The 57,671-nt window shown below is 32.7% G+C and carries 44 protein-coding genes and 1 riboswitch (2 of these 45 only partly in view); of the genes, 18 read left to right on the forward strand and 26 right to left on the reverse strand.

Going from position 1 to position 57,671, the window contains the following annotated elements; translation table 11 throughout:
* On the forward strand, positions 1 to 223 hold the end of the coding sequence (locus KO504_RS14565) for a hypothetical protein (RefSeq protein WP_215928022.1). Its footprint begins 1,085 nt before the window's first position; 223 of the gene's 1,308 nt are visible here — the last part of the coding sequence; the start codon falls outside the window, past its left edge; its stop codon occupies positions 221 to 223.
* A 111-nt stretch (positions 224 to 334) separates the two neighbouring features.
* Positions 335 to 3,136, forward strand: coding sequence for a TonB-dependent receptor (locus KO504_RS14570; RefSeq protein WP_215928024.1), 2,802 nt, complete (start codon positions 335 to 337; stop codon positions 3,134 to 3,136).
* Positions 3,137 to 3,243: 107 nt separating this feature from the next.
* Here the strand turns inward: KO504_RS14570 and KO504_RS14575 are convergent, their stop codons facing one another.
* Positions 3,244 to 3,600, reverse strand: a complete 357-nt coding sequence (locus KO504_RS14575) for a toxin-antitoxin system YwqK family antitoxin (RefSeq protein ID WP_215928026.1) — start codon at positions 3,598 to 3,600, stop codon at positions 3,244 to 3,246.
* Positions 3,601 to 4,036: 436 nt separating this feature from the next.
* On the opposite strand from KO504_RS14575, the gene KO504_RS14580 reads away from it, so the two are divergent.
* The 3 genes from KO504_RS14580 (at position 4,037) to KO504_RS14590 (ending at position 8,137) form a co-directional block, all read left to right on the forward strand.
* The gene (locus KO504_RS14580; protein WP_215928028.1) at positions 4,037 to 6,310 is read left to right on the forward strand and encodes an inorganic phosphate transporter; all 2,274 of its coding nucleotides are present in this window, start codon (positions 4,037 to 4,039) and stop codon (positions 6,308 to 6,310) included.
* Between the two features lie 149 nt (positions 6,311 to 6,459).
* The gene (locus tag KO504_RS14585; RefSeq protein WP_215928029.1) at positions 6,460 to 7,311 is read left to right on the forward strand and encodes an OmpA/MotB family protein; all 852 of its coding nucleotides are present in this window, start codon (positions 6,460 to 6,462) and stop codon (positions 7,309 to 7,311) included.
* A gap of 106 nt (positions 7,312 to 7,417) precedes the next feature.
* Entirely contained in the window at positions 7,418 to 8,137 is a 720-nt protein-coding gene (locus KO504_RS14590) for a DUF6503 family protein (RefSeq protein ID WP_215928031.1), read from the forward strand.
* Between the two features lie 96 nt (positions 8,138 to 8,233).
* Here the strand turns inward: KO504_RS14590 and KO504_RS14595 are convergent, their stop codons facing one another.
* On the reverse strand, positions 8,234 to 10,033 hold the full coding sequence (locus KO504_RS14595) for a ribonucleoside-diphosphate reductase subunit alpha (RefSeq protein WP_215928033.1): 1,800 nt from the start codon (positions 10,031 to 10,033) through the stop codon (positions 8,234 to 8,236).
* Positions 10,034 to 10,036: 3 nt separating this feature from the next.
* A complete protein-coding gene (locus KO504_RS14600) occupies positions 10,037 to 11,311 on the reverse strand; it encodes a ribonucleotide-diphosphate reductase subunit beta (protein ID WP_215928035.1) in 1,275 nt (424 codons plus the stop codon).
* 845 nt (positions 11,312 to 12,156) lie between these two features.
* Here KO504_RS14600 and KO504_RS14605 point away from each other — a divergent pair.
* Positions 12,157 to 12,891, forward strand: coding sequence for a LytR/AlgR family response regulator transcription factor (locus tag KO504_RS14605; RefSeq protein WP_215928037.1), 735 nt, complete (start codon positions 12,157 to 12,159; stop codon positions 12,889 to 12,891).
* Positions 12,892 to 13,083: 192 nt separating this feature from the next.
* Complete coding sequence (locus KO504_RS14610) at positions 13,084 to 14,853, forward strand: tetratricopeptide repeat-containing sensor histidine kinase (protein ID WP_252723706.1); 1,770 nt, start codon at positions 13,084 to 13,086, stop codon at positions 14,851 to 14,853.
* 119 nt (positions 14,854 to 14,972) lie between these two features.
* Here KO504_RS14610 and KO504_RS14615 read toward each other — a convergent pair whose 3' ends face one another.
* Together KO504_RS14615 and KO504_RS14620 are read right to left on the reverse strand one after the other, a co-directional pair.
* Positions 14,973 to 18,788 carry a T9SS type A sorting domain-containing protein gene (locus KO504_RS14615; RefSeq protein WP_215928040.1) on the reverse strand — a complete coding sequence of 1,272 codons (3,816 nt, stop codon included), beginning with the start codon at positions 18,786 to 18,788 and terminating at the stop codon, positions 14,973 to 14,975.
* A 22-nt stretch (positions 18,789 to 18,810) separates the two neighbouring features.
* Positions 18,811 to 19,644, reverse strand: a complete 834-nt coding sequence (locus tag KO504_RS14620; protein ID WP_215928042.1) for a DUF4412 domain-containing protein — start codon at positions 19,642 to 19,644, stop codon at positions 18,811 to 18,813.
* 374 nt (positions 19,645 to 20,018) lie between these two features.
* Between KO504_RS14620 and KO504_RS14625 the strand changes: the two genes are divergently transcribed.
* Both KO504_RS14625 and KO504_RS14630 read left to right on the forward strand, forming a co-directional pair.
* Positions 20,019 to 20,570 carry an RNA polymerase sigma factor gene (locus KO504_RS14625; RefSeq protein ID WP_215928044.1) on the forward strand — a complete coding sequence of 184 codons (552 nt, stop codon included), beginning with the start codon at positions 20,019 to 20,021 and terminating at the stop codon, positions 20,568 to 20,570.
* A 2-nt stretch (positions 20,571 to 20,572) separates the two neighbouring features.
* The gene (locus KO504_RS14630; protein ID WP_215928046.1) at positions 20,573 to 21,289 is read left to right on the forward strand and encodes a tetratricopeptide repeat protein; all 717 of its coding nucleotides are present in this window, start codon (positions 20,573 to 20,575) and stop codon (positions 21,287 to 21,289) included.
* A 3-nt stretch (positions 21,290 to 21,292) separates the two neighbouring features.
* Here KO504_RS14630 and KO504_RS14635 read toward each other — a convergent pair whose 3' ends face one another.
* Together KO504_RS14635 and KO504_RS14640 are read right to left on the reverse strand one after the other, a co-directional pair.
* On the reverse strand, positions 21,293 to 24,325 hold the full coding sequence (locus tag KO504_RS14635; RefSeq protein WP_215928047.1) for a CHAT domain-containing protein: 3,033 nt from the start codon (positions 24,323 to 24,325) through the stop codon (positions 21,293 to 21,295).
* A 299-nt stretch (positions 24,326 to 24,624) separates the two neighbouring features.
* Positions 24,625 to 25,194, reverse strand: coding sequence for a DUF3109 family protein (locus tag KO504_RS14640; protein WP_215928048.1), 570 nt, complete (start codon positions 25,192 to 25,194; stop codon positions 24,625 to 24,627).
* A gap of 170 nt (positions 25,195 to 25,364) precedes the next feature.
* On the opposite strand from KO504_RS14640, the gene KO504_RS14645 reads away from it, so the two are divergent.
* The 3 genes from KO504_RS14645 to KO504_RS14655 are packed head-to-tail and all read left to right on the forward strand — an operon-like array spanning position 25,365 to position 26,762.
* Positions 25,365 to 25,946 carry a MarC family protein gene (locus KO504_RS14645; RefSeq protein ID WP_215928049.1) on the forward strand — a complete coding sequence of 194 codons (582 nt, stop codon included), beginning with the start codon at positions 25,365 to 25,367 and terminating at the stop codon, positions 25,944 to 25,946.
* A gap of 10 nt (positions 25,947 to 25,956) precedes the next feature.
* Positions 25,957 to 26,157, forward strand: coding sequence for a hypothetical protein (locus tag KO504_RS14650; protein ID WP_215928050.1), 201 nt, complete (start codon positions 25,957 to 25,959; stop codon positions 26,155 to 26,157).
* A complete protein-coding gene (locus tag KO504_RS14655) occupies positions 26,157 to 26,762 on the forward strand; it encodes an FAD-dependent oxidoreductase (protein WP_215928051.1) in 606 nt (201 codons plus the stop codon). The genes KO504_RS14650 and KO504_RS14655 overlap by 1 nt, the downstream gene beginning before the upstream one ends.
* Positions 26,763 to 26,766: 4 nt before the next feature.
* Here the strand turns inward: KO504_RS14655 and KO504_RS14660 are convergent, their stop codons facing one another.
* From KO504_RS14660 to KO504_RS14670, 3 genes are all read right to left on the reverse strand, one after another.
* Positions 26,767 to 28,377 (reverse strand): S41 family peptidase, encoded by a 1,611-nt coding sequence (locus tag KO504_RS14660; protein ID WP_215928293.1) that lies wholly within the window; start codon positions 28,375 to 28,377, stop codon positions 26,767 to 26,769.
* Between the two features lies 1 nt (position 28,378).
* Positions 28,379 to 28,831: a deoxycytidylate deaminase gene (locus KO504_RS14665; protein ID WP_215928052.1), complete on the reverse strand. Its 453-nt coding sequence runs from the start codon at positions 28,829 to 28,831 to the stop codon at positions 28,379 to 28,381.
* A gap of 106 nt (positions 28,832 to 28,937) precedes the next feature.
* Positions 28,938 to 29,528: a HupE/UreJ family protein gene (locus KO504_RS14670; protein WP_215928053.1), complete on the reverse strand. Its 591-nt coding sequence runs from the start codon at positions 29,526 to 29,528 to the stop codon at positions 28,938 to 28,940.
* 135 nt (positions 29,529 to 29,663) lie between these two features.
* A riboswitch (SAM riboswitch) is annotated at positions 29,664 to 29,788 on the forward strand.
* A 116-nt stretch (positions 29,789 to 29,904) separates the two neighbouring features.
* Between KO504_RS14670 and KO504_RS14675 the strand changes: the two genes are divergently transcribed.
* The 5 genes from KO504_RS14675 to metF all read left to right on the forward strand — a co-directional run bounded on the left by KO504_RS14675 (position 29,905) and on the right by metF (position 37,014).
* Positions 29,905 to 30,975 carry an aspartate kinase gene (locus KO504_RS14675; protein ID WP_215928055.1) on the forward strand — a complete coding sequence of 357 codons (1,071 nt, stop codon included), beginning with the start codon at positions 29,905 to 29,907 and terminating at the stop codon, positions 30,973 to 30,975.
* A 4-nt stretch (positions 30,976 to 30,979) separates the two neighbouring features.
* A complete protein-coding gene (locus KO504_RS14680; RefSeq protein ID WP_215928057.1) occupies positions 30,980 to 32,149 on the forward strand; it encodes a trans-sulfuration enzyme family protein in 1,170 nt (389 codons plus the stop codon).
* Positions 32,150 to 32,209: 60 nt separating this feature from the next.
* On the forward strand, positions 32,210 to 33,211 hold the full coding sequence (locus KO504_RS14685; protein WP_215928059.1) for a homocysteine S-methyltransferase family protein: 1,002 nt from the start codon (positions 32,210 to 32,212) through the stop codon (positions 33,209 to 33,211).
* Positions 33,211 to 35,943: a methionine synthase gene (gene metH / locus KO504_RS14690; protein ID WP_215928060.1), complete on the forward strand. Its 2,733-nt coding sequence runs from the start codon at positions 33,211 to 33,213 to the stop codon at positions 35,941 to 35,943. The genes KO504_RS14685 and metH overlap by 1 nt, the downstream gene beginning before the upstream one ends.
* 114 nt (positions 35,944 to 36,057) lie before the next feature.
* Positions 36,058 to 37,014 (forward strand): methylenetetrahydrofolate reductase [NAD(P)H], encoded by a 957-nt coding sequence (metF, locus tag KO504_RS14695; protein ID WP_215928062.1) that lies wholly within the window; start codon positions 36,058 to 36,060, stop codon positions 37,012 to 37,014.
* Positions 37,015 to 37,041: 27 nt separating this feature from the next.
* Here the strand turns inward: metF and KO504_RS14700 are convergent, their stop codons facing one another.
* From KO504_RS14700 to KO504_RS14720, 5 genes are all read right to left on the reverse strand, one after another.
* A complete protein-coding gene (locus tag KO504_RS14700; protein ID WP_215928063.1) occupies positions 37,042 to 38,415 on the reverse strand; it encodes a tetratricopeptide repeat protein in 1,374 nt (457 codons plus the stop codon).
* 149 nt (positions 38,416 to 38,564) lie between these two features.
* Positions 38,565 to 39,374, reverse strand: a complete 810-nt coding sequence (locus KO504_RS14705) for a DMT family transporter (RefSeq protein ID WP_215928295.1) — start codon at positions 39,372 to 39,374, stop codon at positions 38,565 to 38,567.
* Between the two features lie 112 nt (positions 39,375 to 39,486).
* On the reverse strand, positions 39,487 to 40,005 hold the full coding sequence (locus tag KO504_RS14710) for a LacI family DNA-binding transcriptional regulator (RefSeq protein WP_215928065.1): 519 nt from the start codon (positions 40,003 to 40,005) through the stop codon (positions 39,487 to 39,489).
* A 6-nt stretch (positions 40,006 to 40,011) separates the two neighbouring features.
* Entirely contained in the window at positions 40,012 to 40,677 is a 666-nt protein-coding gene (locus KO504_RS14715; RefSeq protein ID WP_215928067.1) for a bifunctional 4-hydroxy-2-oxoglutarate aldolase/2-dehydro-3-deoxy-phosphogluconate aldolase, read from the reverse strand.
* A gap of 4 nt (positions 40,678 to 40,681) precedes the next feature.
* Positions 40,682 to 41,728 (reverse strand): sugar kinase, encoded by a 1,047-nt coding sequence (locus KO504_RS14720; RefSeq protein ID WP_215928069.1) that lies wholly within the window; start codon positions 41,726 to 41,728, stop codon positions 40,682 to 40,684.
* Positions 41,729 to 41,863: 135 nt separating this feature from the next.
* On the opposite strand from KO504_RS14720, the gene KO504_RS14725 reads away from it, so the two are divergent.
* Positions 41,864 to 42,907, forward strand: coding sequence for a LacI family DNA-binding transcriptional regulator (locus KO504_RS14725; RefSeq protein WP_215928071.1), 1,044 nt, complete (start codon positions 41,864 to 41,866; stop codon positions 42,905 to 42,907).
* On the opposite strand, the gene KO504_RS14730 is transcribed toward KO504_RS14725, so the two are convergent.
* The 11 genes from KO504_RS14730 to KO504_RS14780 all read right to left on the reverse strand — a co-directional run.
* The gene (locus KO504_RS14730) at positions 42,887 to 43,891 is read right to left on the reverse strand and encodes a sugar kinase (RefSeq protein WP_215928073.1); all 1,005 of its coding nucleotides are present in this window, start codon (positions 43,889 to 43,891) and stop codon (positions 42,887 to 42,889) included. The two genes, KO504_RS14725 and KO504_RS14730, sit on opposite strands and share 21 nt — an antisense overlap.
* An 88-nt stretch (positions 43,892 to 43,979) precedes the next feature.
* Positions 43,980 to 44,741: an SDR family NAD(P)-dependent oxidoreductase gene (locus KO504_RS14735; RefSeq protein WP_215928075.1), complete on the reverse strand. Its 762-nt coding sequence runs from the start codon at positions 44,739 to 44,741 to the stop codon at positions 43,980 to 43,982.
* Between the two features lie 26 nt (positions 44,742 to 44,767).
* Positions 44,768 to 46,162: an MFS transporter gene (locus tag KO504_RS14740; RefSeq protein WP_215928076.1), complete on the reverse strand. Its 1,395-nt coding sequence runs from the start codon at positions 46,160 to 46,162 to the stop codon at positions 44,768 to 44,770.
* Positions 46,163 to 46,171: 9 nt separating this feature from the next.
* Complete coding sequence (locus KO504_RS14745; RefSeq protein ID WP_215928078.1) at positions 46,172 to 46,885, reverse strand: FadR/GntR family transcriptional regulator; 714 nt, start codon at positions 46,883 to 46,885, stop codon at positions 46,172 to 46,174.
* A gap of 163 nt (positions 46,886 to 47,048) precedes the next feature.
* Entirely contained in the window at positions 47,049 to 47,972 is a 924-nt protein-coding gene (locus KO504_RS14750) for a polysaccharide lyase family 7 protein (RefSeq protein WP_215928080.1), read from the reverse strand.
* 13 nt (positions 47,973 to 47,985) lie between these two features.
* Positions 47,986 to 48,918 (reverse strand): PKD domain-containing protein, encoded by a 933-nt coding sequence (locus KO504_RS14755; protein WP_215928082.1) that lies wholly within the window; start codon positions 48,916 to 48,918, stop codon positions 47,986 to 47,988.
* Positions 48,919 to 48,942: 24 nt separating this feature from the next.
* A complete protein-coding gene (locus KO504_RS14760) occupies positions 48,943 to 50,391 on the reverse strand; it encodes a RagB/SusD family nutrient uptake outer membrane protein (RefSeq protein WP_215928083.1) in 1,449 nt (482 codons plus the stop codon).
* A gap of 23 nt (positions 50,392 to 50,414) precedes the next feature.
* Entirely contained in the window at positions 50,415 to 53,513 is a 3,099-nt protein-coding gene (locus tag KO504_RS14765; RefSeq protein ID WP_215928085.1) for a SusC/RagA family TonB-linked outer membrane protein, read from the reverse strand.
* A 294-nt stretch (positions 53,514 to 53,807) separates the two neighbouring features.
* A complete protein-coding gene (locus KO504_RS14770) occupies positions 53,808 to 54,179 on the reverse strand; it encodes a cupin domain-containing protein (RefSeq protein ID WP_215928087.1) in 372 nt (123 codons plus the stop codon).
* Positions 54,180 to 54,201: 22 nt separating this feature from the next.
* Positions 54,202 to 56,487, reverse strand: a complete 2,286-nt coding sequence (locus KO504_RS14775; RefSeq protein WP_215928089.1) for a heparinase II/III domain-containing protein — start codon at positions 56,485 to 56,487, stop codon at positions 54,202 to 54,204.
* A 201-nt stretch (positions 56,488 to 56,688) separates the two neighbouring features.
* A protein-coding gene (locus tag KO504_RS14780; RefSeq protein ID WP_215928090.1) for a polysaccharide lyase family 7 protein crosses the window boundary here: on the reverse strand, positions 56,689 to 57,671 show its 3' portion. Its footprint extends 64 nt past the window's final position; only the last 983 of its 1,047 coding nucleotides appear in the window; its start codon lies beyond the right edge, outside the window — the gene reads right to left on this strand; it ends in the stop codon at positions 56,689 to 56,691.

The raw sequence follows: 57,671 nt of genomic DNA on the forward strand, positions 1-57,671 counted from the left end.
TGTAAGTGGAAACAGAGAATATTCTGATTTAAGAGATGGTGCTTTAGCTACAATCAACAATGTATATGCATACGGATTCAGAGCTGGTTCTGATGTAGAATTAGATGACGCTACTTCTGCTACAAATTATGCTGCTGATAACATCAGTTTTTCTAACTGGCAAGTTGTTTACCCTTCTGGAGATGACAACTCAGTAATGTGGAATGATACAACAGTTGAGTAATCTATTAAGAAATATAATTTTATTTGAATACACACTAGGTGTACTATTAAAATAATTTCAAACTCATCTCTGGCAAAGAGATGAGTTTTTTCTATACTTTAAAATATTAAGATGAAACATTTATTTACGTTATTAGTTTTTAGTCTATTTTCTTTAGTTGGATTCTCTCAAACTGGTGTGGTAACCGGAAAGATCTATGACGCAGAATTTAATGACCTTCTACCCTTTGCCAATATTGTGGTAAAAAACACTACTATTGGTACCACTTCTGATTTTGACGGAAATTATGAATTAGAGCTAGACCCTGGAACTTATGTTTTGGTATATTCATTTGTGGGTTATCAGCCTAAGGAAATAACCGATGTCGTTATTGAAGAGAATACAGAAGTTACCATAAACGTCACCTTAAATCCGTCTTCAGAAAGTTTAGATGAGGTTATAGTCTCTACATCTATAAGAAGAAACTCTGAGGCAGCTGTTTTAAACTTACAGCGTAAATCTGTTAATCTTTTCGATGGTCTCTCTATTGAAACCATGAAAAAATCTGGTGCGTCTAACGTCGCTAGTGCTGTTAAATCAGTACCTGGAGTGTCATTACAAGATGGAAAATTTGTATACGTAAGAGGTTTAGGAGATCGTTATACAAAATCAATTCTAAACGGTATGGATATTCCTGGTTTAGATCCAGATAGAAATACAGTACAATTAGATATTTTTCCATCTAATCTTATTGAAAATATAATAGTATATAAAACTTTAACTGCCGATTTACCTGCTGATTTTACAGGTGGTGTTGTAGATATTGTTACCAAAGATTTTTCTAGTCGTGAAGAATACAATTTAAGTGTTGGTGTTGGCTATAATCCAAGCATGCATTTTAATTCAGATTTTATTACACAAAGCAAAAGTGGTACTGATTTCTTAGGTTTTGACAATGGTTTACGAGACGACCCTATTGCTTTAGGAGCATCTATTCCTGCCTTAGCAGATAATAGCCCAAGATTAACAGAATTGACAAGACGTTTTGAGCCTGAAATGGCTGCACAGAATGACACAAGTTTTATGAACTACAATTTTGGATTCAGCACTTCTAATCAAATTGAAATTGGAGACCATAAATTAGGATACATTGCAGCTATTAGTTACAACGCAGAAACTACCTTATATGATGATTACACCCAAAACTTTTTATTTAAGCCACAAAGTTTAAGTGAAACAGAATTGGTACCTAATAGATTACAGAAAGGGTATTTATCTGAAGAAAATGTACTTATCAGTGGTTTAGCGGGTGTAACTTACAAACGTGATTTTTCTAAGTACAAGGTTGTGTTTACAAAAGTTCAAAACGGAACTGCTAAGACGGGTAAATTTGAACAAGAAAGTTTTATTACCAATGCAGCCCTTTTCTACAGTGACAACTTAGAATACACTGAAAAAACTGTAAACAACTTATTGTTATCAGGTACACATGTCTTTAGTGCTGAAAGCTCAAATGAGCTCGATTGGAGTGTTTCTGGAACCAATGTTAAAGTTAATGATAAAGATGTTCGTTCTACATTATTTGAATATGATGATGGCCAATATATTATTAGACCAAGTATTGGAGAACCAAGAAGAATATGGAGAAACTTAGAAGAAAACAATTTATCATCTAAACTGAACTTTACTAAGAAACATCAATTATTTAATAAAGATGCTAAATTCAAAGCCGGTTTAGCTCAAGTTTACAAGGAACGTGATTTTGACATTAATCAATACAGCTTAAGAATTGATGGTACACCAGCCGCAGCTTTTAGTGGTAACCCAGATAATTTATTAATTTCTGAGAATATCTGGACCACAGATAATTCAGGTGGTACATACGTTGTAAGTAATTTTGAACCTGCTAACACATTCAACGCTTATGCGACTACTTACGCTGCTTATGTTTCAGAAGAATTTAAAATTACAGATAAGTTAAAAAGTGTTTTAGGTTTAAGATTCGAAAAATACGATAGTTATTATACAGGTAGTAACACTATTGGAGATATTAACTTTAACGATGAACGTATCATAGATGAAGCAGATTTATTCCCTTCTTTAAACTTAATCTTTAGCCTTAATGACAATACAAATTTAAGATTATCTTATGCAAAATCTACGGCTAGACCTTCATTTAAAGAAGCTTCTGTCGCTCAAATTTTTGATCCTATTTCAAATATTACATTTAATGGTAATATTGACCTAAAAACAACCTACGTAGACAATTTTGATATACGATATGAAATTTTTAGTGAAGATGCTGGTCTACTTGCTTTAAGTGGATTCTATAAGTCATTTGATAACCCTATTGAGTTAACCATTTTTGGACTCGAAGCCATTAACGATGTCATTCCTAGAAACATTGGAGATGCTAAAGTGTACGGAGTAGAATTAGAATTTAGAAGAAATCTAGGTTTTATCTATGAAAACCTTAATAGCCTATCATTCAACACTAACATCTCTGTTATTGAGTCTGAGCAAACTATGAACGAAGCTGAATATGAAGGCCGACTTTCTGCGGCACGTGACGGCGAAGAAATTGATGATAAGAGACAGCTCCAAGGTCAATCTCCTTATTTAATTAATGCAGGATTAAGCTACTCAAAAAACGGTATTCAGTCTGGTATTTATTATAATGTTCAAGGAGAAACACTACAAATTGTTGGTATTGGTCAGGTATCAGACGTATATACAGATCCTTTCCATAGTTTAAACTTTAACTTTTCAAAATCATTTGGAGAAAAGGAAAACAGAACGATCACTTTGAAGGTTGATAACATTTTGAATGATGAAATAAGATCTAACTATCAATCTTATAATGCCGAAGATCAAATTTTCAGCAATTATAGCCCAGGAGTAGAATTCTCTTTAAGCTATGCTATAAAATTCTAATTTAGATCAAAACGATTCTAAACATAATACAAACGTTCATTAAAATAAAAAACCGTCTCATAAGCTTATGAGACGGTTTTTTTGTTTTGAACTTTATTTTATAATAATTAATCTAAAGACACCAGTGTTCTATCATTAGACCATTCCACAACACTTACAATAGCATTGTTTCTATAATCTACTTCTTTTAGCGAATCACCTTCCCAAAAGAACCATTTTCCAACTTTTTTACCAGCATCGTATGTGGCAACAGCTAATTTATTGCCTTCTACATCAAAACTAGTCCATTTGCCTTGCAGTTTACCATTGGCATCAAAGGCACCTGTTTGTTGTATTGCACCATTATCGTGAAAATAAGTAGCGATTAACAAATCACCTTTCTTTTCTAATTGTGGCTTATTTTTATTTTGAGCATACGTAAATCCTACACTCAACATTACTAATATTATGACTATCTTTTTCATATCTATTTGGGTATTTAATTAATATTTACGTTACGAATATAACATTAATTTTACATTTAAGCAATATTTACATAACATTAAGTTAACATTAGGGTTTTATTCAATTAAAAACCAGGTACTTAGAACAGAGCACAGAGTTTACATTATAAAAATATAAGGTTCAACTTGTTTTAACCTCAGAAGTTTAACATCCTACACGTCATAATACCCACAAAGCCAAAACATCAGTTTTAATACGCTAACCGTTTTGACGTCCGCATTTTTTATGAATATCAAATAGGTGTTTTACCGTCTATTGCCATGGTTTTCTGAAGGCCCTATAACGCCAATAACACTAACTATATATTGCATTTACAAGGACTAATAATAACATTTAGATAACATTCTCTTGGAAATAAAAAAGGTACTTTGCATTCAATTTTATTAATACATTTTAATGGAAAATTTTTATGTCTATATGCTGGCTGCATTGGCTTTTTTAGCTGTAGCAGACTTAGTAGTTGGTGTAAGTAATGACGCTGTTAACTTTTTAAATTCCGCCATAGGATCTAAAGCTGTATCATTTAAAACCATAATGATAGTTGCCAGTATTGGTGTAGCCGTTGGAGCCTTAACTTCTAGCGGGATGATGGAAGTTGCTCGAAAAGGTATTTTTAATCCTGGCGAATTTATGTTTAATGAAATTATGGTCATTTTCATGGCCGTAATGCTTACCGATATTTTACTACTCGATTTCTTTAATACCTTAGGAATGCCTACTTCAACAACGGTTTCAATTGTTTTTGAACTCTTAGGTGCTTCTGTTGCTGTTGCTCTCATTAAAATTTATAGTGATAGCGAACAATCTATTACAGACTTATCTGTATATATTAATAATTCTAAAGCAATTGAAATTATACTAGGCATACTACTGTCTGTCGTCGTCGCCTTTACCATTGGTGCCATTATTCAATATTTGTCAAGATTACTTTTATCATTTAAATTTCAAGAAAAACCATCTTGGTATGGTGCTGTTTTTAGTGGTATAGCGACATCTTCAATTTTATACTTTATTCTTATTAAAGGAGTTAAAAATGCTAGTTTTATGAATGATGATGTTAAATCATTAATATCCACTAGTCCAATAGCTATAATTGGTATTAGCTTTTTAGTTCTTACGCTACTGTCATATCTTCTCATTAAATATACAAAAACAAATATCTACACGGTAATCATAGTGATTGGTACATTTGCATTAGCTGTCGCTTTTGCTGGTAACGATTTAGTGAACTTTATTGGAGTTCCGATAGCTGCTTTTAATTCTTACGAAGCATGGTCTATTAGTGGCGCACTACCAACAGAGTACGCTATGACCGCACTGAGCCAACCTGTTAAAACACAACCGTATTTACTTCTAATAGCAGGACTAATAATGGTCTTAACACTTTGGTTTTCTAGTAAAGCAAAAGCTGTTGTAAAAACTTCTGTTGATTTATCTAGACAAGATGATATTAAAGAACGATTTGAACCTAATTTCTTATCTAGAAGTATTGTAAGATACTCTATTGGGATCTCTGACAGTCTTAACCTTGTGCTTCCTGATTCTTATAAAAAATGGGCAGACAAGCAATTTATAAAACCAAAAGTTGTTCTAAAAGAACAAGACTTACCTGCGTTTGATTTAGTAAGAGCTGCAGTAAATTTAATGGTAGCTAGTGTTCTAATTTCTATTGCAACTTCAATGAAATTACCTTTATCTACAACCTACGTAACATTCATGGTTGCTATGGGTACATCTTTAGCCGATAGAGCTTGGGGAAGTGAAAGTGCTGTTTATAGAGTTGCTGGTGTATTAAACGTCATTGGTGGATGGTTCTTTACTGCCTTTAGCGCCTTTGTAGCGGCTGCAATTATGGCTTATATCTTATACTATGGCGAAGGTTATGCTTTAGTTGGCTTACTTGTATTGGCCGTACTTTTACTAATACGCAGCTATATGTCGCATGTTAAGAAGTCTAAGGTAATGAAGGAAGTAGATCAGTTAGAAAAAGCTGAAAGTAGCTCTACACAAGGAGTTATTCAAGAAAGTGCTTCTAATATTGCTAGTGTTGTTAGACGTGGTAATAAAATTTATACATCTGCAATTAATGGTTTAGCTGTTCAAGATTTAAAATTATTAAAGAAAAATAGAAAACAAATAGACAAATTATCTAATGAAATAGATGAGCTAAGAGATCATATTTTCTATTTTATTAGAAACCTTGAAGAACCGAGTTTATCGGCGAGTAATTTCTATATTAATATATTAGGCTATTTACAAGACATGACGCAATCCTTAGATTATATTTCTAAAGTAAGTCATAAGCACGTAAACAATAATCATAAAAAATTAAAGTTTAGCCAAATCAAAGAATTAAAAGATTTAGATGCACGTATGGAAGATTTATTTTCCAAAACCCAAATTGCTTTTGAATCCCATTCTTTTGAACAAATAGGTGCTGTATTAACAGAAAAGTCGGAAGTATACAACTTAGTTAAAGAAAAAATTCAAAAACAAGTTGAGCGTACGCGTAACGAAGAATCTAGCCCAAAAAATACAACCCTTTATTTTAGCTTGTTATTAGAAACTAAAGATCTATTAACAGCGACGATGAATCTTCTAGAAGAATATTTTGGTGCTCACGATAGTTCTGTAGAACCTGCAAAACTGAATACCGACCAGGAAGAATAAAAAAATAGTACCAATAACAAATGCCTAATACTAGTATAGTATTGGGCATTTTTTTTGATAAATATGTAATCTTTTACAACTTTTAACATCCAAAAGGCACCTTTAATCGTATATATCACTTTAAAACGTTAACAACTAAAAATTATAAAATGAAGAAAGTTTCAATTCTACTAGTAACAACAATTTTATTGACCGCTTGTGTTTCAAAAAAGAAATACTTAGCCTTAGAACAAGAAAATGGGGAGATTAAAAGCGAACTCACAAAAACTAAAGTTGCAAAAGAAGATTTAGAAAATAAGTTTGCCGTTATTGAAGCACGTGTTAACCAATACAATTCTAAAATACAATCTTTAAATGAAGATGTTGAAGGACTAACTATTGAGAACAAAGCCAAGTTTCAAGTCGCTGAAGACGGTACAGTAGCTTCTGGTGCAAGCAAAGAAAAAATGCGTGAAACGCTTAAAAACGTAGATCCAGAAAAATTAGCAGGTGCAAAAACGTTAAAAGATTCTATGAACTTAGCGATACAGCACAACCTTAGCAAAGCTATGGACACTAGTGATCTAGATGAAGACGATGATATTGTTGTAGACATCAACGAAACTGTAGTGATGATTTCTATTGATGATGATATGTTATTTAACACAGCGAGTTACAGAGTTGGAAACAAAGCTGATAAAATCTTAAAGAAATTAGCTGATGTTATTAACTCAGAGCCAAGCTTAGATGTTATGGTAGAAGGTCATACAGATTCTAGAAGTATTAACACAGATAAAATTGCAGACAACTGGGACTTAAGTGTATTACGTGCAACATCTGTTGTTAGAAAATTACAAAATCAATTTAAGGTTGCACCAGAACAATTAATTGCATCTGGACGTAGTAGCTACCAACCTTTAGTTGAAAACAACTCTAGCGCTAATCGTGCTAAAAACAGAAGAACACGTATTATTTTAATGCCAAATATTGACAAGTTTTTTGCTATGATGGAGGCAAAATAAATCACAAATCTATCTAAATTTACAAAAAGCATCCTCCCGTAAAATTCGGCATTGGGTGCTTTTTTTTGTTTGATATATTGTAATTTGTAGAAAAAAAATAATTACTATGAAATCTTTTCTTGCATTTACATTCTTCTTATGCGCTTTATCTGGTTTTAGCCAAAATCTATCGTCTCAAGAACTATTAAACAAAGCCATTAATTACCACGACCCAAATGGGAACTGGGAACGCTTTAACGCTACGTTTACTGTGGTAATGACCATGCCAGAAGCCGCAAAACGTACTAGTAGTATTTCAATTAATTTGCCTGCTGAATATTTTAGCGTTACCGCCACAAAAGATAGGGTTACCACCACATATACATTAGATAAAGGCAAGTGCCAAATGCAATACAATGGCAAAGTTTTAGATAGCATAGCCGCAAAAGAAAAGAACATGACTTGCGATAGAGCTACCCTTTATAAAAACTACTATTCGTATTTATATGGTTTACCTATGAAATTGAAAGATCCAGGCACTAATCTTAGTGATACGGTTGAAACAAAGACCTTTAAAGGCAAAACGTATTTGGTTTTAAAAGTCACTTATGATGAAGCTGTAGGCAGTGATATTTGGTACTTCTATTTTAACCCAAAGACCTATGCCATGGAAATCTACCAGTTCTTTAAAACCGATGAGCATGGCAAAGCGAAACCTGATAGTGGTGAATTTATACTGCTTTCTGAAGAAACCCTCTTAAACGGTATTAAAATCCCTAAAGTGAGAGCCTGGTATTACAATAAAGCCGATAAATATTTGGGGACGGATACTTTGGTTGAAGATTAGAGTTTATCATTTGTATTACATAAAAAAAGCATCTCATTTCTGAGATGCTTTTTTTTCTTAACACTTAAATTATTCAAATTTTGAACTTTTTGGGTTTTACCCTTCACAGCTAGTACATTCTTTCTTTTGCTTGAATTTTTGTGCTGCATTCATACTGTGTTGGTAGTACAATGATTTTACACCTAATTGCCAAGCCGTCACATAGATTTTATTAATATCTTTTACTGGCATATCTGGGTGTACCATAATATTTATAGACTGCCCTTGATCGATATGGTTTTGTCTATTTGCCGCCTGGTAAATGATGGTCATTTGATCGATTTCAGAATAGGTTTTAAACACATCTTTTTCATGATCTGTAAGTCCTTCTAAATGTTGTACAGAACCATCATAATCTCTAATGCTTCTCCACACCTCACTAGTATTCATACCTTTTTCTTCTAAAAGCGCTACTAAATAAGGGTTTTTAATTGTGGTTTTTATTTTTGCAATATCCTTTACGTAGCTATTAGACCAAATTGGCTCAATACCTTGAGATACTTGTCCTAAAATAAACGCAGAAGATGTTGTTGGCGCTACAGCGTTTAATGTTGTATTACGTCTTCCGTAACCTTTTAATACTTCTGGCTCACCAAATAATGTTGCTAATTCTTCAGATGCCTTAACAGACTTATCTTTTATTGTTTTAAATATTTCACTATTTAAATCAAACGCTTCTTTACTATCAAAAGCTACCATTTTAGATTGTAATAACGAATGCCATCCTAAAGCTCCTAATCCTAAAGCTCTATTTTCTTTAGCAAAGTTATAGGCCTTCTCCATAAACATGAAGGTTTGTCTGTCATCTCTATCTGCAGAATCTCTATACACTTCTAATTTCGTAATGAATTCTTCTAAAACAGCATCTAAGAAATATACCATTGTTTCAACAGCATCCGTATCTTTCCACTTATCGTAATGCAATAAGTTTATAGACGATAATACACATACAAACGACCATTTTTCGTTTGTTGGTAACATAATCTCTGAGCACAAATTACTTGCGTAGATTTCATGATTCTTATCTTGATATACATCTGGAGCTGTATTGTTAGCATTATCTCTGAAGAAGATATAAGGATATCCTATTTCTCCTCTACGTTGTAATACTTTTGCCCAAATGGCTCTTTTATCTGTATCTCCATCAATCATTTCTTGCATCCAATCATTTCCAACAGTTACACCATGCGTTAACTCTTGTATTGGATTACCTTCTGTTCCTATTTCTAAAAACTCATGAATATCTTTATGCTCTATTGGTAAATATGGAGAAAAACGACCTCTTCTAACAGAACCTTGACTTACGACATCAACCATTTTTTCAAACAGTTGCATAATGTGTACAGCACCAGAAGATTCTCCGTTATTTTTTACAGGAGCTCCTCTATGACGAAGTTTTCCAAAATAACCTGAAGTACCTCCACCTAATTTAGACATCATACCAACTTCTGATTGCGTATAAAGGATATCTCCCATATCATCAGAAATATGTGAACCAAAACAACTAATTGGTAAGCCACGTCTTTTTCCAAAGTTAGACCAAACTGGAGATGCTAATGAATAGTAGCCTTCTGCCATATAGCCATAAAACTTATCGGCAAAACCATCAATACCTAATATTTTTTCAGCATTATTGGCAATTTCTCTGATTCTTTCTTCAGGAGTTGTATCTTCTGTAAGGTAACCAGATGCTAAAAACTGACGACTATGATCTGTTAGCCATTTTATTTCTGGTTCTGCTTTTGCCTCTTTTATAGCTTCTTTTCTGGCTTTAATTAGTTCTTCATGATTTGAAGTTGTTGTAGTTTGAGGGTTCTCTACTTTGTTGTCTAGGTCTAAATTAGTGTTGTCGTTCATGGTTTAAAATAAGTCGTCGCTGGTTATACTTTTTGTTCTTTTGCTATAGTTGATAGATCGTTTCACGAAAAAATCTCCGTGTTTTGTTCCTATAATTTCGTCGTCAAACCATTCGGTTTGCTCTAATAATTTTTCGTCGACATCGAATACTTTTTCAATGCCAATACTTTCTAATGAATTGTTAAATCTCTGTTTTATAAATTCGTTAATCACATCTTTTGGCAAGAAATCTAATTCACCTGCTTCAAAAATCCAATCCACTAATTTGCTTTCTGATATAAAAGCCTCTTCGCATAATTCTTTAACTAAAATGCTATGCTCTTCATCAAACCATGTTGGGTTTTCATGCTTTATAATTTTGATAATATCAATACCAAAATCACCGTGTATTTGTTCTTCCTTAGAAGTTGCTTCAACCACATTAGATACACCTTTTAGCATATTCTTATGTTTGTTAAAAGCCATAATTATTAAAAACTGTGAGAATAAAGAGACATGCTCTATAAATAATGAAAATAATAAAATAGATTCTGCATACTCTTTATTGTCTTCACTTTTAGCATTCTTTAAGGCCGTTTCTAAATAATGAACACGTCTCATTATTACAGGCTTTTTCTTTAGGTTTTTAAACTCGTTGTTAAGACCTAATATCTCTAATAAATGTGAGTAAGCATCGTGATGACGTACTTCACTTTCTGCAAATGTTGCTCCTACAGATCCGATTTCTGGTTTTGGCATTTTATGATAAATGTCTCCCCAAAATGATTTTACAGCGACTTCAATCTGCGAAATAGCAAGCATTGTATTTTTAATGGCATTTTGCTCTACAACTGTCAATCTTGTTTTAAAATCTTGAATATCACTTGTAAAGTTAAATTCTGAATGAATCCAGTACGAATGTCTTATAGCATCTACATATTCGTTAAGTTCTGGATATTCGTAAGGCTTTAAGTTAATACGCTTTTCAAAAATATTTGTCTTTCTGCTTCGCGCTTGTTCATCTCTATATAATATGTAAGCTTTTGCAACACCATGAAAAGAACTCTCCATTAATTTCTCTTCTACAAGATCTTGCACTTCTTCTACTGTAGGCAAATACTTGTGATCTCTTGCTTTTCTTTCTAATAAGGTTTGTAATACTTTTACAGAAATCGTATTAGCGTCTTCTTTAGTACCATTTCCAACAGAAAGCATTGCTTTTTCAATAGCGTTAGAAATCTTATTTAAAACAAACGGACTCGTTTCGTAATCTCTTTTTATAATCTGTGTAATCTCCATGCTCATTTAATTTTAAAGACTAGATAGTCCTTAGAATGATGCGTAATCATTCAGGTTTTTAGTTGTTAAATCCGTAAAAGGTGTTATTGTTTTTCCTAAACTAGGAATATAAGGGCGTATTTTTAAATTGATTTTCTCAACACTTTTCTAAATCAAAAAAAACCAGAAAAATCTATTTTATTTGCCTTGAACAAAGATTGACAATTGTTGTTAAAAAAGAAAGGATATTTCATAAACGTTGTCAACAAGTTTTTAACAAACCCATGTAGCACCCGTAAAACTTGAAGATTTAAAAAAAACACCACAACACTTTGATTGTCAATAAGTTAAATGCTTTTTCTGCAATTATATTTTGTAGGTTTTATCATGTTAAAAACAGGCTTAGTAAGCGTTTTTACTGATGGTATTGCAATGCTATTTTAACTGTTAAAACCAAAATAAAAAAGAGCGTTTAGATAACGCCCTTTTTTCCCTAATAACTAACTAAAATTAATAATAAACAATAAAAAAATTACGTTATTATAAATTAACACTGAAATGAAAAAGTCAGAATTTTAAAAACTCTGATTATTTCCTAATTAATAGCTTTTAACCAAAAAAGCAACCCCTCAATTTGCTGTATTTTTGGTTAATTTCAATACCCAAAGATGCCTATAAATTGAGAGCTATCACAATTGTAATGTATGACTGGTTAAAAAAAGTGTATAAATGGGCACTGTATTTTAAGTGTATTTTTTTTTAGCATTCTACACATAAAACCATGCATTACATACATATTTAGATACAAAACATTCATTATGTATATACCTTTATATATATATCTTTATATCAAATAATTCAGAAGCATGTTAAAAGCAGTAATCGTAGATGATGAGCCAAAAGCAATTCAAAGCCTCATATGGGAACTTAGCAACTTTAACCAAGAAATAGAAGTTATGGCTTCTTTTTCTAAACCCGATGATGCTTTAAAGTTTTTAAACACAAACACACCAGATTGTTTATTTCTAGATGTACAAATGCCTACTATTGGTGGTTTTCAGTTTTTAGAACAATTAAAAAATATAAATTTTGCTGTTGTAATCACTACCGCTTACGACGAGTATGCTATAAAAGCTTTAAAACACGAAGCAATAGATTATCTTTTAAAACCTATAGATTCTGATGATCTAAGCGCGTGCATCTCTAAAATAAAAAGACATAGCGAACGCACCGTTAATTCTCAAAAATTAGAACGCATGCTTTCTAATTTTAATTCACAATTCGATAAAAAAAAGATCACCATTAACACTGATGGGAAATTACTTTTTTTAGATGTAGATGATATTATCTATATAGAATCTGACGGTAATTATAGCACGCTATTTTTACAGAATAGAAAAAAAATAGTGCTCACCAAGAAATTAAAAGAAGTTGATGCCATCTTACCAGAACATTATTTTTTCAGAATTCACAATTCTTATATTATTAATCTCAATAAAATAAAAGCATTTATTAAAAATGAAGGTTATGTGATTATGGATAGTGAACACAAGATCCCTGTAGCGAGACAGCGTAAATCAGATTTTCTTGAAAAACTATAAACCAACACTATGAACTATTTGTTTAAGTATCAACTATTAAACCTATGTCTGTTTTTTTTCTTTTTTGTTTCATATGGCTCTACGCAACAGACAAGTTTTGAAAACTCATTAATCTACATAAAAAACAATTCACCCTCTGAACACACCAAAATTGATTCTCTATTTAAACCGTTTGAACACGATAGTGTAAAAATGAAACGTTTGCTTAGCGTTTCTAAAAACATTTCCGCCCATGAAACCTGTAGCTATGCACTTAATGCTCTAGGGGTTATCCAAAGAAATATTTCTAAATATGATGAGGCTATTGCCTTACACGAAGAAGCAAAAACTTATGCAGATAAAGCAAAAAGCACCGAATTTAAAATTATTAGCCTAAATATGATTGGCGTTGTATACAGGCGAATGGACATGGTTAAACTAGCACTTGACCATCATACAGAAGCTTTAAAAACAGCCTATTCAGTCATAAACCCGTCACTAACAGTAACCAAAAGCATTGCAGTTTCACAAAATAGTATTGGTAATATTTATTTGGCTTTAAAACAATATGATTTAGCCATCAATCAATTTAATAAATCTCTTAAAATTGAAAAAAGCGTAGACAATAAACTAGGCTTAGCTATTAATTATCATAATATAGGCTATGCAGAAGAAGCTAAAGGCAATTTAAGTTCTGCCTTATCCAATTTTCAGAAATCATTAGGCTATAATAACATGATTGATTCTGAAACCGGACGCCTTATTTGCTATAATAGTATTGGAGAAGTTTATCTTAGACAAGAAAATTACGAAGAAGCAGAACCTATTATTAAAGAGGCTTTAAATAAAGCTCTAAATATTGACGACCAATACTATATTTCGGCTTCATACCTTAATCTTGGTCAATTAGAAATAGAAACCAACCAACTCACTTCTGCAGAAAAGCATTTAAAGAAAGCGCTCAATATTGCAACTTCTTATAATTTAAAATCTACTGTAGCAGAATCTAGCAAACTACTATCTGAACTTAACCGTACCAAAAAAGATTTTGAAACAGCATTAAAATATTACCAACAAGCTGTTGAAATAGAGAACACCATATTAACTGAGCAAAATTTACAATATGTAAATGACATTGCAGTTGAATATGAAAATGAAAATAAAAATAATCAAATTAAAGCCTTAGCTTTAGAGAATGAATCTGTTCGTTTACGACTAGAGCGAAACAAACAGATCTTACTATACACATCCTTACTTATAGGAATAATAGGTGTCTCCCTTTTTATTATCCACAGAACAAAAGCTTTAAAACGAGACAAACATATTTTAACCTTAGAACAAGATATGTTGCGAAGTCAGATGAACCCTCATTTTATATTTAACTCGTTAAACTCCATTAAACTTTACATTATTAATAATGATAAAACTAATGCAGTTTATTACCTCAACAAGTTTTCAAAACTAATTCGAAAAATCTTAATGGCGTCAAAAGAGAAAGAAACATCCCTAAAAGACGAGCTCGAAACCATGAAGTTGTATATGAATATTGAAAACATTCGTTTTGATAATGAAATAAATTTTAACATCACTGTAGATCCAGCAATAAATACTGAAGCAACCAAAATACCCTCTTTAGTGCTTCAACCTTTTTTAGAAAATTCGTTATGGCATGGTTTATCTTCAAAAGATAGCAACAAAAAAATAGATCTTATTGTAAGTAAAAAATTACCCAATTTTATAACCGTTGAAATTATAGATAATGGTATTGGCAGAATTGCATCGCACAAAATTAATGAGAAGAAAAAACTAGAACGAAATTCTGTAGGTATAGATATCACAAAAGCAAGATTGGCTAATTTTTCAGAATCATTTCAAAATTCATACACTTTAGAAATTGAAGATTTGTACGAAAACGAAACCCCTTCAGGTACTAAAATAATCTTACACATACCTATAAAATTAAAGTCTCAATTTATACCCTAGATCATTTTATATAAGCTCCTGACCTGCTTATGCAAATAAAGTCATTATAAACTACAACGTATTTTTAATTACAATTAGCAATCAAAAATACGCTGTAACATATCAGTATTTTTAATGTATTAATTAATAATTAGTTTCTTGCTTAACGTGCCACGTTCAGAACTTACTTTTAAGATATAAGTGCCACCTGACAAATGAGAAACATCAATTTGCTTGCTTTTAGTTTCCAATACTTTATGACCTAAAATAGAATAAACCTCAACGTTTTCAATTTGTAATTTTGTCTCTATATTAACTATTGAGTTTGAAGGATTAGGATACATTTTAAACTGAGACTCTAAATTCTCATCTACAATACCTAAGGTTTCTATGGTTAAGAAACGTACTTCAATGACATTGGTAATAATTGCAGGATTTTGATCAAAATAGATATTAGCACTATTATTTACGATGGTATCTTCTGCAATGCCTTCTTCGGCCTTAATCTTAAACTTTATATAACCGTCATTGTTGGCATCATCAAAAGGTAAAAAGATATCATTAAAGCTAAATTTTAAGACACTTTCGTCTGTCCCATTTTTAAGAATATCTACAGTATAATTATGGCTTGCTTCTATTACTTTTACAGAATTAGGATCTAAATTAGCATCTAACACATCCGTAACAACCACATCTTTTGCTGAGAAATTCCCTGAGTTTTCAAAACGAATGGTATAAGTTAACCACTTGCGCTCAATATGTCTATCATTAACCACCCCAGGAACTCCTTCATCTACTAATTTATCATTAGGATCGTATGAACTATAAATTTTAGTTGCGTAAGGACCTGGTCCATAAACTTGTTTAGGATCTAAGTATGGTGGATCTATATAAACATCGTTTGGATTTAAATATGGCGTGTCGTCTGCATCAAAACCACTATTATTTTCATCACGATCTTCAAGAGGAAATAAAATTATAGGATCTGTAAGCGGGTTACTATTAGTATCTTCAAAATTATCCGAACCCATCTTTGAAACACCATGATTTATAACTACACCTGATTCAGAAGGATCAAAAAGGCCAGTTTCAATTTCAATTATATAAGTGTTTAGCGGACTTACAGTAGGTATTGTTACTGTTATATCAGTTTGCGCTCCAGTTTCTGTGATATTTGGTGTAATGGCTAATTCATTTTGTGTGTAAGTACCTAATGGTAGATCTACGTTCCACTTATTATTTCTTTGATCAATAGTCACTTTTTCTATAAGCTGAAAGCCTCCATTAGGATCTAACTCATACACTTTTACATCATCTATTGAAGGTAAAACATTTGTACTATTTTCATCCTGATTTTTAAAGGTATAGGTAACTTCTAAATTGTTAAACGTTTTTGTTGTTGACAAATTACCGATTGCAGTAGTGTAGGTATTTTCAAAATTAGCTCTTATAAATCCCCAAGCTCCTAATTTAGAACTACTTTTTACAAGTAAAGAATTTACAAACTTAGGTTTCAATTGAAAATCGTTACCATCGTAATTTTGATTGTTAGCACCAACAACGACTTCTAATTGCCTATTTGAAGCCGTAACAAATTGTCCTATAGTTGGTAAAGTGATTTCATATGTTGCATTTTCATCATATATATAAAAGGCATAGACACCATTGGTATTAGTAAATGTAGAATACACATTCCCATTCAGTTTTAAAGCCACTAATTGACCTGCATATTCTTCACCTGCATCAAAAGCATCATTCTCATTAAGGTCGTTATAAATTAAACCAGAAACATTATAAGTTTCACCTTCAGTTCTGTATTCCTTAGCCATATCTGCATCTGTTAACTTAAATGTGTTTAGAGAGGCATGTGTCCACATGGCACCTTGACTATCAATAGATAAATCATCCGGTCTATAGTGTCCTAAAGCTGGCAAAATAGAATTGTTACCCTCCAAAAAAGTGGTACTAAATGATACGTTGGATGTTCCGGCGTTTTCAATTTTTACAATGGCAGCATTATCATTTAATAATACATGTGCAGTATTATTGGTATCTACTATTAGAGACACAATATTAAAAAGTTCAGAATAATTAGCTGCCGGATATGTTGTGAACGCACTACCATCATAGTAAATAAGCCCATTAGATCTCACAAACCACATCGCACCATTTGGTGCTGCAACAGTTGGTTTTATTAGTCCTAAATTTTCAGTAAATGTATAATCTGTTGTTGTTGCCGTACTGGTTTCAAATTTTTTAATGATAGAACCATTACTCACATTTTTAGAAAACCAGGCATCACCATTAGAATCTACCTGAAAATCATAAATATTCTCATAGCTATCATCTAAATCGAACGTCGCAATTACTTGGTTGTATTTTAGAACTTTAATCTGTAAGGTACTTTCGTTATACCACCAAACCTCATCTTTATGACGCACTAACCCATTTGTGTTTTGATTTGTATCGTTTAATAAACCGTAAAAAAGAGGTGTATCTATTTTAGTAATTTTAGTGCCATTTACGCTTAACGGTATAATAGGCTTATCATCTGTATCGATTGCTGCATAACTACCAAGATTAGGCACGTTAGAAAACACAAATTGTTCGTCATTAGCTTTACGATGTACAATGACATCATCATACCAATTAAACCACCACATACCACCATCATCATCTGGTAAATTATAATTAAACCGTTGGCTAGACAAGTAAGAAATATTACCTGTCTCAGTATCTGTTATCGAAGACCAATTTCCATTATCATTTACCAAGATCTGATCAACACTACTAGAACCCGAAGAAGCTGAAAACGTTGTGAAATAAAACTTACCGTTTTTATAAAAGATATTATCTGGCACATATGGAGACTCCACACCTAATTGTGGTAAATCTGTTAATGGTATTTGCTCCCATTGTGGCATACCTTGATCAAACTCTAATTTAATCAAACCTGAAAAATCAAGCGCTGTACACCAAATTGTACCAGCATTATCTAGAGCTATATTACTAAACTTATACGTATAAGCAGGATTAGTAGCTCTTGGTAATTCATATTGCTCAAAAGTTTCATTTGCAATATTAAATTTAAGAATACTACCATCGTTAGTTTCATTTAAAGCTAACCATAAGTCACCATTATCATCAAATTTAAGATCATTTACATAGTCACTTGGAATACTTGGTGTTGAAGTGGTATTGTAACTCGTAGTTGTATAATCTAAAACACTTACTTTAAATAAACCAGATTGAATACCAAAATACAGATGATTATCTCGATAGGTGAATGTTGGAGAATTAAGTGCACCACTCGATAACTGCGCAGCACTGATAGAAGAAGATAATGCGCTTACATAAACTAGACCAAGTGTCTCATTATAGCTATATAAATAAGTATTGGCACCTTGACGCGCAATAATCCAAGCAACATCACGATCCTCATCATAAGTGAAGGTAACAGGACTATGAAAATTAGGAAATCCTATGGTTGCTATCGTTTTTTGAGTACGATTGTAGGTATATAAAAAGCTATCACCACCAGAAAAAATAACATTGTTATTGGGCATAATTAAAGCACTTCTAAAAATATTATCATTCTGCCAATCTCCAGCAGTGGTAAAATCTGGAATAGCAATATTTGGTACATTTTCATAAGTGCCATCTGTTAGCTTAATAGATAAGCCCTCATTAGTTACAAATGCTTCATCTGCATTGGCTCTATTTTCTACCATAAACCTTATGTTTCTGTTATTAAGCCCATAACTTTCTTCTACAACTCCTAAATTTCCGTAGCCATCGCAAAAGGTTAATTTACCAGCCGCTTCTGGTATGGTGTTACCGCATTCATTAGCATAAAACACTAATTTAGTTCCTGGAATATAAGCTTCAGATTTAGTAATTTGAGCACTAATTGCTATTGAAAATAACAAGGTTAAAGTGAGTAATTTTGTTTTCATGATTGGTTGTTTACGTCTATAATTAATTTTTGCTACCTAATTCACTTAAAGAACCATACTGACTTACGTCTAAGGTATAATCTACTTTTTTAAGCTCGGTACATGTGGTTTTAAAATTGTTATTGCTGTTTTTATCACTAGTAAATTCGGCTTCTAACATAAGACCATTTTTTAAATCTTTTAGAAGCGCTTTATTAAAGCCTTTAGGCATGTTTTGATTTTTACCAAAGGCAGAATACAAACTAATTGGCGCATTATTTGCCATGTAAAAATGCATGGTTCCGTCGTTTATTTGGGTTTTACACCCTTGACAATTGTACCCTAAAATCTCTTTGGTGTCTGTTTTTTCTAATGTGAAACTATTGGTGTTTTCTTCTAAAGGATCTGCTTCAGGAAGTTCCATAGCTCTATATATTTTCTGACCATTTACATCCATAAAGGTGATAAATGCACCTCGTTCACTATCCATTATTGTTTTGCTGTTTTTTGAAGTATCAAACTCATCTAAAATCACAATTATACCAATGTACGCTGCTTCTTTTTTTAGCATATAATACATGTCAATCTCTTTATCTTGAGTTTGCGTTTTCATGCTATATTTCCATTCAAAATGATAGCTATCGGGAAGCTTAACATCTACTTTTTCCGTTTTTAGATCTATATTATCTATGCCATTTTCAGCCTCATCAAATACTTTGTCTATATTTTTATTGACGCGTCGTTCTGCTCGGTTTTCTGCTTCTCTTTCAATTTTCTTCTCTGCTTTTTTAGCTAATTTCTTCCAAAACTGCGCTTGAACAGCATTACTCATTAACAGAAAAACAAGTGTAAAAAATAGTGGTTTTAGTGCTTTCATATGTATTGCATTAACGTGTTAACAACTCGGCATTTTCTATTTAGTGTTTGTATAAAAAAAAGGTAAACACAATTCTTTATTTTTTTTATTGTTAATTTGAAATCTTACTTTTTGATACGTTTAAATACTAAAGCAGAAAAAAAAGCCTTTGACAAGTTTAAAAATTGTGTTTTCATAAAAAAAGTTTTTAATTGGTTGGCATTCCTAACCTGAAGCATCAATAATGTAAACTTCTTTATTTAGAACACTAACACATAATATTTATAATTCATTTCTCTTTTAGTATTCTTATTATCAAAAAGGTAAATATGTCTTGGTTCTTTTTAATACGTTTAATTTATGTTGTTTACTTTTGAACACTTAATGACACTAATATGGCAGATAAGGTTCTTGTTGAAGCTTTAAAAAAACGAAATTCAGAGGCACTGAAGTCCGTTTATTTAGACTACAAGACAGTTTTTATTGGATTTGCAAAAAAATATCCTTTAGATGAAGCAACGGTTATTGATATTTATCAAGATGCTATTATCGCGTTACATGATAATGCCGTTAATGGAAAATTAGACCTTTTAAAAAGTGAATTAAAAACCTATTTGTTTAGTATTGGAAAATACATGATTTACAAAAGGTTGAAGCAACAAAAGAGTATGTATTCCATTGATAAGGATACCACTTTAGACCGCTTAAAAATAAATACTGATTACGCAGTAGATTTAATAGAAGACCTATCAGAAGATCAGCAAAAATTACAAATCGCCTTTAAAAGTTTAGGTAAAAAATGCAAAACCATATTAACACTGTTCTATTACAGAGGCTTTACTATTGATGAAATTACAAATGAATTAAACTATTCGAATAAAAATGTAGCAAAAAGCCAAAAATCGCGTTGCATAAAATCCCTTAAAGACCTGATTTTCAAATACTAATTATGACTAAAGACCAACTCATAGCACACTATTTTTCTAAAACGCTTTCCCCTGAAACGCAAAAGGAATTTGACCATTTATTGGCCACAGACACCAAATTTAAAAAAACGTTTAAATTCCAAAAAAACCTTAAAACCGTCATCAAAAAAGAAACGCAAACACAATTAAAGGAAGAACTACAGTCCATTGAAAACTCTACAAAGACATCATCAAAAACATACATAAAATGGCTTGTTGCCGCTTCTATTATTTTATTATTAGCGCTACCCAGTTTTTGGTATTTTGGACCATCAAACTTAGATAACGACGCGCTGTTCGCAACTAATTTTAAACCCTTTGAAAACGTAGTGCATCCAATTGTACGCGGAGAAGATTCTAACGATTTAAAAACAAAGGCTTTTATTTCTTATGAAGCTAAAGAGTATGAAGAGGCACTTAATTATTTTAATGCTATTTTAAAGGAAAGTGACAATGCTACAATGTCTTTTTACAAAGCCAATGTTTTATTACAATTGAATAAGAATGACGAAGCTATAAAAATATTGGAACAAAATAATGAGTTACCAAAAAAGCTAAAAACCCAACAACAGTGGTACTTAGCACTAGCTTATATTAAAATTAACAACACTAAGAAAGCTAAAGCGAGTTTAAATACAGTGATAAACAATGGTACTTATAAGACAAAGGCAGCCGAGCAGTTATTAGAGCAATTGGACTAGAAGCTATGCCGCTTTCTTCGCCTTTCTTTTGAAGAACCCAAAAACTAATAACACTAAACCAAAGCCTCCTAAAAAATACCAAATATCATCAGAGTCTTTAGTTGCAATAGATGAAATATCACCAGAAATAACAAAACCAGCCCAATAATAAGGATGCTTTAATAATTCATTTTCCGTACTATTTAGATAGTCTTGTTTCGCTAATTGTAACGCTTCAGATTTATCAGAACCCTCTTTAAGATGCTTATAAAATGCAATCATAATTTCCTGAGTAGCAGCATCTGGTGCACTCCACAAACTTGATAATACGGAAGGCACTCCTGCTGCTGTAAAAGCAGTATTCATAGACACAATACCTTTTCCTGTTTTTAACTCTCCAACACCTGTATTACAAGCACTTAAAACTACCATATCTGCATTGAGGTTTAAACCATATAATTCTGAAATATAAAGTTGATGATCCTTATTATTGTCCGAAAACACCAAACTACTTAGTTCAGAGTCGTCATCGTTTAAAAATGAATGCATTGATAAATGTAGAATGGAATAGTCAGGCGATAACGACTTAAATGTTTCTTTTGAAGCTCTGTCATTTGTATAAACATCACTATTTTCAAACAAATTAGAAATTGAGGAAACCTCCCTTAAAGCTCCTTCTAAATGATAAGGCTCACCTCTTACTGCTAATTGTTTATTTGACGGAGCAAATAATGTATAAGTAGGTGCAAATAAAGCAATTTTTCGGTTTTCTTGATTATTGTGTATTGGTGAATTTATAAAACTCAAAGCAGCTGCATAACTCACCTTTGTTTGATTAAGAACATAAGTATCATTAAAAACTAAAAGTTCAAAAGGTAAATAATGTAGAATGTCGTCTGGTATAATGTGAACGTTAGCTATAGTCGAAACGTCTATACCTCCAAGTAAATCATTATAAAGACTTTTAGAATGTTGTTTTATGGTTTTAACAGGAATATTGATATCCTTTAATTCAGAAACAAGACCCTCAACCTTAGCACTTAAACTCTTGTAATCTTCTAATTTTGTTACTGCTATTTTATGATCATAATAGCACACTCTAAACAGTTGGTCTTCAACAACTTTAAATTTAATAATGTAACTATCTTTAAAGGTTTCAAGATTTTGAAGCGGATTGGCTATATTAACAAGCTTTGAAACATTAAAACCATCTTTTTGCAACTGTTCGTTAATCGTTTTAAGTTTTATATTTTCCTCAAAAATAAGCTGACTTAAGCTATCTGATTTTGACCCTATATTTTTTTTCTTTAAATATGTTATGTTAGAACGTATTTGTTGTTCTTTTTTAACTATTAAATCGGCCTCTGTTTTACCTGATGTTGTTCTATTTGCTAGAAATGTGTTTAGTAAAAATTTAGCTTCAATAGCTTCAGTGAAATTTAAAAAACGTATTTTATCTTCTTCACTAATTAGACCTTCAGAAGCTTTGTTATAGAAATACAATCCTATTTGATCATAGCTCTTTTTAAGTTTATCGTTTAAAAATTCTTGGTTAAAATTAGATTCAAATTGTTTTAGAGCTAATAAAAAGAGATTATGCTTAACCGTGTCATCTTTTGATAAGGAATCATTGAGAGCATCCACAATTTCTAAGATAAGTTCAGTATCATTTAAATCTAAACTCGGTGTAAACTCATTATAAGTGATAGTTTTAATATCAAAAGCACTATTGGCATCAGAAAAACCATGAATTAATTTATTAATATAACTGTAAGCTACATCTTTACTATTATTTCTAAAATTCAATGAAACATTAAGGATTAGCATATCCTTTTTAATAAATTGAGGTAAACCTTTTACAGTTTCTAGTTTTTTCAGTAATTCTTCTGCTTCAAGAAACCGCTGTTGATCTATATAAATATTTATTTTTGCTACAGTAAACTCTTCTTCAAATTTTTCGAAACTTAAGTTTTTATGAATTTTTAAACCTTCATTCAGGAAAGCTAATGCCTTATCATTATCTTTTGAGTAATAAAATTTTGAAAGTATAATGTGTGCTGTTGCATAGAAGTCTGTTTCAATATCATCTAAAGCATTTTGAGAATTAATTTTCTTCATTTCTTCAAAATGATATAAAATAAGAGCTTCCTCACCAGTTTTTCTATAAATTTCCATTAGTGCTGAGTGAAATTGCAATTCTTTTTTTACACCAATTTTACCCATTCTATAACGTTGGGTTTCTTCTGCATTATTTTGATAAATTTTTAAACCTTTATTTAAATAACCTGCTGCAGTTTTGTAATTTCCTTGTCGCTTTTCATATTCTGAAAGATCATTATAAACACCTAATAAATAATCTAAATTAGGTCGTTCAACACTATTAAATAAGGCTTCTGCTTTTTTTACATATTTTAAACGCTCAGAAGGTATATTTAAAAAATTATCATGATAAACCATGGCTAAATCTTTATAAACACTAGCCATTACATTGGTGTCTTTTACTGTCATAAAACCATAAAATCGCTCAGCTTCTTTAAATACCTCTACAGATTTATTAAGCCTACCAACTTCACGAGATACTACACCAGAACCGTGTAAACTTTTAAGCAAAACTAATGAGTCTATTGTTTTACATTTATAATGATACGCTATAGATTTACCAACATAGACATCTGTATCTTCCATGTTGCGAATAAAATTATGCGCAATAATATACATACGCCTATAGGCTTGGTAAAGTCGTTCTGGTTTTGCGTTGCGTTCTTCAAGTTCTAAAATTTGAGATTGAAGTTCCTTATAAATCGGTTTATTAATTTCAGGATTGTCTACATTGAGTTCATTTTTACTCATTGCTAACAACAAATTTAAAAACGGAATGGTATCTTTTTGATTTACCGCAGCTAATTCAATTGCTTTCTCTCGTGGTTCTATAGCATTTTCAAATTGAAATAGTACTTGCAGGGAATCTGCGATTTTTGTGTACTCTTGCCAGGTTGTTTGGGCAGGTAAAGCGCTAAAACAAAAAAGTAAACTTAAAGTAAGATAAATGTGTTTCATAAATAGAGTCAGTTTTCAAATACTTAATTCAAAAACCTATCAAAAATAGACCTATAGGTTCAGATTATAGCTATAAAAAAGCCTAATATACTATTTATAAGAAACTTACCTATATTTCTCTATCACTTTTATAATTCGATATAACAATTTCACCGATTTCTAGAATCAGTGCTTCTGTTTTACATTTATAAAAAAGCTTGAGTGCACATGGGGTTTTAATGAGATTCTAATAACAAAACTTAAGTCTTATCCTTCTAGAACTTCATTATACTTATATATTTGTTTAAGCGACTTAATTGTTAGCTTTTCATTTTTTCTGCAACCTTCTCCAACTCAGCATACCAATCTTCTCCAAATTTTCTAATAAGGGCTTCCTTTACAAACTTGTATATTGGCACTTGTAATTCTTTGCCTAAAGCACAGGCATCGTCACAAATTTCCCATTTTTCATAATTAACACCAGAAAACTCAGTGTATTCCTTCACTCGTATTGGATATAAGTGACAAGACACTGGTTTTTTCCATTGAATTTCTCCCTGATTATAGGCTTCTTCAATGGCGCAAAGTGCTGTTTTTTTCTCATCAAAAATAACATAAGCACAATCTGCTCCATTAATTAAAGGAGTTTCAAAATCTCCAAAACTAGAGGTAATTGAAGTGCCTTGCGCTTCAATAGCATCAATTCCTTCTTGGCGAAGAAATGGCTTTACTTTTGGATAGATATCTTCTAAGATTTTTACCTCATCTTTATCTAAAGGCGCACCAGCATCTCCATCTATACAACAGGCTCCTTTGCAGGCTGAAAGATTACAAACAAAATCTTTTTCTATAATGTCTTCTGAGACTATGGTTTTTCCGAGTTGAAACATCCGGCAAAAATACTTAAACTTAACCGATATTTAATATTGCAAATATGTAATATTATCGCACCTTTGCAAAAAATTTCAAATCCACAGCGGATGTTTAGCCAATAAGATCATAAAAACCAAATACTTATAGCTATATTAAGAAACAATATAAAGATTAAAATCACAACGAAATGCAACTTAATTTTAAAGAAATATTTACAGCTTTTATGATCCTTTTTGCCGTAATCGATATTATTGGAAATATTCCAATTGTCATAGATTTACGTAAAAAAGTTGGACATATTCAAAGTGGAAAAGCCTCTATAATAGCTGGTGTAATCATGATTATTTTTCTCTTTGTTGGAAAAAGCCTGCTAAGTCTTATTGGTATAGATGTTAACTCGTTTGCTGTTGCAGGTGCTTTTGTCATCTTTTTTATTGCTTTAGAAATGGTTTTAGGTATTACACTTTATAAAGACGATGAACATAGTGCTGTTACAGCTTCTGTTTTCCCATTGGCTTTTCCGCTTATGGCAGGACCAGGAACATTAACCACTTTATTATCGCTACGTGCAGAATTTGCCATTGAAAATATAATTGTTGCTGTAATTAGTAATGTTGTTGTTATTTATATAGTATTAAAAACATCTTCAAAAATAGAACGTATCATAGGTACCAACGGAATTAATATTATAAGAAAAATATTTGGCGTAATTTTGTTAGCCATAGCAGTAAAGTTATTTGCCCACAACATTAAAGCTTTACTGGTTTAATTTTTTAAACATGAAAGTATTTACACTAATTTTATCCGCTATTGCATTAGCACTCATTATTTTTAATGCGACAAAGTTAAATTTTGAAGCGCTTTTTGAAGGAGAAAGTCAGACCGCACTAATTACAATTACGGCTGCGTTTTGTGCAATTATTTTATTACAGATTCTTAGAATTTCTAAGAAGATTGAAAAATTAAGCAAACAACGATAATGACTTTTGATGCTCTAATTATTGGCGGTGGAGCTGCAGGATTATCTTGCGCTTTAGTTTTAGGTTCTGCACAACACAAACCTTTTGCAGAAGGCAAGCACATTGGCATTATAATGCACCAAAAAACATCGCATTTACAAACCGCTTTGTTTAATAATGTTTTAGGATTACAAGCAGGTACGCTAGGTGCAGACATTCTAGAGGATGGTAAAAACCAATTAACAGATCTTTACCCGCACATCTCTCAGATTGAAAATGAAAAAGTAAATGCTATCGAAAAAGATCACGGTGATTTTATAGTTACTACAAATCAAAACAGTTACCGATCTAAAATTGTAGTTGTTGCTGTAGGCTACACTAACTTAATGACCATAAAAGGTCTTAAAAACTACACAGAACCACACCCAAGAGCTGCTATTGAAAAAGATAGAATTTGGTTAAAAAACACAGATCATCTCATTGAAAAAAACCTTTACGTAGCTGGCACTTTAGCCGGTTGGAGAAGTCAATTTGCCATGGCATGCGGAAGTGGCGCACACGTAGCGACAGATATTTTAACGCTTTGGAATAATGGGAAACACACCAAAATTCACGATAAAATATAAGCGTTTAATTTTGTTTAAAGTTTGGATATTCTTTGCTTAATAAAATCACTTCTTGCACCATAATATCCTCTTTATTTATAATTTCTTCAAACGCATTATCATCAAATAACTGACGTGCAAGTGTGGCTTTAATAAGGCGTCTTATTTCGTCATTATAGGCTACAAACGTAATATTAGTACGTTCTTTTTTATTAACATATTCTTGAAAACGCACAACGATATCATCACTAACTTCAAAATTATTAATGAAATCGTATTTTGAAATATCTTGATATATACTGCGATCTTTATCTAATTCTTCAAAGACAAAATAACCAAAATGACCGCGTCGTCTTAGATAATTTATAGTTTCATTATCAAACAAACGATCAACAGGAACAAATACATCTGGGATGATGCCTCCACCTCCATAAACCACTTTTCCTTTTGGTGTGGTAAACTTTAATGAATCATCAACTTCTATGCTTTTTTCATCAATCAGTTCTCCTGTCCTTAAACGCTTGTAATAATCTTTGTAATAGTTTTCACTATCTCCATTAGTATAAGGTCTTTGAATAGAACGCCCTGTAGGAGTATAATATCTAGAAACAGTTAGTCTTACAGCACTTCCATCTCCTAAAGCCATTTCTCGCTGTACCAATCCTTTTCCATAAGAACGTCTTCCTACTATTATACCTTTATCATTATCTTGAAGTGCTCCAGCAATAACTTCGCTTGCCGATGCAGAGTTTTCATTTATTAGAATATATATTTCGCCCTCTTCAAAATCTCCATGTTGTGTTGCATATATGCGTTCTTCTTTTCCTTTTTTGTCTTTAGTAAACAGAATCAGCTTATCGTCTTCTAAAAATTCATCAGCAATCTGCTCTGCAACACCCAAAAACCCTCCTGGATTATCCCTTAGATCTAAGGCTAGTTTTGTAGCGCCAAGTTCTTTTAATTCGCCTAGTGCCAACTTAAATTCCTTAAAAGTAGATTCTGCAAAACGATTCATTTTTATATAACCTAAATCGTCCGTTAGCATATAAGCTGCATCTACACTTTTAATTGGAATACTTTTGCGTTTTACTTCAAACTCTAAAAGCTCCTCTTCACCTTTTCTAAAAACCGTCAATTTGACCTTGGTGTTTTTATCACCTCTAAGCTTATTTCCTATAAAATCATTATCAAAATTAACTCCATACAGTGTATCTCCATCTGCTAAAAGAATTCGATCTCCACTCATAATTCCAGCACTTTCACTTGGCCCACCCTCTGTTGGTTTTACTACAGCTATAGAATCTCTATAAGGATAAAAATTAATACCAATACCTACAAAATCACCTTTCATATTTTCAGTGATGCGCTGTAAATCCTCTTTAGGAATATACATCGAATGTGGATCTAAATTGTTTAAAATCCCATTAACAGTAACATCTACAATGCTATCTGTGTTAACCTCTTCTACGTATTCGTAATCTATATAATCTATTAAACGGTTGAGCTTATTCTTTTTACTATTAGTTGAAAAAAGATTATCTGAAGTATCTGCAAAATTTAATTCGCCACCTATAATAACTCCTGCTGCAATTGCAACGCCTATAATTAGTGGTATGTATTTATTTTTAGTTGCCATACTATTTCCCATCAGAATGGGAATCTGCATTTAAGTCTTCTATTAACTCTAGTTCTATACCTGCTTTTCTTAAAAAATCAATTCCCGAACAATCCTTATAACCTTCATGATACACCACTCTTACAATACCAGCTTGATGAATTAGTTTACTACATTCCTTACAAGGCGACAACGTAATATAAAGCGTCGCTCCTCTACAAGATTGTGTAGATGATGCTACTTTTAATATAGCATTGGCTTCTGCATGTAACACATACCATTTGGTATATCCTTCATCATCTTCGCAATAATTCTCAAAACCTGTTGGAGTGCCATTATAACCGTCAGAAATTATCATTCTATCTTTTACAATAAGCGCACCAACTTGTTTGCGTTTACAATGCGATAATTTCCCCCATTCTTTAGCTATACGTAAATAGGCTTTGTCGTAACGTAATTGTTTTATATCTGACATTAATTCTTGTTCTTGTACAAAGTATACTAGTTAGTAACGAAGATATAAGCTTAGTATTTTATAACCAATTTACTATCAGTTAAAATTTTACCAAACTTTTAAAATTTTACTTTAAAAAATCACTTTGCGTAATCATTGGAATTACCAATCCAATAACTATAGCTGAAAGTACCATCATCCAGTCACGACGTGAAAATCTAAATACCGTTTGACATAAAAACCCTATGAATAAAACGACAAATACGATAATGACTTGCGCAAGTTCAATACCTAAAGCAAATTCTATTAGAAGTTCCAATTTATTTTCTGATTGCCCTGAAAACATTTTAAATTCTCTTGCAAAACCCAAGCCGTGTATCAGTCCAAAAAATAAAGTTGTAAAAAATAGTAGGCCAAATTTATTCGTTTTAGATTTTTTACCTGCAGTAAACACGTTGTAAATGGCCATGATTAAAATAGTAATTGGTATTAAAAATTCTACTAACTCACCATTAATACTCACCACTCCATAAGCTGCCAAAACCAATGATAATGTATGGCCTAAGGTAAATGTTGTAACTAAAACCAAGACACGTTTCCAATCATTAAAAACATAAGGTACAGCTAATACCATTAAAAAAAGGATATGGTCATACCCATTAATATCTAAAACGTGGTTCATGCCGTATTGTACATTAAACCAGAAATTTTCTAACATAATTATTGTGTTTGGGAAAACCAAAGTTACAATTAAAATGCAATATGTTTCCATTAAAATAAAGTGAATAAAATTTGTGTAATCCTATTTTCTTTCGGAATATTGTAACGCACAAAGTTCAAATGACTTACTGAAATGTTATCAAGAAAGGTGGAGGGATTAGACCCATTGAAGCCTTAGCAACCCTTAAATTTATTAAGAAGGTGCTAAATTCTACTTAATTAGCGATTCATTTATCGACTAATTTAGATAGATAACCCAACAAAATTACCGTTTCACGGTAAATAAATTCTTTATAACATTTTTCTATTAACTCCGCTTTAAGCGGTACCATTGAGCATTTGGTTTAATTTATTTTAACTCAAAAATTAGAAAAATGACAACTATTAACATTGCGGTTTTCGGCATCGGAAATGTGGGAGCTACATTGATCAATCAAATTCATGAGCTCAATCAAAAATTACGCAAAGAACAGCAACTCAATTTACGCATAAGGTCAATTGCTAATTCTACCTCCGCTCATTTCACGGATGCCATTAGTAAGAATTGGCAAACGGACTTTACCACCTCAGCTGTACCTTATAATATTACCGACATTATTGCATATTTTAAAGCAGAAAATTTAGAACATGTTGTAGCCATAGACGCTACCGCTAGCGCATCATTTGTTGCACAATATAAACAGTTAATTGAAAATGGTTGTCATATCATTTCCGCTAATAAAATAGCAAACACCTTAAATCATCAATTTTATCAAGACCTTAGACTCACCCTCAAGAAAAATAAAAAGAAATTTTTATACGAAACAAACGTAGGTGCTGGACTACCAGTTATAGATACCATTAAAAATTTATATCGCTCTGGCGATAATATTATTAAAATTAGAGGTGTTTTTTCTGGCTCTTTAAGTTACATTTTCAATACCTTTTCTAAAGAGACCTTAGCTTTTAATGAGGTTTTAAGTAGCGCTACCAAAAAAGGGTTCACAGAACCCGATCCAAGAGAAGATTTATCAGGTAAAGACGTTGCGAGAAAATTACTCATTTTAGCTCGTGAACTTGGCATTCAAACCGAATTAAATGACGTCGCTATAGAATCTTTAGTACCAGAACATCTCAATGGTAATACAACTTTAGATGAGTTTGAAGCGCGAAGTTCTGAACTGAATCCCATTTTCGAACAACATAAAAAATCTCAAAATCCAGAATCTGTATTACGTTATATAGGTGAATTAGACACCAAACATAATACCCTAGAAGTCAAATTAATTTCAACACCTAAATCTTCAGCTTTGGGGCAACTAAAAGGATCTGACACTTTATTTGAAATTTTTACAGAAGAATACAACGAACAGCCCTTAGTCATTCAAGGTGCTGGTGCTGGAAAAGCAGTTACCGCAAGAGGTGTCTTATCAGATATTTTAAAACTAGCAGTAAATCTAAATTAGTTTTATGAAGAAATTATATACAGAAACAAAAGCCATACGCACACAAATAGAGCGATCACAATATTTAGAACATTCTAGTCCAATGTATTTAACATCGAGCTACGTGTTTGAAGATGCTGAAGATATGCGCGCCTCATTTGCAGACGAAAAACAACGAAATATTTACAGTCGCTATTCCAATCCTAATACTTCTGAATTTGTAGAAAAAGTATGCCAAATGGAAGGTGCAGAACGCGGTTATGCCTTTGCTTCTGGTATGTCTGCTGTATTTTCAACATTTGCAGCCTTATTAAATTCGGAAGACCACATTGTATCTTGTCGTAGTATTTTTGGTTCTACACAAACCCTATTTAATAACATATTGCCAAAATGGAACATTGCAACGAGCTACTTTAAAATGGATGAATTAGATACCATCGAAAATCTAATTCAACCCAATACCAAAGTGATTTATGCTGAGAGTCCAACAAATCCGGCCGTAGATATTTTAGACTTACAACGCTTAGCCGATATTGCAAAAAAACAGCATCTCCTATTTATAATAGACAATTGTTTCGCTACGCCATATTTGCAACAACCCATAAAATTTGGTGCAGATTTAGTGATTCATTCCGCTACAAAATTAATGGATGGACAAGGCCGTGTTTTAGGTGGTGTAACCGTTGGCCGTGCAGAATTAATTCAAACTATCTATTTATTCTCAAGGAATACAGGCCCTTCACTATCCCCTTTCAATGCTTGGGTTTTATCTAAAAGTTTAGAAACCTTACCAGTTAGAATAGATAGACATTGTGATAATGCTCTAAAAGTTGCCACTTTTCTTGAGCACCACGAGCATGTAAATTTTGTAAAATACCCCTTTTTAAAATCACATCCACAATACGAATTAGCAAAAAAACAAATGAAATTAGGAGGAAGCATCGTTGCTTTTGAAATAAAAGGAGGTATTGAAGCGGGAAGACAATTTCTCAATTCAATTAAATTATTATCACTCACAGCAAATTTGGGAGATACCAGAACTATAGTAACGCATCCAGCATCAACAACCCATGCTAAAATACCAGAAGATATTCGTTTAGAAACAGGAATCACCGCTGGTTTAATTAGAATTTCTGTGGGTTTAGAACATCCTGAAGATATTATTAACGATTTAAAACAAGCCCTAGAAAACTAACGTCAGTTCGAGTGATTTTATAACATCGGAATAAAATTGTATCGAGAACACATACATATTATGAGCAAAATAAAAGAAGAATTACAAAAACGCATCTTAGTTCTTGATGGCGCCATGGGAACCATGCTTCAACAATATAATTTCTCAGAAGAAGATTTTAGAGGCGAACGTTTTAAAAATTATCCATCTCCATTAAAAGGCAATAACGATTTATTATCCATAACGCAACCAAAAGCCATAGCAGAAATTCACGCTAAATATTTTGAAGCTGGAGCAGATATTGTTGAAACCAACACATTCTCTGGTACTACAATCGCCATGGCAGATTATGACATGGAAGATTTAGTCTATGAGTTGAATTATGAATCGGCTAAAATAGCCAAAGAAGTGGCTGATAAATTCACTAAAGCAAATCCTGAAAAACCACGTTTTGTAGCCGGAAGTATTGGCCCAACAAATAAAACAGCAAGTTTATCACCAGACGTTAACCGACCAGAATACAGAGCCATTACTTTTAACGAATTACGTATTGCCTATAAACAACAAGTAGAAGCGTTAATTGATGGCGGTACCGATTTACTTTTAGTGGAAACTATTTTTGATACTTTAAATGCAAAAGCCGCTTTATTTGCCATTGAAGTAGTCAAAGAAGAACGACATATTAATATTCCAATTATGGTTTCTGGAACCATAACGGATGCTTCAGGAAGAACCCTATCCGGGCAAACCGTAGAAGCATTTTTAACCTCAATATCACATATTCCCTTATTAAGTGTTGGCTTTAATTGTGCCCTTGGTGCACAACAGTTAAAACCGTATTTACAGCGTTTATCTAATGAAACGGATTTCTATACCTCAGCACACCCAAATGCAGGATTACCAAATGCTTTTGGAGAATATGACGAAACACCAAAACAAATGCAAGGCTATATTGAAGACTACCTTAAAAATAACCTTATCAATATTATTGGCGGCTGTTGTGGCACAAGTCCCGCGCATATTAAAGCCATTGCAGATGTCGCAAAAAATTACAAACCAAGATTAATACAAGAATTAGCATAATGGCAGAATCTGATTGTAAGAAATACTTAACCTTATCTGGATTAGAACCTTTAGTGGTAACACCAGACAGTAACTTTATTAATATTGGAGAACGAACCAATGTAACTGGTTCTCGAAAATTTCTTCGTCTCATAAAAGAAGAAAAATACGATGAAGCTCTAGAGGTGGCGAGAGATCAAGTCGATGGAGGCGCACAAATTCTAGATGTTAATATGGATGAAGGGATGCTCGATGGGGTTTATGCCATGACGACCTTTTTAAACCTCATCGCTTCAGAGCCCGATATTTCTAGAATCCCCTTAATGATAGATAGTTCTAAATGGGAAATCATTGAAGCGGGCTTACAAGTGGCTCAAGGAAAATGTGTGGTTAATTCTATTAGTTTAAAAGAAGGTGAAACGCAATTTAAACACCACGCCAAACTCATCAAACGTTACGGAGCCGCAGTTGTGGTAATGGCTTTTGATGAAGACGGCCAAGCGGACACTTACAACAGACGAATCGAAATCTGTAAACGTTCCTATCATATTTTGGTGAACGAACTTAAATTTCCTGCGCAAGACATCATCTTTGACCCTAATATTTTTCCAGTAGCCACAGGCATGGAGGAACATCGCAGAAATGCGCTCGACTTTTTTGAAGCGACCAAATGGATTCGTGAAAATTTACCATATGCTAACGTTTCTGGAGGTGTAAGCAATGTGTCGTTTTCGTTTAGAGGAAACAATATCGTTCGTGAAGCCATGCACTCTGCCTTTTTATATCATGCCATTAAAAACGGTATGAACATGGGCATTGTAAATCCAACCATGTTAGAAGTTTACGATGAAATAGACAAAGATTTATTAGAGCGTGTTGAAGATGTTTTATTTGACAGACGCGATGATGCTACAGAACGTTTATTAGATTTTGCAGAATCGGTAAAAGGACAGAAAAAAGAACACGAGGATAAGGTTTTAGAATGGAGAAGTCATCCGTTGCAAGATCGAATTACACATGCTTTAGTAAAAGGTATTGATGCCTTTATCTTGGAAGATGTTGAAGAAGCACGAATGGCATCCGCCAAACCCATTGAAGTTATAGAAGGTCATTTAATGATTGGGATGAATGTGGTTGGCGATTTATTTGGAAGCGGTAAAATGTTTCTACCTCAGGTGGTAAAATCGGCTCGTGTAATGAAAAAAGCCGTCGCATATTTACAACCGTTTATTGAAGCTGAAAAAGACGGCAAACAAGAGTTCTCCGGTAAAATTTTAATGGCGACAGTAAAAGGTGATGTTCATGATATTGGAAAAAATATTGTAAGCGTTGTGTTAGGTTGTAATAATTACGAAATCATTGACCTTGGTGTTATGGTACCACCAGAAAAAATTATTGAAACCGCCATTAAAGAAAAAGTAGATATTATTGGTTTAAGTGGCTTAATTACGCCTTCGCTAGATGAAATGGTCTATGTTTCTAAAGAACTCGAAAAACAGAATGTAAAAATCCCACTTATTATTGGTGGTGCAACAACCTCTAGAGCGCATTCTGCTGTGAAAATTGCACCGCACTATAACAATACAGTGGTGCATATTAATGATGCCTCGAGAGCGGTAACGGTAGTTGGAAATTTACTTCAAAACGATAGTCGAATTTATAAAAATCAGATTCGAGAAGAGTATGATGCATTCCGTGAACAATTCTTAAAGCGTACCAAGAAAAAAGACTATTTAACGCTTTCGGATGCTCGAAAAAACAAGTTAAAAATCGATTGGAACACCTCTAACATCGTAAAACCTCAGCAATTAGGCATTCAAATTATAGATGATTTTGACATCACTAAATTGGAAGAATTTATAGATTGGTCACCCTTTTTTAGAAGTTGGGATTTACATGGCAAATATCCAGATATACTAACAGATACCGTTGTTGGAGAGCAAGCCACAGAGTTGTTTGCAGATGCTAAAATATTATTGAAACGTATTTTTGAAGAAAAGCTCTTAACAGCTAAAGCCATTTTTGGATTATTTGAAGCTAATACGGTTAATGATGATGATATTGAAGTGACAATCTCTGATGATTATACTGAACTTGATTTAGTGTCTCAGAAAGAAGGTCTCGACGGCACTCGACCAGACAAATTAAAATTCTTAACCCTTCGTCAGCAATCCAAAAAAGCCCAAGGTAAACCCAATATTGCACTAGCCGATTTTATTGCACCTAAAGCTTCAGGAAAACAAGATTATATGGGATGTTTTTGTGTATCCACGGGATTTGGAACAGCTGCATTAGCTGCTCAATTTGAAGCGGAACACGACGATTATAATTCCATTATGATTAAAGCCTTAGCTGATCGTTTGGCAGAAGCTTTTGCGGAATACCTACACAAAGAAGTCAGAACCAAACATTGGAGCTATGCAAAAAACGAAAACTTAACTAATGCCGATTTAATAAAGGAACAGTATAAAGGTATTCGTCCCGCACCTGGTTATCCTGCTTGCCCAGACCATTTAGAAAAGACCAGCATTTGGAAACTTTTAAATGTAGAAGAAACCATTGGAGTAAAACTCACGGAAAGTTTAGCCATGTGGCCAGCGGCAAGTGTTAGTGGTTATTATTTTGGAAATCCCGAAGCCAGATATTTTGGATTAGGAAAGATAAAAGAAGACCAAGTGGAAGATTATAGTAAAAGACGACACATAAGCATAGATGAGGCTACAAAATGGTTGAGCCCAAATATTGCAGATTAATAGAGTTACAATTATAGACCTAGCAGGTTTTAAAAACCTTGCAAGTCAAAAAATAATGTCTATAAAAAATTAAGATTAAACATTAAAGAGATACCTGCTTTCGCAGGCAATAGTATGAAAGTAACAGACCACATAAAAAACGCGAACGGAAAAACACAATTCTCTTTTGAGATATTACCTCCATTAAAAGGGCAGCATATTCAGTCTATTTTTGACAATATAGATCCATTAATGGAATTTAAACCACCATTTATTGATGTTACTTATCACAGGGAAGAATATGTTTTTAAAGAAGTTGAAAATGGATTACTAAAAAAACAAGTTGTTAAAAAACGACCTGGAACAGTTGGGATTTGTGCTGCGATTCAGAATAAATACGGAGTAGATGCTATTCCTCATATTTTGTGTGGAGGCTTTACCAAAGAAGACACAGAAAACTTCTTAATTGATTTGGATTTTTTGGGCATTGAAAATGTTATGGCATTACGTGGTGATGCCGTTAAAAGTGAAACCTACTTTAAACCTGAAAAAGAGGGTCATAATTATGCCTGTGAACTCGTAGCTCAAATTGATGATATGAATAACGCTAAGTATTTAGATGATGCCTTACAAAACAGCTCTGCTACAAATTTTTGTATTGGCGCAGCTGCATATCCAGAAAAACACATGGAAGCACCTAGCTTAGATAGTGATATTCATTTCTTAAAAAAGAAAATTAAAAATGGGGCGACCTATATTGTAACTCAAATGTTTTTTGATAATCAGAAATATTTTGATTTTGTTGCTAAATGCCGAAAAGAAGGCATAACAGTTCCTATTATCCCTGGACTAAAACCTATTGCGACTAAAAAACAACTGAATCTAATTCCACACCGTTTTCATGTAGATTTACCAGAAGAATTAATTATTGCAATCGTAAAATGCAAAGACAATAAAGCGGTACGACAAGTAGGAATTGAATGGTGTATTCAACAATCCAAAGCGCTTCAAGATGCAGGCATACCTGTGCTGCATTATTATTCTATGGGAAAAAGTGACAATATTCAGGCTATTGCTTCTGCGTTATTTTAGATAAAAAATATATGTGTTTCTCAAAAATTAAGGAACTACAATTGATGAATTAATCCAACATCCTATTTCTATGGTTTTACCAGACATATCTCTGAGAAATATGTCTTCTTTTGTTGGCGCTTTTGCTTCATAATTTGCCACATATTGATTCACTAATTTTTGTAATGTAGGATCTACCCTAGAACCTTTCTTTGCTTCTTTAGCGGCTAACCAATATACAGCTCTTTGATAAAAATTATCCTTACCACAATGCTTTGCACTTTCACCATACATTTCGGCAATTAACACATGCGGATTTCCGTTCGCAGGATTTAACTTTAAAGCTTTATTAAAATAGCCTCTTGCTTTACTATATTGTTTCTGTTTCTTAAGAATAACACCAATTCTTAGTGCTAATTTTGATTTTTTAAATGTATCTGTTTCTAACTCATAAGCCTCTTCTAAAAATTTAAAAGCTTCTGCTGTTTTATTCTTTTTAATTAAAATGGTTGCAACGTAAACTTTTGTATCGGCTGATGGTGAAACCTCATCATATTGTTTTACAAGTTTTTCATAGAGTGCCGCTTCTGTGCATTCCTTATGATACATTCTACTTACAGCGCGTTTTAACCAAACAGCATCATTTTTATTAATTTCAAACGCTTTAGTATAAAGTGGAATTAAATTATCGCAATTGGCTTTTTTACTCAGTATTGCATCAATATTCCCCTGAATAAGTGCATAATTTTTAAGGTAGCTTTCATAGACTTTTTTTCTGTTTTTTTCTTTTGAGGACAGTGCTTCTCCGCTTTCCATTTTTAAGACTAATTCATTTAATTTTTCTGAATAATTCTGAATTTCAACTTGAATTTTCTCGCTAACATCGTCATAAGTATTAAACAGTTCTGCATCTGTTTTCTTAGCTGCATCATACAAATCTACCATTACCGAGAAATAAGTATAAAGACTCTTAGGGTGTGTGAAGGTTTTTGAATCTGCTATAAATGTATTGTTAAAGCAATCATATAATTCATCATTGCTTTTCTTGAAGTTATCTTTATAATCATATTGCAGCTGACAAATTTTAGCATCATACTCTCCTTTAGATGTTCTATTGGTAAAATAGTGTTGTCGCTCTGTCCATAAATTGATTAAGTCTTGAAGAAACTCTAATTTTAAATCGTCTACAGAATTTTCAATTTTATATTTTAAAATCTTTTCACCATCTATATAAATAGCTATATTTAAATTCGGACATTCAGTCCTTACGTATAGCCAAGGCTCATAGGCAGCATCGTACTTTTTTGCCTTTACATTTTCATGAAAAATTGAAAGTTTAGTATTACATACTTCCTTTTGGGCATTAATAGTCCCTAAACTACATATAAAAATAATACAAAAGAGGATGGATTTCTTTGTCATAATGAGGTTGTTTATAGTTAGTTACAAGCTATAAAGCCACAAAAAACATACCAAAGACCTGAAAAACAACATTATACGCTCACATACATATAACTTCCACAACACGACACATGCAAACATTTAACAAACAAGCCGTTAAACCAAAAACACTATTTCTTTTTAGTAAAAATATTCAAAGTTAGTCCCGAAATAATAAGTAAAATACCTATCAAACTCCAAATGGTATAAATTTCCTTAAACCAGACCAAGCCAATAATAATTGTAAAAATGACTTCAAGATATTTAAGAGGTGCTATTTGGTTGGTTTCTCCAGCTTGCATTGCTTTTGTCATATATAACTGAGCAAAATACCCAAAAACACCTAGACTTAACAATATAAGCCATTCTTTACCTACTGGATTTACCCAAGCATTAATTGATAAAACCCCACCAATTACAGCCGAAATAATCATAAAATGATTGACCACCACCACTGGGTGATCTTCATTTCCTATTTTTCTAATAGTGATATAAACTAATCCTACAAAAACCGCAGAAACTAAGGCGAAGACCATCCCTTTAATTTCTAATTCGGTATCAAATCCTTTTAAAACTAACACTCCTAAAAAAGCCATTAAAAAAAAGAACCATTGTATAGATTTTATTTTTTCCTTTAGAAATAATAATGCAAAAAGAGCGGCAAAAATTGGACCTATATATCGTATTGAAACAGCTGTACCCATTGCAATATACTTTATAGATAAAAAGAATAAAGTCATAGATATGAGCCCGAATATACTTCGCATTATCAATAGCCCTTTTTTATTTCCCAATAAAGAAATCTTATGTTTTAATAAAAATGGTATTGTAAAAAACAGAGAACCAATGGACCTAAAAAAGACAATTTGATAAACTCCAAAATTATTTAATGACTTTACAAATACATTTAAAAATGTAAACGCTAGTGCACTAATTATCATGTATTGAATGGCTTGTTTCAAAATATTGATTATTGTAATTAATGCAAGGTTATAACTATTTTAATGTTTTTCTTTAAATAAAAAACATTATCTAAAATAGCAAAGTAAAACCTTAGTTGCCTTTTAATAAATTTATTAGACTATTATACGAAAGTTGTTTTACCTCTTCAAGCGATTGATTACTGTCAATATTTAGTAATTCTATAGAAAGTGAATTCCCTTCAAATTGTGATTTTTGTTTACTTTCTGATGAAATAATAATGGCTCCTTCAATAGAACCATCGTTAAGATTTTTAATGTAGTTTAACTCCTTCTCATAAGAATTAAACGACTGATAAAACAGAATTCTATACCCAAATCTTTCTGCAGATTTCTGTAAATAGCATAGAGAATGGCTATAACATGCTTTGGTTACTTCAGGTAATATAACTGCAATAGACTCTGTTTTTTTTATTCTAAGAGAAACAGCATAATTATTAGGTACATAATTATGCTGTTTAGCTATTGTATTAATTGTTTTTCGTGTAGCTTCACTAATCTCAAGCTTATTATTTAAAGCTTTAGATACCGTAGATATAGAATATCCAGATAAAGACGAAAGTTCCTTTATAGTTACAGCAGACGATTTCAATACTTTTTATTTTAAATCTTTAATTATTGCTAATGCATTTCTCGTATCCGATTCTATTTTAGCCAAATCATAATTACCATCAGCATTTTTAGCAATAAGTTTAGAGCCCATACCAACACATGTGACACCTGCTTTAAACCAACCTTCTAAATTTTCTTTAGTTGGAGATACTCCACCTGTTGGCATTATGCTTGTCCAAGGTTGCGGACCACGAATAGCCTTAACAAAATCGGGACCATAAATACCACCTGGAAACAATTTTACAACTTCGCAGCCTAGTTCTTCTGCCCTACAGATTTCGGTTAAAGAACCACATCCTGGAGACCAAGCCACTTTACGTCTATTACAAACTATTGCAATGTCTTCTCTTAAAACAGGCGTTACTATAAAGTTTGCTCCTAAAGCCATAAAACGAGATGCTGATGCTGCATCAGTCACAGATCCCACACCCATAATCATTCCAGGTAATTCTTTAAGTACCCATTTATTAAGTTCACCAAAAACTTCGTGAGCAAAATCTCCTCTTGCTGTAAATTCTAATAATCGTGCACCACCATCGTAAGTAGCTTTGATTACTTTTTTACTAATTTCTATATCTGCGTTATAAAACAATGGAACCATTCCGGTTTGTTTCATAACATTTGCGACTTCTATTCTTGAAAAATTTGCCATAATTTTATCTTGCTACACGTCCTGAGGCGTCACCACCCATTAATTTTTCTACTTCTGCTACAGTTACTAAATTGGCATCACCTTTAATAGTGTGTTTTAAACATGAAGCTGCAACTGCAAAATCCAATGCATTTTGGTCATCTTCAGGATATTTTAATAATCCGTAGATTAATCCACCCATAAATGAATCACCTCCACCTACACGATCAACGATATCCGTAATTTGATACTGACGTGTTTCATACATTGTTTTACCATCGTATAACACACCTGCCCAAGTATTATGAGATGCTGAAATTGAACCTCTTAAAGTTGTAATTACTTTTTTAGCTCTTGGGAATTTTTCCATCATTTGTTTACAAACCGATAAGAACGCTTCCGCTTTTACATCGTGTCCATGTTTATGTACATCTAAACCTTCAGGATGAATATTAAAATGCTTTTCAGCATCTTCTTCGTTTCCTAACACAACATCACAATACGACGTTAATTCCGTCATTATTTTTTCTCTGTGTGCTGCATCACAATACGTCCAAAGTTTAGCTCTATAATTTAAATCTGTAGAAATAGTCACTCCCATTTCACTAGCAATTTTAACAGCTTCTAAACAAGCATCTGCTGCGCCTTGAGAAATTGCAGGAGTTATACCTGTCCAATGAAACCAAGCTACATCTTTAAACACTGCTTTCCAATCTACCATTCCTGGTTCTATTTCAGAAATAGCAGAATGTGCTCTATCGTAAACAACTTTAGACCCTCTACTTACGGCTCCAGTTTCTAAGAAATAAATCCCTAAACGGTCTCCTCCATAAATAATTTTATCTACACCAACACCTCTTTTACGCATTTCCATCATAGCACATTCACCAATATCATTTTTTGGTAAACGTGTTACAAAATCTACTGGTACACCATAATTAGCTAAAGACACTGCTACGTTAGATTCACCTCCACCATACACCACATCAAAACTTGATGCTTGTGAAAATCTTAAAAATTGTTGAGGAGCTAATCGTAACATGATTTCTCCGAAAGTAACTACTTTTTTCATCCTATATTTTAATTAAATATTGTTTTGCTTAAACGTTTAAGCAAACTTTTTAAAAATAAATCAAAACAATGTTGTTTTGATTTTTAAAGTTAAAACGATACTTTTGCTTAAACGTTTAAGCAAATATATATAAACTTGGGTGAAAAAAAAAGAATAACTATAAAAGACATTGCAAATGTGTTAAAAATTTCACCTGCAGCGGTTTCTAAAGCTCTACATGATGATTCTAGAATTAGTGCTAAAACTAAAGCTGCTGTAAAACGTGTTGCAAAAGAGCTTAACTACCAACCTAATCACTTGGCTAGTGCTTTAAGAAAAGGAAAAAGTAATCTAGTTGGAGTTATTGTACCAAAAACAAATAGCAATTTCTTTTCTTCGGTTGTAGAAAACATGGAAAGTGTTTTAAATAAAGCCGGTTATAATATTATTATTACGCAGTCTAACGAGTCATTTGAAAAAGAATGCCGAAATATAGACACGCTATTATATACACAAGTGGATGGCATTATTGCATCTATGGCTAATGAAACTGTAGATTTATCTCATTACGAAAAAATTAAATCTAAGGGAATTCCATTAATTTTATTTGATAGAGGGGAAAACGATTTAAATGTAGATTATATTGGCATAGACGATTACCAAAGCAGCCATATGATAGTAGAGCATTTAATCTCTAAAGGTTGCAAACGTATTGCACATATTGGAGGTTTTAGACGCACTAGAATTTATAATAATAGAATTCGAGGTTATATTGATGCGATACATGAACACCATTTACCTCAAGACGATGTTTTATTAATAGAAAGCAATCTAGATCTTGAAGATGGCAGAATAAAAATGAAAGAATTACTTGCATTAGATCATCCGCCAGATGCCGTTTATGTTGCTAGTGATTACGCAGCCTTAGGAGCGCTTCAAGTTTTAAACGAACAACATATAAAAGTTCCTGAAGACATATGTTTAGTTGGATTTGGTAATGAACCTTTTACGTCGTTAGTTAGCCCAACTATTACTACTGTTAGCCAACATAGTAAGCAAATAGGTAAAATTGCAGCAGAAACGTTTTTGAAACGAATTAACACCAAAAATTGGAAGCCTAAATTGGACAAAAATATTTTAAAATCTGAATTGATAGTAAGAGACTCTTCTAATAGAGACTTATCTATTAAATCGTCCTGATGTATTGCCTTCTAAAACATTCATGACCTCATCTACATTTGAAAAATTCACATCACCTTCATAAGTATGCTTTAAGGCACTTGCTGCTGCAGCAAACTCCATAGCTTTATAATCATCAAAATGCTGCAAGCCATATATTAGTCCACCAGCAAAAGCATCACCTGTACCAATTCTATCTACAATATGTGTAATGTCTAAATCTTTAGTTTCTCTAAATTCATTACCATTCCACATTCTAGATCGTATTTTATGCCAAGAGGCATTAATTGGTGTTCTAATTTTATCGAATGTTTTTTTTATGCTCGGGAATTCTTTTAGTAATTGTTTACTTGCCGCAATAAAATCTTCGTTTGAATAATTGTAATTAGCACCTAAAACTTCATTCATTTCATTAATACCACCTATAAAAATCGTACAGTAGTTTAATAAGTCTGATAGTGTTTCTTTTGGATTGGCACCATATGTCCACAAACCACTTCTATATGTAGGATCAACAGAAATTTCGACCCCTTTTTCTCTAGCTAATTTTAATCCTTCTTTTAAAGTAAGATAACCACCTTCGCAAAGTGCTGGTGTAATCCCTGTCCAGTGAAACCATGTACAACCTTTAAGAGCTTTTTTCCAATTTACCATATTGGGAGTTATCTCAGAAAACGCAGAATGTGAGCGATTATAAGAAATTGAACTCGGCCGCATTACTGCTCCTACTTCGAGAAAATAGACGCCTAAAGGTCTATTAGAACGTACTAATGCTGATGTGCTAACACCATATTTTCTTAAATAAGATTTTGCTGTATCTCCTATAAAATCATTTGATATGGACGAAATATGTCTTACTCTGCCACCAAAATTTGCTATTGAAATAGCCACATTAACTTCTGTTCCACCAAAATAAAACTCTAAACGATTAGACTGCATAAATTTTTTATTCCCTAGAGGGGAAAGGCGCATTAAGACCTCTCCAAATGTTACCGTTTGATTCATAATTCGTTTTGTTTTCTATTAAATTTACAAAAAAATAGCCTTTCCGTGATTGAAAGGCTATTCTAAGTATTTATAAAAAATTTGCTTGTTATATCCCTAAAGCTTGTCCACCACCAATTTGAATAGTTTCTGCGGTAATAAACGATGCATCTTTACTTGCTAAGAACGAAACAACTCCTGCCACATCTTCTGGCTGACCTAATCTCCCTAACATAATATTATTTGCCCATGAAGCAAAAACTTCAGGTTTAGTTGCCTTAATTTGTGCATGGAAAGGAGTATCAATGGTACCTGGTGATACTGCATTTGCTCTAATTCCATATTCAGCTAAATCTTTTGCTAATGCTCTTGTAATAGCATGAACTCCTGCTTTAGACGTACCGTAGATACCTGCTCCAGGTCCACCAGCAGTCCATCCTGCATTTGATGTATAGTTAATTATAGAAGGGTGTTCTCCTTTTTTCAAGAAAGGAATTGCTGCTCTTGATGCAAAAAACACAGAGTCTAAGTTTAATGCCATTACATTTCTGTAAAACTCAGTTGTCATTTCTTCAAAACGAGATCTACCACCTAAACCACCTGCATTGTTTACAAGTACATCTATTCTACCATATTTCTCACCAATCTTAGTGATATTTGAAGTGACTTGTTCTTCATTTGTAACATCAAAACCAAGATATTCAGCTGTAATTCCAGCATCTGTAAGCTGTTTTACTTTTTCTGCTCCTGCATCGTCATCAATACCATTTAAAACTACAGTATATCCATCTGTACCTAATCTTTTTGCTACTTCAAAACCTATTCCTCCTGTTGCTCCTGTTACTATAGCTACTTTTCCTTTATTACTCATTTTTATTAATTTAATATATAATTATGTTATACTTTTTTTGTCACTGGTTTCACTTTTGGAATAAATATCCAAACACTTGCAACTGTTAATAATGCTAAAGTTGCTCCTATTATAAAAGCTGGTGTATAATTTCCACCGCTTGTTAACCATGGCACTAAATAAGTTAATCCCGCAGCTGTAAGTTTAGCTGCCATACCAGAAAAACCTGCTAAAGAACCTACTGTTTTCCCACTAAAAAGATCACTAGGTAGCGTCTGAACATTTCCTATTGCTGTTTGAAAACCAAATAAAATAACCGCCATTAATATTACGGCCGTTGTAGCACCTGGATTTTGCATATCTGTAACAGTCATATTTGTAGCACCAAGACCATTTAAAAAGTCAATGACAGCTGTTTCAATACCTAGTGGATTTGACATTGCTAATAATGCTGGTAACATAACAAAACAACCAAGGGTAATTACCATTTTACGTGTTTTATCAACATTCCATCCTTTTTTAAGTTTATTACGTGCTAAAATACCACCATAATAAGCGCCTACCATAGCACCTGCATAAGGCACCCAGCCATATAATGCCATTGACTTAACGTCCATAGCAAAAACTTCATTTAAATAAATTGGAATCCAGAAAACAAATAACCACCATATAGGATCGATTGCCGCTGACGCTAGTATGACACCCCAACTTTGTTTATGTCCAAGTAACTCACCTGTATTAGGGTTATACTCCTGGTCTTCTACTCCATCACCATCAAAGTCTTCATTTTTTTGCCCTGTTAAAATATATTCACGTTCTTCTTCTGTAATCCAAGGGTGATCTTTAGGTGCTGCTTTTACTAATATCCACCAAGGTATCAACCAAAGTAAACCTGCTAAACCAATAAGAATAAATATAGCTTTCCAGCTAAAATATATTGATAAGGTTGCAATTAATGGAATGGATATAATTCCGCCAATAGCTGCTCCAGAATTAAAAATTCCTTGTGCAAGCGCACGCTCTTTAGTAGGGAACCATTCTGCGTTTCCTTTAGTTGCACCAGGCCAGTTTCCTGCTTCTGAAACTCCTAATATGGCACGGAATATCCCAAAACTTAAAATACCACTAGCAAAAGCATGTAACGCTGTAGCAATAGACCAAACACCTATTGAGAGTACAAATCCCATTCGTGTACCAACCCAATCGAAAATCTTACCAAATATGGCTTGTCCAAAAGCATAGGAAAAAACGAAAATAATAGAAATTAGTGCATATATGGCTTTTGTTTCATCTGCTGTGTGTCCTGGATACAAGTCACTAGCAATTTCTGGCCAAAGAACACTGAGTGAAGTACGATCAATATAATTAATAATCGTAGCGATAGCAATTAAAGTAACTACCCACCATCTTAAACCTTTTATTTTATTTCCTGCTTTTTTCATTTATTAGAATTACGATGATTTTTTAATGTTATAGCAATATTGGTATAACACATTAAAGTGATCTTTCATTTTTTGTTTTGCTAATTTAGGATCCTGACTCTTAATTGCCTCGTATATAGCGATGTGCTCTTCTATACCTTGATTAGCTAAATTTTTATCACACACATGATATTTTTCGAAATTTGTTATAATTTTTGGTGTTATTAACAACATAAAATTATTCATAGTACTATTTCTACTCGCTTTAGCTATAGCTAAGTGAAATAATAAATCCTCTTGTACTGCATCTTCACCTGCAATAACTTTTTGGTTATAAGCCTCTAAAGCTTCTTTCATTGTTTTAAGATCTTCATCAGTTCTTCTCAATGCTGCTAAGCGAACTGTTTTTAGTTCTAATAAAATCCTAGTCTCAACTAAAGATTTAAAACCTGGTTCTTCTAATCTTAAAATATCATCTATCATTCCATTCATCGCAATGACACCAATATTAGCAACAAAAGTTCCACTTTGAGGTTTAGACTCTAAAAGTCCGTAGAACTCTAGTTTTTGAATAGCATCTCTAACATTACTCCTTGTCACTCCAAATTTTTCTGACAACATCCTTTCTGAGGGCAATTTGTCGCCAGGTTCAAGATTTTTAAGATTTATATGATCTCTAATTTTGGAAATGATTGTTTTTTGTAAATTTCTACCATCTGTTTTTGCTAATATTTCTAATTTCATATCTTACCTTTTAAATTGGTTAGCCAGTTTTAACAGGCTAAATTTATGCAAATAATATGCAAATACAACATCTTAGAGGCTATTTAATAGTCCTTAAAGAATTCCACTTACATGACATTAAAAAGTAGAATTCAATAAGACACTAACTCAACTATTTTTTTTTCTAATGACTAACTTCTAATTCGTAAAATTTTACTTTAGCAAAGGCTCCTTCATCTCTAGATTGAAAGTAATTACCTGCTTTAAAATAATTTTCAAATACTCCCCATTTTTTTATGTGAATACTTTCATAAGATTTATACTCTGTATTGTTTAAAACAATAAGCATTTTACCATCTAAAACCCGAACCTCTAAAGTAAATTTCTTAAACCCAACTTCTTGTTTAAAATTAAAACCTTCATCATCATCCCATGCGTCTTCATGTAATATTTCGGTATCTGAAGCATTTAAGTTTTTTAAGATTTTAGTTTTTACTCGTATTTTTCCTTTATCCCAATATATTTTCAATATCGGAGGTGCATTATTATCATCTTCACCAATTAAATCGCGTTGTTCATTGGTTAACCTTCCATGAATTTGCATTATGATAACGCGATGGTATTTACCATCTGAATCTCTAGTGACTTCTTCCATGGCAAGTTTACCTTTCATAGTTCCGCCTTGCTTAAACGTCCAATTGGTATTATTATCACCAGGCACCATTTGCTCTCTTAATTCTGACCTCGTGTACTTTGTATTTCTGGTCTTAGAATCTGTTGGCATAGCATGAAATACAATTGCTCCTTTTGTAGAATCTATATACATATAAGGTTTTGCAATATCCATTTTGGCAAAATTCAAAATCTCTGGCGGCTCTATTTCGTATGGCCTACCTTTTTCATTTGCCACTGGCAATGTTACTTTCCAATGACTAAGGTCTATTTTTGGTAGCTTTGCTTTTTTCTTTCTCCCTTTCTTCTTTTTCTTTTTCTTTTCAATTTTTTTATCCGATTCTGTAACGTTACTTTCCGTGTTTTGGGAAGTGACATTAGCAGATACAAATGCTATCAGTAAAAAAACTAATATTTTTTTTCGGAAATTTTTCATATTACAATAATGATTAGTCTGCTGGATATACTTTCACATTGTCAACATAAGCATCAACATCTGTAACACCATAAATAAGTATTGCAACTTCACCTGTTGCATTTGAAGTAAAAGGAATTTGAACTGTTGTAAAAACCGTTTTTCCTAAATCTTCATCTCCAACAAACATAGCTAAAGGAGCAGCATCAAAACTAGCAATGGCATCTGCACCATCATTAAAATGACCATCTATAATTCCTCCAATGATTCTATTATCGCCTGGAGCCTGTGTACCATCATTTTTTATAGCATATTCATATTCTAGAATATAGTCTACATTAGGTGAAACGACTATTGCTTGGTATGCGTATCTGGTATTAGGGCTTAGATAAGCACCTGCAGAAGTACTCATTGTCCATTTAGCACCTTTGGTTTTAGATCCATTATCTGAACCATCATAATTTAACCACGATCCATCAGAACTAGCATTAAAAGGATTTGTTGTACCTCCCGAGAATGTATCAAATTTCCAATCGCTAGTACCATCTGTAAAATCTCCATTTATAATTTCAGGAGTAATAGGTACAAACACATCTAAAAGTTCAACATCTATAGTTACCGTATCCGATGCTCCATTAGCATCACTGGCTGTTAATGTCACAGGATATATACCTTCTACTGCTGGGAATGTATAAACTGGATCTTGTTCTGTTGAAGTATCTCCTCCACCAAAATCCCACAAGTATGTTGTAGATTGAAAAGAAAGATCTGTAAACTGAATAATATTAAAATTAACAGGGTCTGGAGTGTATGAAAAGTCTGCTGTTGGTAAAACAGTATCAACTTGAGAACCAGCTTCTGGTAATTCAAATTCGTATGCGCTTTCACAGCTGTTATAAGTCACAGCTGTTATTAAACACAGGAACAGTACTGTTACTCTGTGGAAAATATTTGTTTTATTTTTCATGTCTTTAACAATTTAGTTTTTTAATTAATATCCAGGGTTTTGGCTTAAAAGACCACCACTTAAATTTATTTCTCTTGATGGAATTGGTAATAATAACTGTCTAACATTATAGTCTGGATAGTCCATTTCAGAAGCATGAGCACTTAAAACAGCATCAGCTACGCCAAACCTAACCAAATCAAAGAAACGTTGATTTTCGAAAGCCAACTCTACACGTCTTTCTGCAAGTAAAGCCGTTTTAGTAAGTACTGAAGGACGATCTGCTTCTGCATCAAAACCTGCTCTTACTCTAACTTCCATATAAGAGTCTATTGCAGCAGCATCTGTTGTTTCAGAACCACCAGCTAAAATAGCTTCTGCATGCATTAATAATACATCTGCATAACGTAAAATAATCCAATCGTTACCTGCTTGTTGAGGACTTCCTCCGTAAGTAGGTGGATTAGCTGTAATATCTGAGCCTTCAGGTAAAAACTTGATGACCTCACTGTATTGAACAAATGTTTTAAAAGAAGCTTCTGTTCTATTACCACCGTATAAAGCAAAATCTGCAATAAGATTATCGTTAACTACATTTAAGCCATCTTCTCTTCCTTGGCTATTTGTCGTTGTAAATTCTGCAGAAAAAGCTTGACTTTCATTGGCATCTCCAGTCATATATTGAATAGCAAAAATAATTTCATCATTTAATTCGTCATAAAACACATCACTAAAATTATTCTCTAAAGCAAAACCACTACCCATAATATCTAAACACAATTGCGCAGCTTCTCCATAATTAATTCCTTGAGTTAAGTACACTTTAGCTAAAAGGCCTTGTGCTGCCGCTTTTGATGCTCTAGATTTATAAGTATTATCTAAAACGTCTTTTGCTTCTACTAAATCTAAAACTATTTGCTCATAAACCTGAGCTTTAGCTACTCTAGTAAACAATATTTGATCTTCTTCTGGTCCTACTACAGAAGTTACTAAAGGCACATCACCAAACAGCCTTACTAAATTGAAATAAGCATAAGCTCTTAAAAATTTAGCTTCAGCAGCATATTTAGCTCTGTTAGCTTCGTCTGCAACGTTAATATGAGTCAATACATCATTTGCTCTAAAAATAATTTGATACATGGATTGGTAATAATCTTCTGACTGTGCATTTGTAGCATCGATTAAATATCTATGAAAATCTGCTTTAGAACCTTCAAATGTTTTACCTCTAGTGTTATCTGTACGATGTTCCGTTAAAAGGTATTCTACTTGAACACCTCTGTTTGATCTCTCATAACTCGTATCTGTATTTTCATTAACACCTTGTATAGCGTCGTAAATCCCAATAATACCAGTTAATACATCTTGATCTGAACTGTAATATGCTTCTACAACAATTGCAGTATCTGGTAATGGATTTAAAAATTCTTCAGTATCACAGGAAATGAAAACAAATCCTGTTACAGCAAAAATTAAATATTTTATATGTTTCATAATTTGGTGTGTTTTACTTTTAATTAAAAATTAACGTTCAAACCAAGTGACATGGTTTTAAATATTGGCGTACCTCCTCTTTGAGCTCCATAAGCCCTAGGGTTATCATCATCTACAAACTCTGGGTTGAAACCTTTATAGTCATCAGAAGTAATATAAAGTAAATTCTGAGCAGTAGCATATACTCTTAATTTTTCTATACCTAATCTAGATGTTACAGTCTCTGGTAACGTATAGCCAATATTTATATTTCTCAAAGAAAAATAGCCTGCACTTGAAATGACATCGTCTGTATGAACCCTTTGCTGTAAGAAAGAAGTGTGAGGTATGATACCTGCGTCAACAACTGCTTGTGGACTTGTAGTAGCACCTTGCCAAAATGTCCCAAAGTATTGATCACCTATGTTTTTTACTTCAGCACCTTGACTTCCTTGAATCATAAAAGAAAAATCAAAATCAAATATTCTAAATTCATTAGATACACTCCATACAATCTCTGGATATGGATCTCCTAATATTGTCTTATCTTCATCTGTAATTAAACCATCACCATTTAAATCCTTAACAATAACATCTTCTGATGCACCATTAATAGGAATCCAAGGAGAATCATAATACTCATAAGCTAATTCTTCATCTACAACATAACCATAAAATGAAGATATTGGGTTTCCTACAGAATTGATCCATTGTGAATTTCTACTAAAAGTATCTTCTAATAATGCCCCATCTGAATCCCCCAAACTTAGTAATTCGTTTTTGTTAGTAGATGCTATGATAGTAGTACCCCAAGAAAAATTCTCTTTAGAGATGTTTTTAGTTCTTAATTCAAACTCCCAACCACTATTTTGTACTTCACCTAAGTTTACAATTCCAGAATTAAATCCTGTTGCATAAGAAACAGGGTTTTCTAATAATAATTTATCACTTGTTCTTTTGTAATAATCTACTGATCCAGATATTCTATTATTTAAAAAGGCAAAATCTACTCCTGGATTAAGTTCTTCTGAAGCTTCCCATTGTAATAAAGCATTTGCTATATTTAGCGCAGATACACCTGCAGTAACTCCACCTTCTGTAATAGCATTATTATTATCTAACAATGCCAAGTAAGGCCATACATCTGTAATGTCATTACCTGTATCAAAGTTTTCACTTCCGGTAAGACCGTAACTAAATCTAAGTTTTAAGTTGCTTAAAAAATCACTATCTCTTAAGAAATTCTCTTTAGATATATTCCAACCAACAGATACTGCTGGGAAATTTCCCCATTTTGAATCTACTCCAAAAACAGAACTTCCATCTCGTCTAAACGAAGCTGATAGTAAATATTTATCAGCGAAAGCATAGTTAACTCTTGCGAAATAACCGATCTTTCTTCTTACAAGGCTTATTTCTTCAATTTCAGAATATAAAGTTGCTCCTTCTAAGTTTTTAAGTAAATCATTAGAATACCCACTACCTTCTATTTGACTTAGGTCTGTTGTTCTAGATTGAATAGAAAAACCTGCCAAAACATCGAATTCATGATTTCCTATTGCTTTGCGGTAATTTAATGTATTGTCTGAAATAACTCTAGTTCTATCTCTATTTTGTAAACTATAACCAGCTCTACTTGCGCCATCTCCGTGGTGTTTTGTACCATCCCATCTTGTTCTTTTACGAAAATCTAATGTAACACCTAATGATGTCTTTGCCTTAAGACCATCTAAAATTTCATATTGTAAATATGTAGAACCTAACAATTTGGTATTGTACTCGTAATGCTCTCTTTCTACATATTGAGCGTATGCATTTGCATCTCCTGTAGTACGTGGTCTAGAACGACTACCGTCTCCATTGACATCAAGATTTCTTAAGTGATCTTCCTCAAAATAATCTCCTACTTTAACATCTGGGAAGTAATAGTTATCATTTGGATCGTCTTGATTTACAAACTGAAGTGACTCTTCTGTATGATATATTGGCAACCAAGGAGATTGTCTTAAAGGGTTGTGAATAGAAGTTGGTAAAGCTCTTCGTTTTGAATACGAAGGTGTGGCATTAATTCCAAATTTAAGATTTTTGGTCAATTTGGTATCCATTTTTAACCTTCCTGTAAATAACTTATAGTTATCTGTTATAACAACACCTTCGTCTTCAAGAAAACTAAGAGATGCACTAAATTTTGTATCCTTAGTACCTCCTCTTGCAGAAAAAGCATGACTTGTAATAACACCTCCATCAAAAAATACTTCTTGCCAATCTCTATCAACACCAAGTGTTGACACTAATAATTGTGCATATTGTGTGGTATTAGAAAGTTCTCCTGTTGCAGCCAATTCTTGAGCTGCCCAACCTGAAACACTCTTCTTATAATCGTCACTTTCAAATGCTTCTTTCCATCCTGTGTAGGTATCGTAACTAAATTTTGTTTTTCCTTCCTTACCACTCTTTGTAGTAATTAAAATTACACCGTTAGCTCCTTCACTACCATATATAGCTGCAGATGCTGCATCTTTTAATACTTCAAAAGATTCTACATCATTCATATTTAAAGACCCAAGAAAATCAGAACTCACAACGATTCCATCTACTACTACAGCAGGTCCTGAATCAGCAGCAATAGATCCAAAACCTCTAATCGTGATTGTTGGTGCCGCACCAGCTTCTGCTGAAGTCGCTTGAATATTAACACCAGACACTTGGCCTATTAAAGCATCATCAACTCTAGCTACTGCTATTTGATCTAAATTTTCGTTCTTTACTTTTGATACAGAACCTGTTAAATGACTTTTCTTTTGTGTACCATATCCAACAACAACAACCTCATCTAACGTATTTGTGTCTTCTGCTAATTTTACATTAAGTGTTTTTTGGGCATCAATAATTACGGTTTGAGTTACATATCCTATGTATGAAAATTGTATAACATCTCCACTTTTAACTTCTAATTGATAATTCCCATCAAAATCGGTCGATGCTCCTTTCGTAGTACCGACAACAATAATATTAGCTCCAGGAATAGGCATATTATCTGCCCCAGATGTCACTGTACCCTTGAGGATATAGCTATCCTGAGCAAAAATCATTACACTAAAAAACAGTGCAACAATTGTAATGAGTTTAACTTTTAAATTCATAATTCATTGTTTAAAATTAGATTGTTTATTTATTAGCTTGTTTTATAACTTCAGTTACTTGCTTAACACATTAAAAATGGCAACAAATTCTATGTTATTTACTGGAAAACCAAATTGGTTAACCAGATTGGAAAACCAAATATATACAAAATTTTGTTAAATACAACGTTTTCGTGAAATTTATATGTTAATTAAGCAAATGTTTAGGTTAAAATAGTGAACATTCAATTTAAAAGCTATAACCCATTACCACTCTATAAAGCTCATAGAACACGTCTGGCCGTTTTATTGTAGTTATTTGTCGCCAAAATAAGACACCTCACCACCGCTTAAAAAATCTTCTCTTACTGGACTAAAAGTATCAATTAGTTCTCCTTCTTCTAGGCAAACTGCGCTATGTAGTAAGTTAGGCTCAATATATACACCATCTCCTGCTTCTACAATTTGTTTTTCACCATCAATTTCAAATTCAAATTTACCAGAAACACAGTATGTTGCTTGCGTATGAAAATGTTGGTGTGGCGCACCTAATGCTCCTTTGTCAAATTTTACTCTTACCATCATAATTTGGTTATCATATCCTAAGAACTTTCTAGATACTCCTCCTCCAAGTTTTTCCCATTCCATGTCTTTTGTAACAATGTACTTTTCGCTAAATCTTTTCATAATTTTTATTGTTTTGTATGTTTTATTTAAAATAATAAGAACCTGACCACTCATAGTTCTTACCGTTAATTTTTAATGTGTGTTTGGCATCTTTAGCGGCATTATCATTTGATAGTATAAAAACTCTAGAAACGCCTGATTTAAATTCCAACTCTAAAGCCGTATACGCTTTATTATCTACTACAACTTTTATAGCTTTAAATTGACTATATGCCATGTTGGCTTTTTCGGCTACAGGATCGTAATCGCCATGCGATTCTATAATGGAAGCAAACACCGTAGATTTCGTATTTTTCTTGCTAATGATTATTGCGGGATCTCTTCGTAAATTAAACTTAGCGTCGTTAGCACCAATTCTGGCTAAAATAATGTCATCATTATTTGAAGTTGCAGATGTTATACTGTAAAAGGTTCTATTATTTAGCCATGTAAACTGAATATGACCTGCTTCGGCTTTCCCTTGAGCTTCTTTCCATAAGTGCTGATAGCCATTTTTATCACTTAATTGCTCCAAGTTTTTTTTAGCCTTATAGTCAAAACTTGTTGAAATTATTTGCCCAAAATAATAATACGGAAAGTCATATTGGTTTTCTTTTTCTGAACTTACTTTAAAAAGATCTAGGACATATGGTTTTTTGTGTCCTGCATCTTTAATTAACAACATCGTACGATGAAAATTAGTACCTGGATAAGCATTGGTTTCTTTAGCACTCATAATTTGAACATTCGGATTTGAAGCATCGAATAAATATTTTTCAGAATGATTATTACTTCCTACTGCAAAATCATAATTAAAGTGTGAGGTTTCATTTTGAGTGACAGTATTATGAGCAATAGTGTGCTTTGCAAAGGTTTTATTTTCCTTTAAATATCCACCACCGTTTTTTTGCTCTATGTTCACAAAACGAGACAAACCGTAATCTTGTATAACTTCCTCTCCGTCCTCATATAGTGAAAACGATAATTTATCGTAATGTCCATGACTTAAGCCTTGCCCTGTATATTTCATTACTAATCCTACGGTATTATTATCATCGTTATACCTTAATATTCCTACAGCTCCTTCATCTCCTTTGGCTCCATCTTTTAATTCCATAGATTTTTTAATGAATGGTTTTTCCTTACCATCCCGTAAACCTATAGCAACATCTAAGCCAGCCGCATTTAACTGCACTGCATTTTGAGCTTTTGCTACAGAGAGTAATTCTGGTTTTTGATTTCCGTAGTGATAGGCAATATCTACAACTGACACCAACGAAGAGGTGAAGTAAGACATTCCTTTTTGACCATCATTTAAAGGGAAAAATTCACCATTTGCATCTGTTAAATTTAGAAGGGCATCAACAGCTTTTAAAAGCACACCATCTTTATATTCAAAAATCTTTAATTCTGGCTTTTTATTTTGGAGTGCTTCGGCAAATATCATAAATGGATACATAGCATAACGTTGATAATAAGGACCTTCTGTATAAAACCCATCAGGAGAAAAAGGGCCATCTAAGTTTGATAAAAAACCTGCTTTTCCGTCTTTATCATAAATATAACCACCATCATTATCTAAAGCATTATTGTCTATATCTATGTTTTTAAGTCCATATAATGCACGATTTAATAATTCGTCATCATCCATAACTAAACCAATCATACCAACTGAAACATTTCCCCAAGTACTATGGTTGTGAATACGGTTAAAGTATTTTGGCGTTTCTATAGATAAGAAATCTGCATATGGTCTAAAAAAGCTTTTATTTAAATAGTCGCTCTGTTCTTTTGGCAACCAATCGTAAATACAATCGTAGGCTTGACTTGTATATGTTAACCAATTTGAATCGTTGAGACATTGCCAGAAAAATTTGCCTCTCGCATAAGAACGTTCTTGAGGGTGCCGATTTAAAGTTGGATATAATTTTGCATATTCTAACAACATATCTCTTACATAAATAGCATATTTTTCATCTTCTAAAAGCTGAAATAAAACACCAGCTTTTTGCATATTTTTATAGTTTAAAGTATGCTGAGTATGCGTATAACCTCCTGCCATATCTTTAGGAATTGGCACATCTATACCTGCTTTTATAGCCAAATCCACGTCTTGTTTTACAGCAGCTAAAGTAGCGTCAAAAACAGGAACATTTCGTAATTGCGATTTTATGTTAGAAACACTATTTTGGGTAAGTATTAAGTTTGGGTGACTTCCGTTTTGGTTAGCGGTATTGCTTTCAGAAACAGAACTACGTTCTTCTTTACAAGAGAAATTAGAAAACAAAAAAACGATTGCAAGAAAAGAGAAAATAAGTTGATTTTTCATACAAAATTGGTTTACCAAATTGGTTTACCAATATACGTGTTTTTTGAAGTTAACCAAAAAAATGTATTAACAATTAACACAAAACTATATTAATTTGCTCTCTTATTCTTAATTTGATTTTAGAACATGTAATTAGAAAGGCTCAAAAAACCTATAATTACACCAAATAAAAACGACAATCTTAGTGCTTAAAGTCAACGACTATTTATTAGGCGAAGTTCCTTCTCCTACTGTTGCTTCTTTAAACCAAACTTCAGCATAGCATCCATTTTCGTATTGCTTTGCTATATCTCCATTATAAATTTGGGCTCCTGTACTCCAAACCATATTATCCTCAGGCTTTTTACCGTTGGTTTGATTATATGCTCCTTGTTTAAAATAATTTATTTCTCCTGCATAAGCATTTTCACGTTCTACTCCATCACGACCTATAGAGGCATATAAAGTCCAAATTTGTTGAGGAATAGCTTCTTTTGTTGTAAAATCTGATTTTAATAAATTTTTAGTAAACGTTTTGGTGTCGTGGTTTTCACTTGTAAAGGTTAAATACATTATACCTTTATAAACATTTACTTCATAACTAAATTCTTCACCTAAGGCAATCCCATCTATTGGTTCTACAGGATAGGTCTCTGGACTTGTACCAACAACCGACATATCATAACCCCAAACCGCTGTAGAATAATCCCATCTTTTAGAATTATCACCTGCCGTATTGATTTCATAATTCCAAAAAACAGAACCTTTTGTGTGTCCCGGAAATTTTTTATAATAGATTTTTAAAGGTTCATTTTCATGACCTTCATCACTATGTATTTGACCAACAACTACAGAATATGATGCTCCAACTCTAGCATCTCCTGAAACCGAAACATGTTGCACTTTTAATGTTCCTGTTAATTTACCTCCGGTTTCGGGCACCCAATGTTTTTTTTGCCCTAATTCTGTTCTGGTGTTACTTGAAGTACGAGAAGTAATACCTGAATTAGGTGTTTTATACACTACCCAATCCCTATTGTTTTCGTTTTCTACATAGAAAAAATCCTTTTTATCATAGCCAACTAAATCTTTAACACTAGTACCATCACCTAAAAGAATCTTCCATTGATCCATAAACGGAATAACATCACTTGGGTATTTTTTTACTATTTCAGTTGTTTCTTCAGCTTTTATTTCTGATGATG

The organism is Winogradskyella psychrotolerans (genome assembly GCF_018860565.1).
GTDB lineage: Bacteria > Bacteroidota > Bacteroidia > Flavobacteriales > Flavobacteriaceae > Winogradskyella > Winogradskyella damuponensis.

Excerpts from the sequence above, each read along its gene's own strand:
- KO504_RS14750 (WP_215928080.1), bottom strand. The coding sequence starts at position 47,972 with ATGAAAAATTTCCGAAAAAAAATATTAGTTTTTTTACTGATAGCATTT.
- KO504_RS14605 (WP_215928037.1), top strand. The coding sequence starts at position 12,157 with ATGTTAAAAGCAGTAATCGTAGATGATGAGCCAAAAGCAATTCAAAGC.
- KO504_RS14615 (WP_215928040.1), bottom strand. The coding sequence starts at position 18,788 with ATGAAAACAAAATTACTCACTTTAACCTTGTTATTTTCAATAGCAATT.
- KO504_RS14680 (WP_215928057.1), top strand. The coding sequence starts at position 30,980 with ATGAAGAAATTATATACAGAAACAAAAGCCATACGCACACAAATAGAG.
- metH (WP_215928060.1), top strand. The coding sequence starts at position 33,211 with ATGGCAGAATCTGATTGTAAGAAATACTTAACCTTATCTGGATTAGAA.
- KO504_RS14670 (WP_215928053.1), bottom strand. The coding sequence starts at position 29,528 with ATGTTAGAAAATTTCTGGTTTAATGTACAATACGGCATGAACCACGTT.
- KO504_RS14635 (WP_215928047.1), bottom strand. The coding sequence starts at position 24,325 with ATGAAACACATTTATCTTACTTTAAGTTTACTTTTTTGTTTTAGCGCT.
- KO504_RS14730 (WP_215928073.1), bottom strand. The coding sequence starts at position 43,891 with ATGAATCAAACGGTAACATTTGGAGAGGTCTTAATGCGCCTTTCCCCT.
- KO504_RS14715 (WP_215928067.1), bottom strand. The coding sequence starts at position 40,677 with ATGGCAAATTTTTCAAGAATAGAAGTCGCAAATGTTATGAAACAAACC.
- KO504_RS14575 (WP_215928026.1), bottom strand. The coding sequence starts at position 3,600 with ATGAAAAAGATAGTCATAATATTAGTAATGTTGAGTGTAGGATTTACG.
- KO504_RS14755 (WP_215928082.1), bottom strand. The coding sequence starts at position 48,918 with ATGAAAAATAAAACAAATATTTTCCACAGAGTAACAGTACTGTTCCTG.
- KO504_RS14760 (WP_215928083.1), bottom strand. The coding sequence starts at position 50,391 with ATGAAACATATAAAATATTTAATTTTTGCTGTAACAGGATTTGTTTTC.
- KO504_RS14740 (WP_215928076.1), bottom strand. The coding sequence starts at position 46,162 with ATGAAAAAAGCAGGAAATAAAATAAAAGGTTTAAGATGGTGGGTAGTT.
- KO504_RS14625 (WP_215928044.1), top strand. The coding sequence starts at position 20,019 with ATGGCAGATAAGGTTCTTGTTGAAGCTTTAAAAAAACGAAATTCAGAG.
- KO504_RS14685 (WP_215928059.1), top strand. The coding sequence starts at position 32,210 with ATGAGCAAAATAAAAGAAGAATTACAAAAACGCATCTTAGTTCTTGAT.
- KO504_RS14580 (WP_215928028.1), top strand. The coding sequence starts at position 4,037 with ATGGAAAATTTTTATGTCTATATGCTGGCTGCATTGGCTTTTTTAGCT.
- KO504_RS14640 (WP_215928048.1), bottom strand. The coding sequence starts at position 25,194 with ATGTTTCAACTCGGAAAAACCATAGTCTCAGAAGACATTATAGAAAAA.
- KO504_RS14705 (WP_215928295.1), bottom strand. The coding sequence starts at position 39,374 with ATGATAATTAGTGCACTAGCGTTTACATTTTTAAATGTATTTGTAAAG.
- KO504_RS14620 (WP_215928042.1), bottom strand. The coding sequence starts at position 19,644 with ATGAAAGCACTAAAACCACTATTTTTTACACTTGTTTTTCTGTTAATG.
- KO504_RS14585 (WP_215928029.1), top strand. The coding sequence starts at position 6,460 with ATGAAGAAAGTTTCAATTCTACTAGTAACAACAATTTTATTGACCGCT.
- KO504_RS14645 (WP_215928049.1), top strand. The coding sequence starts at position 25,365 with ATGCAACTTAATTTTAAAGAAATATTTACAGCTTTTATGATCCTTTTT.
- KO504_RS14595 (WP_215928033.1), bottom strand. The coding sequence starts at position 10,033 with ATGAACGACAACACTAATTTAGACCTAGACAACAAAGTAGAGAACCCT.
- KO504_RS14735 (WP_215928075.1), bottom strand. The coding sequence starts at position 44,741 with ATGAGTAATAAAGGAAAAGTAGCTATAGTAACAGGAGCAACAGGAGGA.
- KO504_RS14655 (WP_215928051.1), top strand. The coding sequence starts at position 26,157 with ATGACTTTTGATGCTCTAATTATTGGCGGTGGAGCTGCAGGATTATCT.
- KO504_RS14665 (WP_215928052.1), bottom strand. The coding sequence starts at position 28,831 with ATGTCAGATATAAAACAATTACGTTACGACAAAGCCTATTTACGTATA.
- KO504_RS14590 (WP_215928031.1), top strand. The coding sequence starts at position 7,418 with ATGAAATCTTTTCTTGCATTTACATTCTTCTTATGCGCTTTATCTGGT.
- KO504_RS14630 (WP_215928046.1), top strand. The coding sequence starts at position 20,573 with ATGACTAAAGACCAACTCATAGCACACTATTTTTCTAAAACGCTTTCC.
- KO504_RS14675 (WP_215928055.1), top strand. The coding sequence starts at position 29,905 with ATGACAACTATTAACATTGCGGTTTTCGGCATCGGAAATGTGGGAGCT.
- KO504_RS14745 (WP_215928078.1), bottom strand. The coding sequence starts at position 46,885 with ATGAAATTAGAAATATTAGCAAAAACAGATGGTAGAAATTTACAAAAA.
- KO504_RS14700 (WP_215928063.1), bottom strand. The coding sequence starts at position 38,415 with ATGACAAAGAAATCCATCCTCTTTTGTATTATTTTTATATGTAGTTTA.
- KO504_RS14765 (WP_215928085.1), bottom strand. The coding sequence starts at position 53,513 with ATGAATTTAAAAGTTAAACTCATTACAATTGTTGCACTGTTTTTTAGT.
- KO504_RS14720 (WP_215928069.1), bottom strand. The coding sequence starts at position 41,728 with ATGAAAAAAGTAGTTACTTTCGGAGAAATCATGTTACGATTAGCTCCT.
- KO504_RS14650 (WP_215928050.1), top strand. The coding sequence starts at position 25,957 with ATGAAAGTATTTACACTAATTTTATCCGCTATTGCATTAGCACTCATT.
- KO504_RS14570 (WP_215928024.1), top strand. The coding sequence starts at position 335 with ATGAAACATTTATTTACGTTATTAGTTTTTAGTCTATTTTCTTTAGTT.
- KO504_RS14610 (WP_252723706.1), top strand. The coding sequence starts at position 13,084 with ATGAAACGTTTGCTTAGCGTTTCTAAAAACATTTCCGCCCATGAAACC.
- KO504_RS14770 (WP_215928087.1), bottom strand. The coding sequence starts at position 54,179 with ATGAAAAGATTTAGCGAAAAGTACATTGTTACAAAAGACATGGAATGG.
- metF (WP_215928062.1), top strand. The coding sequence starts at position 36,058 with ATGAAAGTAACAGACCACATAAAAAACGCGAACGGAAAAACACAATTC.
- KO504_RS14600 (WP_215928035.1), bottom strand. The coding sequence starts at position 11,311 with ATGGAGATTACACAGATTATAAAAAGAGATTACGAAACGAGTCCGTTT.
- KO504_RS14775 (WP_215928089.1), bottom strand. The coding sequence starts at position 56,487 with ATGAAAAATCAACTTATTTTCTCTTTTCTTGCAATCGTTTTTTTGTTT.
- KO504_RS14660 (WP_215928293.1), bottom strand. The coding sequence starts at position 28,377 with ATGGCAACTAAAAATAAATACATACCACTAATTATAGGCGTTGCAATT.